The sequence below is a fragment of the Veillonella parvula genome, assembly GCF_024461875.1.
GTDB classification, from domain to species: domain Bacteria; phylum Bacillota; class Negativicutes; order Veillonellales; family Veillonellaceae; genus Veillonella; species Veillonella parvula_I.
In genome coordinates this window covers 1-57,671 of sequence record NZ_JANGAL010000007.1, presented here as the reverse complement: position 1 = coordinate 57,671, position 57,671 = coordinate 1, and the positions used below count along the sequence as shown (strand labels likewise).

At 37.5% G+C, this 57,671-nt stretch carries 57 protein-coding genes and 4 tRNA genes (1 of these 61 running past the window's edge); 41 read left to right on the top strand and 20 right to left on the bottom strand.

What is annotated here, in order from left to right:
* Positions 1-313, top strand: the 3' portion of a protein-coding gene (locus NE668_RS09060; RefSeq protein WP_118090951.1) for a transcriptional regulator. Its footprint begins 95 nt before the window's first position; only the last 313 of its 408 coding nucleotides appear in the window; its start codon lies beyond the left edge, outside the window; it ends in the stop codon at positions 311-313.
* Between the two features lie 275 nt (positions 314-588).
* Here NE668_RS09060 and pyrE read toward each other — a convergent pair whose 3' ends face one another.
* Positions 589-1,176 (bottom strand): orotate phosphoribosyltransferase, encoded by a 588-nt coding sequence (gene pyrE, locus NE668_RS09055; protein ID WP_008602774.1) that lies wholly within the window; start codon positions 1,174-1,176, stop codon positions 589-591.
* Positions 1,173-1,892 (bottom strand): orotidine-5'-phosphate decarboxylase, encoded by a 720-nt coding sequence (gene pyrF / locus NE668_RS09050; protein WP_004698328.1) that lies wholly within the window; start codon positions 1,890-1,892, stop codon positions 1,173-1,175. The genes pyrE and pyrF overlap by 4 nt, the downstream gene beginning before the upstream one ends.
* 188 nt (positions 1,893-2,080) lie before the next feature.
* Here pyrF and NE668_RS09045 point away from each other — a divergent pair, with 188 nt between their 5' ends.
* The 4 genes from NE668_RS09045 to NE668_RS09030 are packed head-to-tail and all read left to right on the top strand — an operon-like array spanning position 2,081 to position 5,148.
* Complete coding sequence (locus NE668_RS09045; protein WP_008602770.1) at positions 2,081-2,710, top strand: 3'-5' exonuclease; 630 nt, start codon at positions 2,081-2,083, stop codon at positions 2,708-2,710.
* Between the two features lie 14 nt (positions 2,711-2,724).
* Entirely contained in the window at positions 2,725-3,387 is a 663-nt protein-coding gene (gene deoC, locus NE668_RS09040) for a deoxyribose-phosphate aldolase (RefSeq protein WP_118090950.1), read from the top strand.
* A 53-nt stretch (positions 3,388-3,440) separates the two neighbouring features.
* Entirely contained in the window at positions 3,441-4,742 is a 1,302-nt protein-coding gene (locus NE668_RS09035; RefSeq protein ID WP_004693643.1) for a pyrimidine-nucleoside phosphorylase, read from the top strand.
* Between the two features lie 10 nt (positions 4,743-4,752).
* Positions 4,753-5,148, top strand: a complete 396-nt coding sequence (locus tag NE668_RS09030) for a cytidine deaminase (protein ID WP_004693640.1) — start codon at positions 4,753-4,755, stop codon at positions 5,146-5,148.
* Between the two features lie 39 nt (positions 5,149-5,187).
* On the opposite strand, the gene NE668_RS09025 is transcribed toward NE668_RS09030, so the two are convergent.
* Both NE668_RS09025 and menA read right to left on the bottom strand, forming a co-directional pair.
* Positions 5,188-6,006, bottom strand: coding sequence for a MetQ/NlpA family ABC transporter substrate-binding protein (locus NE668_RS09025; RefSeq protein ID WP_004693637.1), 819 nt, complete (start codon positions 6,004-6,006; stop codon positions 5,188-5,190).
* A gap of 143 nt (positions 6,007-6,149) precedes the next feature.
* Entirely contained in the window at positions 6,150-7,052 is a 903-nt protein-coding gene (menA, locus tag NE668_RS09020) for a 1,4-dihydroxy-2-naphthoate octaprenyltransferase (RefSeq protein WP_004693636.1), read from the bottom strand.
* 242 nt (positions 7,053-7,294) lie between these two features.
* Between menA and NE668_RS09015 the strand changes: the two genes are divergently transcribed.
* The 5 genes from NE668_RS09015 to NE668_RS08995 all read left to right on the top strand — a co-directional run bounded on the left by NE668_RS09015 (position 7,295) and on the right by NE668_RS08995 (position 11,562).
* Positions 7,295-8,239, top strand: a complete 945-nt coding sequence (locus NE668_RS09015; RefSeq protein WP_227037815.1) for a hypothetical protein — start codon at positions 7,295-7,297, stop codon at positions 8,237-8,239.
* A 1-nt stretch (position 8,240) separates the two neighbouring features.
* Positions 8,241-9,020, top strand: coding sequence for a hypothetical protein (locus tag NE668_RS09010; RefSeq protein WP_227037817.1), 780 nt, complete (start codon positions 8,241-8,243; stop codon positions 9,018-9,020).
* A 132-nt stretch (positions 9,021-9,152) separates the two neighbouring features.
* The gene (locus NE668_RS09005) at positions 9,153-9,524 is read left to right on the top strand and encodes a RidA family protein (RefSeq protein ID WP_004698345.1); all 372 of its coding nucleotides are present in this window, start codon (positions 9,153-9,155) and stop codon (positions 9,522-9,524) included.
* Position 9,525: 1 nt separating this feature from the next.
* On the top strand, positions 9,526-10,773 hold the full coding sequence (locus NE668_RS09000; RefSeq protein WP_004698354.1) for an L-cysteine desulfidase family protein: 1,248 nt from the start codon (positions 9,526-9,528) through the stop codon (positions 10,771-10,773).
* Positions 10,774-10,929: 156 nt separating this feature from the next.
* Entirely contained in the window at positions 10,930-11,562 is a 633-nt protein-coding gene (locus tag NE668_RS08995) for a hypothetical protein (RefSeq protein ID WP_004698339.1), read from the top strand.
* Positions 11,563-11,638: 76 nt separating this feature from the next.
* Here NE668_RS08995 and NE668_RS08990 read toward each other — a convergent pair whose 3' ends face one another.
* From NE668_RS08990 to tadA, 3 genes are all read right to left on the bottom strand, one after another.
* A complete protein-coding gene (locus NE668_RS08990; protein WP_101928969.1) occupies positions 11,639-12,826 on the bottom strand; it encodes an MFS transporter in 1,188 nt (395 codons plus the stop codon).
* Positions 12,827-12,884: 58 nt separating this feature from the next.
* A tRNA-Ser gene (locus NE668_RS08985) sits at positions 12,885-12,975 on the bottom strand.
* Positions 12,929-13,474: a tRNA adenosine(34) deaminase TadA gene (gene tadA / locus NE668_RS08980; RefSeq protein ID WP_227037899.1), complete on the bottom strand. Its 546-nt coding sequence runs from the start codon at positions 13,472-13,474 to the stop codon at positions 12,929-12,931. Before tadA ends, NE668_RS08985 begins: the two co-directional genes overlap by 47 nt.
* An 83-nt stretch (positions 13,475-13,557) precedes the next feature.
* Here tadA and NE668_RS08975 point away from each other — a divergent pair, with 83 nt between their 5' ends.
* The 25 genes from NE668_RS08975 (at position 13,558) to NE668_RS08855 (ending at position 34,421) form a co-directional block, all read left to right on the top strand.
* Positions 13,558-14,184: a trimeric intracellular cation channel family protein gene (locus tag NE668_RS08975; RefSeq protein ID WP_004693621.1), complete on the top strand. Its 627-nt coding sequence runs from the start codon at positions 13,558-13,560 to the stop codon at positions 14,182-14,184.
* Between the two features lie 148 nt (positions 14,185-14,332).
* Positions 14,333-16,147, top strand: a complete 1,815-nt coding sequence (locus tag NE668_RS08970; protein WP_227037819.1) for a DUF4127 family protein — start codon at positions 14,333-14,335, stop codon at positions 16,145-16,147.
* Positions 16,148-16,157: 10 nt separating this feature from the next.
* A complete protein-coding gene (locus NE668_RS08965) occupies positions 16,158-17,279 on the top strand; it encodes an acyltransferase (protein ID WP_227037821.1) in 1,122 nt (373 codons plus the stop codon).
* A 282-nt stretch (positions 17,280-17,561) separates the two neighbouring features.
* Positions 17,562-18,419 carry an aminotransferase class IV gene (locus tag NE668_RS08960; protein ID WP_227037823.1) on the top strand — a complete coding sequence of 286 codons (858 nt, stop codon included), beginning with the start codon at positions 17,562-17,564 and terminating at the stop codon, positions 18,417-18,419.
* A 55-nt stretch (positions 18,420-18,474) separates the two neighbouring features.
* Positions 18,475-19,521 carry a methionine ABC transporter ATP-binding protein gene (locus NE668_RS08955; RefSeq protein WP_155086403.1) on the top strand — a complete coding sequence of 349 codons (1,047 nt, stop codon included), beginning with the start codon at positions 18,475-18,477 and terminating at the stop codon, positions 19,519-19,521.
* On the top strand, positions 19,502-20,155 hold the full coding sequence (locus NE668_RS08950) for a methionine ABC transporter permease (protein WP_004693611.1): 654 nt from the start codon (positions 19,502-19,504) through the stop codon (positions 20,153-20,155). Before NE668_RS08955 ends, NE668_RS08950 begins: the two co-directional genes overlap by 20 nt.
* Before the next feature lie 9 nt (positions 20,156-20,164).
* Positions 20,165-20,461 carry a YerC/YecD family TrpR-related protein gene (locus NE668_RS08945; RefSeq protein WP_004693609.1) on the top strand — a complete coding sequence of 99 codons (297 nt, stop codon included), beginning with the start codon at positions 20,165-20,167 and terminating at the stop codon, positions 20,459-20,461.
* 65 nt (positions 20,462-20,526) lie between these two features.
* Positions 20,527-21,321: a TSUP family transporter gene (locus NE668_RS08940; protein ID WP_004693608.1), complete on the top strand. Its 795-nt coding sequence runs from the start codon at positions 20,527-20,529 to the stop codon at positions 21,319-21,321.
* An 11-nt stretch (positions 21,322-21,332) separates the two neighbouring features.
* Positions 21,333-22,100, top strand: coding sequence for an SDR family NAD(P)-dependent oxidoreductase (locus tag NE668_RS08935; protein WP_004693607.1), 768 nt, complete (start codon positions 21,333-21,335; stop codon positions 22,098-22,100).
* Between the two features lie 126 nt (positions 22,101-22,226).
* Positions 22,227-23,078 (top strand): hypothetical protein, encoded by an 852-nt coding sequence (locus tag NE668_RS08930; RefSeq protein WP_123138466.1) that lies wholly within the window; start codon positions 22,227-22,229, stop codon positions 23,076-23,078.
* Between the two features lie 22 nt (positions 23,079-23,100).
* Entirely contained in the window at positions 23,101-23,445 is a 345-nt protein-coding gene (locus tag NE668_RS08925) for a YkvA family protein (RefSeq protein WP_004693603.1), read from the top strand.
* A gap of 116 nt (positions 23,446-23,561) precedes the next feature.
* Positions 23,562-23,981 carry an acyl-CoA thioesterase gene (locus NE668_RS08920; RefSeq protein ID WP_004693602.1) on the top strand — a complete coding sequence of 140 codons (420 nt, stop codon included), beginning with the start codon at positions 23,562-23,564 and terminating at the stop codon, positions 23,979-23,981.
* Positions 23,974-24,777: a glutamate racemase gene (gene murI, locus NE668_RS08915; protein ID WP_012863984.1), complete on the top strand. Its 804-nt coding sequence runs from the start codon at positions 23,974-23,976 to the stop codon at positions 24,775-24,777. Before NE668_RS08920 ends, murI begins: the two co-directional genes overlap by 8 nt.
* Positions 24,778-24,789: 12 nt before the next feature.
* Complete coding sequence (locus NE668_RS08910; RefSeq protein ID WP_004693598.1) at positions 24,790-25,329, top strand: hypothetical protein; 540 nt, start codon at positions 24,790-24,792, stop codon at positions 25,327-25,329.
* 12 nt (positions 25,330-25,341) lie between these two features.
* Positions 25,342-25,992 (top strand): coenzyme F420-0:L-glutamate ligase, encoded by a 651-nt coding sequence (locus NE668_RS08905; RefSeq protein ID WP_004693597.1) that lies wholly within the window; start codon positions 25,342-25,344, stop codon positions 25,990-25,992.
* Positions 25,993-26,184: 192 nt separating this feature from the next.
* Positions 26,185-27,897: a hydantoinase/oxoprolinase family protein gene (locus NE668_RS08900; protein WP_227037825.1), complete on the top strand. Its 1,713-nt coding sequence runs from the start codon at positions 26,185-26,187 to the stop codon at positions 27,895-27,897.
* Positions 27,887-29,311 (top strand): histone deacetylase family protein, encoded by a 1,425-nt coding sequence (locus NE668_RS08895; RefSeq protein ID WP_004693591.1) that lies wholly within the window; start codon positions 27,887-27,889, stop codon positions 29,309-29,311. The genes NE668_RS08900 and NE668_RS08895 overlap by 11 nt, the downstream gene beginning before the upstream one ends.
* Before the next feature lie 163 nt (positions 29,312-29,474).
* Entirely contained in the window at positions 29,475-30,230 is a 756-nt protein-coding gene (gene rph, locus NE668_RS08890; RefSeq protein WP_004693589.1) for a ribonuclease PH, read from the top strand.
* Between the two features lies 1 nt (position 30,231).
* Positions 30,232-30,807 carry an XTP/dITP diphosphatase gene (locus NE668_RS08885; protein WP_004693587.1) on the top strand — a complete coding sequence of 192 codons (576 nt, stop codon included), beginning with the start codon at positions 30,232-30,234 and terminating at the stop codon, positions 30,805-30,807.
* Positions 30,808-30,873: 66 nt separating this feature from the next.
* Complete coding sequence (locus NE668_RS08880; RefSeq protein WP_004693585.1) at positions 30,874-31,371, top strand: metallophosphoesterase family protein; 498 nt, start codon at positions 30,874-30,876, stop codon at positions 31,369-31,371.
* A 77-nt stretch (positions 31,372-31,448) separates the two neighbouring features.
* Complete coding sequence (speD, locus tag NE668_RS08875; protein ID WP_008715652.1) at positions 31,449-32,231, top strand: adenosylmethionine decarboxylase; 783 nt, start codon at positions 31,449-31,451, stop codon at positions 32,229-32,231.
* A gap of 265 nt (positions 32,232-32,496) precedes the next feature.
* Positions 32,497-33,702: an NAD(P)-dependent malic enzyme gene (locus NE668_RS08870; protein WP_004693580.1), complete on the top strand. Its 1,206-nt coding sequence runs from the start codon at positions 32,497-32,499 to the stop codon at positions 33,700-33,702.
* Positions 33,703-34,082: 380 nt separating this feature from the next.
* Positions 34,083-34,159: transfer RNA gene (locus NE668_RS08865), tRNA-Pro, on the top strand.
* A 10-nt stretch (positions 34,160-34,169) separates the two neighbouring features.
* Positions 34,170-34,243, top strand: a tRNA-Gly gene (locus tag NE668_RS08860).
* A gap of 101 nt (positions 34,244-34,344) precedes the next feature.
* Positions 34,345-34,421: transfer RNA gene (locus tag NE668_RS08855), tRNA-Arg, on the top strand.
* A 114-nt stretch (positions 34,422-34,535) separates the two neighbouring features.
* Here NE668_RS08855 and NE668_RS08850 read toward each other — a convergent pair.
* The 5 genes from NE668_RS08850 to NE668_RS08830 are packed head-to-tail and all read right to left on the bottom strand — an operon-like array spanning position 34,536 to position 38,773.
* Positions 34,536-35,948: a site-specific integrase gene (locus tag NE668_RS08850; protein ID WP_227037901.1), complete on the bottom strand. Its 1,413-nt coding sequence runs from the start codon at positions 35,946-35,948 to the stop codon at positions 34,536-34,538.
* Positions 35,949-35,997: 49 nt separating this feature from the next.
* Positions 35,998-36,288 carry a hypothetical protein gene (locus tag NE668_RS08845; RefSeq protein WP_227037827.1) on the bottom strand — a complete coding sequence of 97 codons (291 nt, stop codon included), beginning with the start codon at positions 36,286-36,288 and terminating at the stop codon, positions 35,998-36,000.
* Complete coding sequence (locus NE668_RS08840) at positions 36,269-37,057, bottom strand: relaxase/mobilization nuclease domain-containing protein (protein ID WP_227037829.1); 789 nt, start codon at positions 37,055-37,057, stop codon at positions 36,269-36,271. The genes NE668_RS08845 and NE668_RS08840 overlap by 20 nt, the downstream gene beginning before the upstream one ends.
* Positions 37,027-37,344, bottom strand: a complete 318-nt coding sequence (locus tag NE668_RS08835; RefSeq protein ID WP_227037831.1) for a hypothetical protein — start codon at positions 37,342-37,344, stop codon at positions 37,027-37,029. The genes NE668_RS08840 and NE668_RS08835 overlap by 31 nt, the downstream gene beginning before the upstream one ends.
* A 1-nt stretch (position 37,345) precedes the next feature.
* Positions 37,346-38,773 (bottom strand): DUF5906 domain-containing protein, encoded by a 1,428-nt coding sequence (locus NE668_RS08830; RefSeq protein WP_227037832.1) that lies wholly within the window; start codon positions 38,771-38,773, stop codon positions 37,346-37,348.
* 227 nt (positions 38,774-39,000) lie between these two features.
* On the opposite strand from NE668_RS08830, the gene NE668_RS08825 reads away from it, so the two are divergent.
* Entirely contained in the window at positions 39,001-41,163 is a 2,163-nt protein-coding gene (locus tag NE668_RS08825) for a hypothetical protein (protein WP_227037834.1), read from the top strand.
* A 173-nt stretch (positions 41,164-41,336) separates the two neighbouring features.
* Here NE668_RS08825 and NE668_RS08820 read toward each other — a convergent pair whose 3' ends face one another.
* From NE668_RS08820 to NE668_RS08785, 8 genes are all read right to left on the bottom strand, one after another.
* A complete protein-coding gene (locus NE668_RS08820; RefSeq protein WP_227037835.1) occupies positions 41,337-41,984 on the bottom strand; it encodes a hypothetical protein in 648 nt (215 codons plus the stop codon).
* 131 nt (positions 41,985-42,115) lie between these two features.
* Positions 42,116-42,379 (bottom strand): helix-turn-helix domain-containing protein, encoded by a 264-nt coding sequence (locus NE668_RS08815; protein WP_227037837.1) that lies wholly within the window; start codon positions 42,377-42,379, stop codon positions 42,116-42,118.
* A gap of 298 nt (positions 42,380-42,677) precedes the next feature.
* Entirely contained in the window at positions 42,678-43,298 is a 621-nt protein-coding gene (locus tag NE668_RS08810; RefSeq protein WP_227037839.1) for an ERF family protein, read from the bottom strand.
* Positions 43,295-44,125: a hypothetical protein gene (locus NE668_RS08805; RefSeq protein WP_227037841.1), complete on the bottom strand. Its 831-nt coding sequence runs from the start codon at positions 44,123-44,125 to the stop codon at positions 43,295-43,297. Before NE668_RS08805 ends, NE668_RS08810 begins: the two co-directional genes overlap by 4 nt.
* 15 nt (positions 44,126-44,140) lie before the next feature.
* Positions 44,141-45,025: a hypothetical protein gene (locus tag NE668_RS08800; RefSeq protein ID WP_227037843.1), complete on the bottom strand. Its 885-nt coding sequence runs from the start codon at positions 45,023-45,025 to the stop codon at positions 44,141-44,143.
* A gap of 13 nt (positions 45,026-45,038) precedes the next feature.
* On the bottom strand, positions 45,039-45,626 hold the full coding sequence (locus tag NE668_RS08795; protein WP_227037845.1) for a JAB domain-containing protein: 588 nt from the start codon (positions 45,624-45,626) through the stop codon (positions 45,039-45,041).
* 27 nt (positions 45,627-45,653) lie between these two features.
* Positions 45,654-46,247 (bottom strand): hypothetical protein, encoded by a 594-nt coding sequence (locus tag NE668_RS08790; protein ID WP_227037846.1) that lies wholly within the window; start codon positions 46,245-46,247, stop codon positions 45,654-45,656.
* A 567-nt stretch (positions 46,248-46,814) separates the two neighbouring features.
* Complete coding sequence (locus NE668_RS08785) at positions 46,815-47,078, bottom strand: hypothetical protein (protein WP_227037848.1); 264 nt, start codon at positions 47,076-47,078, stop codon at positions 46,815-46,817.
* 298 nt (positions 47,079-47,376) lie between these two features.
* Between NE668_RS08785 and NE668_RS08780 the strand changes: the two genes are divergently transcribed.
* The 5 genes from NE668_RS08780 to NE668_RS08760 all read left to right on the top strand — a co-directional run.
* Entirely contained in the window at positions 47,377-47,574 is a 198-nt protein-coding gene (locus NE668_RS08780) for a helix-turn-helix domain-containing protein (RefSeq protein ID WP_227037851.1), read from the top strand.
* A gap of 126 nt (positions 47,575-47,700) precedes the next feature.
* Positions 47,701-47,898, top strand: coding sequence for a helix-turn-helix domain-containing protein (locus NE668_RS08775; RefSeq protein ID WP_227037853.1), 198 nt, complete (start codon positions 47,701-47,703; stop codon positions 47,896-47,898).
* A gap of 95 nt (positions 47,899-47,993) precedes the next feature.
* Positions 47,994-50,303 (top strand): DEAD/DEAH box helicase, encoded by a 2,310-nt coding sequence (locus NE668_RS08770; protein WP_227037854.1) that lies wholly within the window; start codon positions 47,994-47,996, stop codon positions 50,301-50,303.
* 9 nt (positions 50,304-50,312) lie between these two features.
* Entirely contained in the window at positions 50,313-51,965 is a 1,653-nt protein-coding gene (locus NE668_RS08765; RefSeq protein ID WP_227037856.1) for a site-specific DNA-methyltransferase, read from the top strand.
* Between the two features lie 683 nt (positions 51,966-52,648).
* On the top strand, positions 52,649-57,671 hold a 5,023-nt coding region (locus tag NE668_RS08760), incomplete at its 3' end, for an ESPR-type extended signal peptide-containing protein (RefSeq protein WP_256196648.1).

Below are 57,671 nucleotides of genomic sequence, written 5' to 3'. Positions count from 1 at the left end.
ATGGATGAAAACGAATGAACAACAGTTTAGAAAACCACATAGACATGATGGTCCTAATCAGTATATGGATAAACATATGATGCCTCAAGATGGTATGGGGCCAAATAATGGCCAACATATGCACCAAAATGGTCAAAATCAAATGATGCCTCAAGATGGTATGGGACCAAATAATGGCCAGCATATGCACTCAAATGGTCAAATGCCTCCGCAAGGTCAAATGCCTATGCAAGGCCAACCACCTCAACAACCTAATGGCAATGCACCACAACAACAAACTGATCAAGGTGCACCACAAACTACACAAAACTAACGATACTTTATGAGTCCATTTCTCTCATAAGATATAGAGAACGTGGTCATGAAAGTGCATTCATGGCCACCATAGAGTCACACACTCTATGTGATACATTCGTATCAGAATCTCTCTCTTACACACAATAACTACACACAAACAAAAAGAGCTCCTCAGCGAAGGAGCTCTTTTTGTATCTATTTATAAATATAGACAGTAGTTGATGGACTGGGAATATTTTATTAACTTCCTAATGAAAAACGACCTATGCATGTATATAGGTCGTTAAAAAATTATTTGATGTGTTTAGAACCGCGTTCTGTCATAGCTACGCCGTCTTTGCAAAGAGGGCATTCTTCAGGTTTATAAGTTGGAACTTCAAGATTAAGTAATGCTTGTACCTTTTCATGAGGTACACCGAATTCTGCTTTGCCCCCAGAACGGTTAACAAGAAGGCCTACACCTACGATTTCACCACCGGATTGGTTGACAACATTTACTACTTCTTGTACAGAGCCACCAGTAGTTACGATATCTTCAACGATAAGTACTCTTGTGCCTGGCTCGATTTTAAAGCCACGACGTAATGTCATAACGCCTTTTTCGCGTTCTGTGAAGATAGCACGGGTGCCAAGCGCTTTACCTACTTCGTGAGCAAGTAAGATGCCGCCGGTCATAGGTCCAATAACAAGTTCCACATTTTGATCGCGGAAGCGTTCAGCTAATTCTTTACAAAGTTTTTCCGTATATTTTGGATGTTGTAATACATTAAATTTTTCAACGTACATTGGACTGTGGAGACCAGATGTCAAAAGGAAGTGACCTTCTAAAATAGCTTGAGTGTCGATCAGTAATTGTTTTACTTCTTGTTCTGTCATCATTTGGATACTTTCTCCATTTCTTCAATAATTAAACGAACCGCTTCACGAGGGTTTTCGGCTTGTGTAATAGGTCGACCGATAACAAGGCGAGATGCTCCATCTTGTAATGCACTAGCTGGTGTAGCAACCCGTTTTTGGTCGTCTGTTGTTGCAAAGGAAGGGCGAATACCAGGGGTAACGATGAGGAAGTCATCGCCACATGCTTCACGAATCATTTTAGCTTCTAATGCGGAACATACAACACCATCCATACCACAGTCCTTAGCGAGTTTTGCAAGTCGAATGACTTGGTCGGAAATTGGTAGCTGACCACCAATAGCAGTCCAAGATTCATCGTCAAAGCTAGTTAATGCGGTGATGGCTAATAATTTTGGGCGTTCCACGCCTAGTTCTTTGCCACTCTCACGAGCTGCCTCAACAGCAGCTTTCATCATGACAGGACCACCTTGACCATGTAAAGTAATTAAACTAGCGCCGAGACGTGTTAAGGAAGCTACGCCATGGGCTACGGTATTTGGAATGTCGTGTAATTTCAAATCAAGAAATACTTGTTTGTTTTGCTCCTGTAAAAAACGAATTGTTTTTGCTCCTTCGGCGTAGAATAGCTCCATGCCGACCTTGTAAAAGCTAACCGAATCACCGAGGGATAATACGATTTCTTTCACTGCATCCATCGTGGATACGTCAAGGGCAACGATTAATCTGTCATCTGCCATGTTGCAACCTCCATACTACATACATATCTAAATAATTTTCACATACTGAGGGCCTATCTGTCAATTAAAATTGGTGTGAATGAGGTGATTATTGGTCACCTTTGAACAGTAGATTATAGTCTATTTCATGCTATAATAAGTAGAGTAAATGAATATAATTCTTATATATAGATTTTGAAAGGAGTCCTATGTTAGATTTTGTTGCATTAGACTTTGAAACAGCAAATAAATTTAAAAATAGTGCGTGCTCCTTGGCGGTTATTACCGTAAAGGACGGACAAATTACCAAAAAAGCATATAGCCTCATCAAGCCTCCGTTTATGAGTTTTGATGATGAATGTATTGAAATTCATGGTATCCAACCGAAGGATGTTCTTCATGAAAAGACCTTTGATCAGTTGTGGAATGCCATTTATGAAAACCATTTAAAAGGTAATATTATGGTGGCTCACAATGCGAAATTCGATATGAACGTATTGCGTGCTACTTTAGATTATTATAAAATCCCTTGGCCAGAACTAGATTATGCATGTACAGTTAAACTTTCACGTGCGGTATGGCCTGATTTGGTTAATCATAAGTTGAATACAATGGCCGCATATATTGGAGTTGAGTTTAAACATCATTATGCACTGGATGATGCAGAGACTTGTGCAAAGGTTGTATTAGAAGCTGCTAAGTTGAAAGGCGTTAATAGTTTACCAGATTTATTAAAGGCTACAGGTGTACCATTAGAACCATTCATTGATGATAAAAATCGCTCTGCTCAAGATGCATTACATAAAGAGCCAGAACCAGAACAAATGTCGTTCTTTTAGTGAGGAGAGGTACTATGTTGGGGAAAGAATTATTAGCTTATGTAGATCATACATTATTGCGTCCTACAGCTACATGGGATGATATTAAAGAAGTTTGTGATGATGGTATAAGGTATAAAACTGCATCTGTTTGTATTCCTCCAGATTTTGTAGCATCCGCCCATGAAGCATATCCAGAACTTAACATATGTACCGTTATCGGCTTCCCTTTAGGATATGAAACAACAGAGGTAAAGGTGGCAGAAACGAAACAGGCCATTGAAGAGGGCGCTTCTGAAATTGATATGGTTATTAATCTTGGAGATGTAAAGCAAGGTGATTTTGAAGCGGTAACTAGCGAAATTGAGGCGCTTAAGAAGGCTTGTGGTGATAAGATTTTAAAAGTTATCATTGAAACTTGTTATCTTACAGATTCTGAAAAGGTAGCGCTTTGCAAATGTATTACAAATGGTGGCGCAGACTATATTAAAACATCTACTGGATTTGGTAGCGGCGGTGCAAGCCTTGAAGATATTAGACTCTTTAAAAAGCATATTGGTCCTAATGTACAGATTAAGGCCGCAGGTGGTATTCGCTCTATTACGGATATGAAAGCCTATATTGCAGAAGGTTGTAGCCGAATTGGAGCCAGTGCAGCTGTAGAGTTACTAAAGAATCACTTGAACGAAGAAGTATAATAGAAAACCACCTAGGCTATGCTTAGGTGGTTTCTTAGAATGGCGGTGTAACTATGCGTATGTATGATATTATTCTGAAGAAAAGGGCGAACTTGCCGTTAACAGATGAGGAAATCCGCTTTGTCATAGATGGTTATGTAAAGGGGGAAATCCCTGATTACCAAGTGAGTGCGCTCTTGATGACCATAGTTTTTAATGGTATGAATGCTCGCGAATTAGGAACTTTGACCTTGGCTATGGCTCAATCAGGTAATATGGTAGACTTGTCAGATATTGATGGGATTACTGTAGATAAACATAGTACAGGGGGCGTAGGAGATAAGACAACACTTATTATTGCGCCTCTCGTAGCCGCTTGTGGTGGCAAGGTGGCTAAGATGTCTGGCCGTGGACTTGGTCATACAGGTGGCACTATCGACAAGATGGAATCTATTCCAAATTTAAAGGTATCTTTAGAGCAAGATGCTTTTATCAATCAAGTTAATAAAATTGGTCTTGCTGTTATTGGTCAGTCGGAAGGGCTTGCACCTGCTGATAAAAAGCTATATGCTTTGCGCGATGTGACGGGAACTGTGGATAGTATCCCTCTTATTGCATCCTCTGTTATGAGCAAAAAATTGGCTTCTGGTGCTCAAGCAATTTTGTTAGATGTAAAGGTTGGCAGTGGTGCCTTTATGAAAAACATAGAGGATGCTCGTGCATTAGCAAAAGCAATGGTAGATATTGGAAAGGAAAATGGCCGTTCAGTTAAGGCTGTTTTAACCGATATGGATCGACCACTAGGTCATGCTATTGGAAATGCCTTGGAGATTCGCGAGGTTATTGAAACGTTGAAAGGTCATGGTCCAGAGGATTTAACGCATGAATGTATTATCATGGCTGCTCATATGCTCGTATTGAGCCATATTTGTGATTACGAAACTGCTCTTAATCGTGTGCAACAAGCACTAGATTCTGGGGCCGCTCTTGAACGGTTACGTTTAATGATTAAAGCCCAAGGTGGAGATAGCCGAGTTATCGATGATGAAAGTGTATTAACAATAGGTAAGTTTACCTATGATGTAATATCGCCTCAAGACGGTTATATTACCCATATGAATACAGAACAATGCGGCATTGCATCCGTCATACTGGGGGCAGGTCGGATTATTAAAGATGGTCCCATCGATTATAGTGCAGGTATTCTAATGCACAAAAAAACTGGGGACGCCGTTAGCATGGGTGAAAGGATAGCTACACTATATGCTTCTGATGAAAGTTTATTCACTAATGCGGCTCAGACCTATTTAGCAGCGATTACTATTGGTAATACTGTACCTAAAGTAGTGGATACTATACTTGATATTGTAGAGTGAGGAGCGCAAAATGAAAGAAAAGGATATTCAAAAGCTCATCGATCGTGCCATTGTGGCTCGCGACAAAACCTATAGTCCTTATTCACATTTTGGCGTGGGCGCAGCCCTTCTTTGCGAAGATGGAACCATCTATGAAGGGTGTAATATAGAAAACGCTTCTTATGGATTAACTAATTGTGCGGAGCGAACTGCTATATTTAAGGCTGTGTCGGAAGGGCAAACAAAATTTAAAGCCCTTGCCGTAGTTGCTGATACGGAAGGGCCTTGTGCACCATGTGGTGCTTGTCGTCAGGTGATTTCTGAATTTGAAATACCTCGTATTATAATGGCGAATTTAAGAGGGGACTATACAGTTGTTGAATTAGAAGGTTTATTACCTTTTAGATTTGGGGCCGATAACATATAAAAAAGAGACCACGTTGATGTGGTCTCTTTTTGGTATACCTTAGAATGCAGGAACAATAGCACCTTGGTATTTTTCTTGGATGAATTTGATAATTTCAGGACTATGAAGTGCAGCCATCAATTTTTTGATGCGAGGGTCATTTTCATTGCCTTTAAGTACAGTTACGATATTTACATAAGGGGAATCGTTAGTTTCAATTGCCAATGCATCTTTGCCAGGGTTAAGACCTGCGTTTAATGCAAAGTTAGTGTTGATAGCGGCTAAGGCTACATCGTCAAGGGAACGAGGTACTTGTGCTGCTTCTAATTCTACGAATTGATATTCGTTAGGGTTCGCAGTAATATCTTGTACGGTAGATAAGATGTTTGTAGAGTCTTTTAATGTAATTAGACCTTGTTTTTGTAACAACAATAATGCACGACCACCGTTTGTAGGGTCATTAGGAATAGCGATTTTAGCGCCTTTTGGAAGATCTTTCAAATCTTTGATTTTACGGGAGTATAAACCCATTGGCTCAAGATGAACACCACCGGCAGATACTAAGTCAAGTTTGTGAGCTTTTGCGAATTCCTCCATGTAAGGTACGTGTTGGAAGAAGTTGGCATCAATCTCTTTGTCCCCTAAAGCCAAGTTAGGTGTGTTGTAATCAGTAAATTCTGTGATTTTTAATTCGATACCATCTTTTGCTAAGATTGGTTTAACTTGTTCCAAAATTTCTGCGTGAGGTACTGCTGTTGCCCCGATTTTTAATACTTGTTTGCCATCGCTAGCAGCTTGTTTGTTGTCGTTACCACAGCCTGCGATTAATAAAGCGCCGCCAAGGATGACAGTAGCTGCCAATGCTAAAAATTTTCTCATTAGACACACTCCTTATACAATAATTACATATAAAATATTAAATCTATAGTACTAAATAATTTCCTATCTATCAAGACGGAATTATTATAGGTTCTCCATAACTAAAAACTATGGAGAACCTATAATAAAAGTATGTTCATTTTTTAAAATAATTTGCCCATGATAAGTCCAATCGCCCACATTAGTTGATAAATCATAGCGGCCCCAGCGGTAGTACCCATAGCCTTATCTAATTGGAACTCATCTGTATTGGTAGATAATGTATGAATTGTTTTGAAAGCTAGTGGTGCTGCAAGGAACGCTAATAAGGAGAACCATGTCATATGGCCTACTATAATCCAAGCAATGATCCAAATAAAATTGAAAATATATGAGATACTCATTAAGCTAAGTGCTCTTTCACGACCAAGCACGATTGGCAACGTGTGACGTCCATGGTTTTCATCATTACGAATATCTCGGATATTATTCGTCAACATGATGGAACCAACTAGCAATGTAGATGGAATTGCAGGAATTAACAGGGCTAAGGATAATTCTCGTATCCAGGCATAGCCTGTAATGAGTACGATAGCAAAACCCATGGCGATACCAGAGGAAATTTCCCCAAATGGTGTTCGAGAAATTGGTTTTGGACCGCCAGAGTAAAGGAAACTAATTAGAATACATAAGAAGCCTACCGGGATGTAGTACCAAGTTATAGTAGCAGATAAATAAAGACCAATAATAATGGGTACAAACATGAGTGCTTTAATCATCGTTATAATAAGCTCTGGTGTTATAACGCCACGTGTGATAGAACCAGCATTACCTACCTTTTGACCAGCATCGAGTCCAGATTTAAAGTCTTTATATTCATTCCATAAATTAGCTACAATTTGGGCTGTTACAACAGCTAAAAATATGAGCATTGTATGGAAAATGGCAAGACCTGTACCCTGAGCAGCACCAAATGCATAATAACTAAAGGCGGCACCTAAAATGGTAGGCCCCAATGCAGCAGCTAATGTGCGAGGCCTAGTGAGAGGAATTAATTCTTGTATCATGTTAAAAGCACACCGAGTGTGCACTCCTTTCCATTTCTCATACATATATCATCTTTACATGTCTATTTATGTATTGTATAGCAGAAAGGTAAGCTTGTAAATTATACTATACAGTTATATATGTCGATATAGTATAATAATTAATATATGCAGTATAGATTCTCCTTTAAACTCTTAATATATACTGCACAGATTATCTAACAATCTATACATAGTGTATTGTTAAAAAGGTGAGGTGTCTTATGAGAACTCTCAATAAAAAGTTGATGACATTGGCTTGTGCCACCTGTTTAACTGTGGGTATAGGGGCAGTGGCATGTGCTGATACGGTAGATTTAGGTTATGGTATGTACGGCAGTACTTCCCCAACTGTGAAAGCTGTAGAAGTTGTGCATATTTCTACTGATGCAAGATTGCGTAATCAAGAACAAGATAAATTTCTCAAAGTAGCAAATAAATCTGCTGTTGATACTATTAATAATGTTGTGAAAGCACAGACTGGTGTAGCTGTTGAACCAGTGAAGGGGGATTTTCTTGATGGTTACTCCTTCTATCAACTGCAAGGTACTGATAAACAAGGTCATCATATAGGTGGTTTAATTGTTATTAACTATTCTAAAAATGCAATTGATCAAGTTATAGGTATGAATAAGACTATTTTAGAGAAGGGGTCAGATGCGGAAAAAGCCGCATTAAAGCATTCTATCTCTAAATATGTAGAATCTTACTCCAAAGAGACGGCCCAACAACAATTACAAGACCTGAAGAGCAATACTATTGAAGGTGCTAAATTAGCTAAAGATCTAAAAACGATAAATGATAAGTTACCTTCTCAAATTATAGGTGTCTTTGATAAAATGCTTGCCACAGATAAGAAATCATCTCCTAAAAGTATAGAAGAAATCCGTTCTTATGTAGACTTTATGGCAAAACAAGTAAGCCTAGATGCAACGCATGTGGCCTATAAACCTGTTCAAACACGATATGGTACAGCTGTGACAGGCGATTTACGCGGTAGTCTAAAATATGATGGCTTTAGAAATACTTATTCCTTAATTGGTTATGCTGTTCCTACAGATAAAGGTGTATCTTTACAGATTTTAATGTCTGATGACTCTAGCTATGATTATTGGGCTAATGAGTTGAATCATATGTATCAAACACAATCTCTCAAGGGAGGTAAATAATATGAAATCTTTGAAAGTATTGGCTTGTGCAGCTTGCCTAATGGGTACTGTATCTGGCGTAGGTTTTGCTAAGGATGTACAAACAATTGCAGGATCCATGGTAGTGCTTAATAATGTAAATATTGTTTCTGCGTCTAAAACAAATACACGTGATTTTGTAGAGAAACAAATGCAACAGAATCCCTCAAAATCTACGATGGCGAATATGATGGCAAAGGAATTTTTCCAAAACTTTGGTACTAATTTTGATATATACCAATTGCAAGGGGCAGATAAAACTGGTCAAAAAGATGCATTCGTAGTGGCTGTAGATGTTAAACAAATAGCGCAACAAGTGGCTAAAGAAAAGGCTAATGACCCTATGTTTATAGCGGCAATGGCCGCTCTTGATAAAGGTCAAATTGATCCTGTAACAGAGCAACTTCTATTAGGAACAATAAATAAACAGATTCCCACTAGCACAACAGTAGTTCCTTTGAATGGACCTATTAATGTGTCTAGTCGTGATCCCCAAAAAGCAACGATTATGCCTAAAACACTTAAAACTCTAACCGTAGAAAATGCAGAACAAGTACATCCGGTGGGTGGTACAAAATATCAAACATATGCAGCAAGCTCTCGCTTGTTATATGCAGATGGAAATGTACAAACTCCACTCTATGCAAATGCTGCATTTGTGTTGAAGCCAGGAAAACCAGTGTTGTATGTAGGTATAACAACTGATGTACAACGTGATTATTTCAAACCAATATTTGACAATGCATTCAAATCAATTAAATAATTGGTTATATACGTACTTTTATGTAATATGTGATATATTGAGGTAAGTCATATATATCGAGGCATCAACATGAGTTTCGCACCTTAAATATAGTCATATTAATTTATATTTATTTATAAAAGGAGATTTATCATGAAAACAATTTCTACAGACAAAGCACCAGCAGCAGTAGGCCCTTACTCTCAAGCTAAAGTGGTTGGCGGTTTATTATTTGCTTCTGGTCAAATTCCACTCAATCCTGCAACTGGTACAGTTGTTGAAGGGGGCATTGTAGAGCAAACTGAACAAGTATGCAAAAATATTGAAGCCGTATTGACTGAAGCTGGTACAGACTTTTCCAAGGTTGTTAAAACAACTTGCTTCTTAGCTGATATTGGTGATTTCAAAGCATTTAATGAAGTGTATGCTAAATATTTCACTTCTAAACCAGCTCGTTCATGTGTAGCAGTAAAAGACCTTCCATTAGGCGTTATTGTAGAAGTGGAAATTATTGCGGAAGTATAAGATGGATTATATTTCTTTGTTACAGTCAGAGATGCGTCCTGCCTTCGGTTGTACTGAGCCAATTGCATTGGCTTATGCGGCTGCGAAGGCAGTCTCTGTTTTAGATGAGTTTCCTAACCATATTCATGCAAGATGCAGCGCGAATATTATTAAAAATGTAAAATCTGTAGTCATTCCAAATTCTGGGGGGCGAAAAGGACTAACGGCGGCCGCTACACTGGGTGCTATTGTAGGTCATCCAGAGCGTGAACTTGAGGTGTTGGAATCTGCTACAGACGAAGATCGCAAATGGCTTGGTACATTGCTTGATGCTAACTTCTGTACCGTTTCACTTGCTGAAGGCGTAGATAATCTATATATAGAAATCACTGCAGAAACAGATGAACATACAGCGGTTGTTCGCATTGAAAATGACCATACGAATGTAACCTATGTATCAGTAGATGGCGAGATTGTCTCTGAAACAGTCAATGAAATTAAGAAAGCGGCTAAAACAGAATATGCCATGACCTTCGATAGCATTTACGAATTTGCTTTAACAGGTGATATTTCTGGTATCCTACCTCAAATTAAACAGCAAGTTGAGTATAATACTGCAATTTCTAAGGAAGGTCTGTCCAATGATTATGGATCTAATATTGGACAATTGTTATTGTTAGATGAAGAAAATCCATCTCTCGAAACGAAATGTAAGGCTCGTGCCGCAGCTGGCTCTGATGCGCGTATGAGTGGTTGCCCATTGCCTGTCGTTATCTGCTCTGGCTCTGGTAATCAAGGTTTAACCGTGTCTGTACCAATCATTACGACTGCCGATGAACTTGGTAAAAGTGAAGATGAATTGTATCGCGCTCTCGTCTTTGCTAACTTGCTAACGCTTTACGTTAAATCTGGTATTGGTAAATTGTCTGCATACTGTGGCGTTGTATCTGCCGGTGTGGTAAGTGTAGCAGGTATTGCCTTCTTGAAGGGTGATAGTAAAGATATAATCGAGAACACTCTTGTAAATGGTCTTGCAAGTTTATCTGGTATCGTATGTGATGGTGCGAAACCATCCTGTGCAGGTAAAATTGCAATTTCCCTTGATGGCGCCTTTATGGGATATAAACAAGCTCGCCTTAACAAAAACTACCAAAAAGGCGATGGACTTGTAGCATACTCCGTTGATGAAACTATCCGCAGTATTGGTGCTGTGGCACAAGGCATGAAAGAAACGGACGTAGTTATATTGAATGAAATGCTAAAACACTAAGTTTTAAAATAAATTAACCCCCGATGCAGAAAAATTTTTGCAAAGGGGGTCGTTTTCTTAGCCTTACTAAGAATATGATGTATAGTTGGTGATATATAAAGGTATATTAGAATAAGATATTCTAATTATAATCTAGATAGTTTGAGGTGTGTTTATATGAGTGTGTTATTACCTAAAAAAGCTAGCTTTCCCCAAAAGTTTGTTTATTTTTATCATAAAGTATTTCCGAGTGCAGATAAAAGATATTGGCGTACATACAAATTGAAAATTTGCGATGAGATAAAAAATCTTTCAGTGCGTGATTTGAGCTGGGAAATAATTAAAGGACGAGCAGAATTAGACAGTAAGTTTACTTTTATATGGAGTTCCGTTGTATTTGGTGTGATAAGTGCGGGAATTTTCACTTATGGATTAGATTTAGCTACTCAAGTAATTGTATTAGGACCAGCCACTAAAGAGTTTATGATTACTACTGTTTATTTTGATTTTTTATCTATGATTTCTTTATTTACTCTTGTTGTCTCTTTTGCTGGATGGTTAGTAGCTTTATTTATGGAGCTTCCAGGAGGGCGTGCTTGGTGGTTTTACGGAATTTTCTTTGTGATTAGTGTTCTCCTTGTCGTAATAGGATATTTAAAGCATACAATAATTATTGATTTTGTTTTTTTGTTGTTAAATACATTTTGCATAGCTATACTACTGGGAATTGTAGCAGATTTAAAGAAGCAAAGGGCATTGATTAAAATATCTATTATGGAAGATAGACTGAAAGAACTAGATAAGGTATAAATATATAATTTGGCAAAAATTCAAATATTTTGATACTAAAAAACCGTTGTTTCCAATTTAGAAACAACGGCCTTTTTTATTGTAATTTTTTAGGATCTTTAAGTATCAATGAAGCCCCAAGACCCACTACTAGGAATGGTACGAGTGTCATCATAGCGGCAGGTAAAGAATAGGTATCCGCAAGGTTACCTACTACAGGTGCGATGATACCGCCGATAGTTTGGCTCACCCCGAGGGTAATACCGGACGCAAAGCCGATGCTTTTAGCAAGGTAGGTTTGGCCTAGTACAATAACGGGGCTGTAGCTAAGAGCTTTAGCAGCGCCAATCATGAGTAGTAACATATAGGCTACAGGCATCATGATAACAGGGGAGAAGGTTGGCACTTCTGTTAATAGGAACATAGCTGGCAACCAAATCAATAGGGATAGTCTAATGATTTTGATGGGACCATATTTGTCGCCTAATAGACCGCCAATATATGTCATGAAGATACCGATACTAAAGAATATGGTTAATGCAAAGCTCCCTTGCTCTGGGCTAGTGCCGAGTTCACGAGTCCAGAAGATAGGAATAAATGCATTGATAACGCGGAAGTTTACTGATTGGCTTAGGATGATAATAAACAAGATACCAAAGTATTTCCAGTAATTCTTTAGCGGCTTAGCCACTAGTGTAGGGTTTTCCATAGCTACCGCTTGGTCGATAGTGCGTGCTTGAGTTACTATGCGCGGCATGAGGACGAATAAAACTGTTGAGATAATAAGACCCACTATGGTGAAAGCTGCCAGTCCATGAGGTCCTACTGTATAGGCAATAGAGCCCGCAAAGAGTGGACCGATGGCAAAACCAGAGCTACCACCGATGGCGAAGGTACCCATGGCTTTACCTTTTTTACCACCTCCCAGGCGATTCATGATTTTCGCTCCTTCAGGGTGGAAGATAGAGGAGCCTACACCAGCTAAGGTAGCACAAACAAGCAAGCTTTCATAAGAGGTTACAAACCCCATGGCACCTGTGCTACAAGCAGAGAGCAGAACACCTAAGGCGATGAGCCGTGGCTGATTGATCTTGTCAGAGACATAACCTAATAATGGCTGTAACAATGAAGATAATGCTGTATTGGCTAATATGAGAAAGCCTGCTTGCTCTAAACTAAGTCCATAAGTGTAGATAAATAATGGCAAGAGGGCAGGTAATACACTTTGACAGGAGTCGTTAATCATATGACTCACCGTAATGAGATAAGGGTAATATTTTTTCATAGTAGTGGTCCCTTCGCAAAAAAGCGCTAACCATGGTTAGCGCTTTATATATTTTATATGGCAGAGGAGGAGGGATTTGAACCCCCGCGCCGGTTGCCCGACCTACCGCATTTCGAGTGCGGACCCTTCAGCCTCTTGGGTACTCCTCCGTGTTTTACGGCGCTCTTTAAAAAAGTCTTTCATAATTTGGCTACATTCATCACCAAGGACACCAGATGCTAGTTCAGGCTCATGATTTAAACCAGGGTGAGAGAGTACATTGAAAAGAGACTCTACAGCGCCTCCTTTGTAATCACTTGCACCATATACAACACGGTCAATACGACTGTTGATGATGGCTCCAGCGCACATCGGACACGGCTCTATCGTAACATACAGGGTACAACCAGTCAACCGCCAACGCTTGAGTACATCGCATGCTTCGCGGATGACGAGCACCTCTGCATGAGCCGTTGCATCGTGATCTAATTCGCGGCGATTATGGTGGCGTGAAATGATTGTACTGTTTTGAACTAAAATGGCGCCGATAGGAATTTCTCCTAGAGCATAAGCTTTGTGGGCCTCCTTTAGGGCAAAACCCATAAAATATTCATCACGGCTACGCTCATCCATATTTTTAATCTCTATAGGTGTAATGTTCTTTGTCATTCTCATACCTCTTAATGTATAATATCTTACATAAAGTCTATCATAGTGTGCGAAGTTATGCGAATAGATTGTGTGAGGGTATTATGGATATTATTTGGTATATATTTGATATGATTGGCACTATTGCCTTTGCTATCTCCGGAGCACTTGTTGGGGTGGCGCGGAGAATGGATATATTTGGTATGGCTGTATTGGCACTGGCTACGGCAATCGGTGGTGGAATTGTACGTGATGTTCTCTTGGGGTATTTTCCGCCGAATTCGTTACGCAATATTGTATATGTAACTGTGGTTATTTCCGTAACAATTATCGTATTTATTATCTATAACAGCCGTTATCGCAAGCATGCTATGGGCCCTCGTAGCCGAGCAAGCTATTTATTAGCCGATGCAGTCGGGTTGGCATCTTTTACAGTAACCGGAGCATCTGCAGGGTTTAAACTATATCCAGAGTTGCCAATTTTCATTGTTTTATTAGGAACTATTACTGCCGTTGGAGGTGGTATTATCCGAGATATGCTGGCTCAACGGATTCCGTCTGTTTTAAAAGAAGATGTGTATGCTCTGCCTAGTGTTATTGGGGGCATCGTTTATTACTTAATGGTTATTTCTAACTGGGTTGGAGAGGCTGTATATGGTGCTTTTACCGTTGTACTAGTTATCCGTTTACTAGCTATTAAATATAATTGGAGCTTACCCAAAGTGCGCTAAAGCTAAAGGCACTGCATTTGAGAAATAACAGGTAAATGATATAATTATACTATTAAGTATTTCATAAAAGTGTCAGAAAAAAAGAGTATTATATAAGAGTTAATTTTCGAGTCGAGAGCACTCGTGTACACAGAAGGAGATTTGCTTTATGACAAATAAATGGTTGAAAGTAGCATTAATGGTTACAGCCATTGCTACAGGTACATCCATCAAAATTGATGCAGAAACCGTATTATATGTACCTCAAGATGATCGTCCTGTAAGTTTGCAATATACAGTCGATACAGCTCGTGAGGCGGGTATGACTGTGTTGACACCACCTCAACACTTGATTTCTGGTAAGACGTACCAAGGTCAAGCTGATCAAATTATGGCTTGGGTAGAGCAAAATGCAGGTCGTGCTGATGTTATGGTATTAAGTACAGATACTCTTATTTATGGAGGTCTTGTAGATTCTCGTAAACATAATATTCCTCTTAGCACATTGCAAAATCGCTTGAAACGTATTGAAGGTTTAAAAGCGCGTAATAAAAATGTACGCATCTATGGCTTTGGCACCGTAATGCGTTCCCCACGTGCGAGTGGTGGCGGTACTGAACCGGCCTACTATGCGGAATATGGCCCAACTATCTTCCAAATCGCTGCATTACAAGATAAATTAGATTCTGGCTCTTTAACGCAAGAAGAAACTCAAAAATTGATGAGCCTACAAGCCTCTGTTCCTGTGGAATACTTGCAAGACTGGTTTGACCGCCGTCAAAAAAATATGAAAATCAACAAAGAGTTGATTGATGAAACTCGCAGTGGTGTATTCGACTACTTTGCATTAGGTCATGATGATACATCTCAATTATCTCAATCCGCTCTAGAAGGTCGTTACCTCAACAAATATTCCAAGGATATTTCTGTTGAAAAATACGGTAGCTTCCCTGGTGCTGACCAACTTGGTCTCTTATTGATGGCGCGTTCCCGTACCGATGTGAGCACAGAAAAACCTACATTCTCCGTAATTTATCCACTCGGTGGCGGAGGTAAAACATTACCAGGTTACGAAGATCAAACGATTGATAAAACAATTGCTCAACACGTTGAGGCTGTAGGTGGCACAATGGTGACACAAGGTAAACCAACTGTATTATTGGCTGTTAATACACCTCTTACAACGAGCACAGGCGAGTCTGAAAACTTCGAAAACTTCCCGATGATCTCCAATTCTACAAATGCTTTCGTAGATCGCATTCAACAAGCTGTTGACTCTGGTGTGAACGTAAGCGTTGCAGATATTGCTTTCAATAATGGTGCAGATAATACATTGGTATCCGCTATGTACAAACGAGATTTGTTGTACAAAATCGGTGCGTATAATGGTTGGAATACAGCAAGTAACACAGTAGGTTACGCTATTGCTCAAGGATTATTGCTTAAATCTATGAGTCCAGAAGGTCATCGTGATATGTTGACGCAACAATATTTGGATAACTGGGCATATCAAGCAAATATCCGTAAAGATATTTATCGTATGCAAGATTCTATCAGAACAGACAATGTTCGTTACTCTGGTGAATTAAATGAACGTCTTGAAAGTTATTTAGGTGAACGCATTCAAGATTTCGCTGAAAAATACCTTAGAATCAATCCTCGTACAGTAAAAGCTACATTCCCATGGGGACGTCTATTTGAAACGGATATCACTGTTTATGACAAACCAGTGGTACCACTTGAAAAAGAATTACGCTTGAAACGAGAAGCTGAAGCAAAAGCTAAGGCTGAAGCAGAAGCTAAGGCTAAGGCAGAAGCGGCTGCTAAAGCAAATGGTCAGGCTGTACCAGCACAAGCCGCACAACCTGAAAAAGCTGCAACGCCTCAAACACCTACATCTACACCTCCGGTAGTTAAACAACCAGCTACAGAGTCTCAAGGTCCACGTGTGGTACCAACACCTGCCGCTGTACCTGGTCAATAGTGAATAGGGAATGGCTATGAAAAAAGCGTTTTTACCGGAAATTACTTATATGCGAGGCCTCTGTATGCTCGGTGTTATCGGCATTCATGTAGGATCTTACGCATTGCAAAATCCTTTTGTAAATTTAGAACTCATTAGCGTATTAGAAATTCTTTCTCGCTTTGGGGTGCCTGCGTTTTTCTTCCTCTCTGCATTTGGCTTGTTTTATCATACCTCGGTAGAGGGACCATTCTCATATAAGGAATTTATGCACCGCCGCATTCAGGTGGTGCTATTTCCATATATTACGTGGTCCATCTTTTACTTGCTATATACAGGGATGACAGCTCATAACCTTAGCAATTTACATCCGGGGCCGTTGGCGATAAATTTACTCTTTGGTACCTCTATGTATCATCTATATTTTATGGTTATTTTGCTATGGTTCTACGTGATGATGCCATTATGGCGGGCAATGGTGATAGTCATCTTAAAACGGCCTGTATTTTGGCTGGTGTTACTATTTGTCATCCAAGTTGGTATCGATTATGTTTCGTCTTACATGCTTGGCCGTTGGGTAACAGAAAATCTAAGCAATCAGCCAGTTCTTAAATATCTTTTTGATATGCGACTCAACTATTGGGTTATTCATTATGTGTGGATTTTCCTTTTAGGTGCCGTATGTGCTGAACGATATGAAATCGTCTGCGAATATATGTGGCGTTATCGTTACCTTTTAGGCATCAGCGCGGTAAGCTCCATATTATTGATGCTTGGCTCTTATTACTATGTCATGGACGTATGGCATTATACTGTGTTAGAAGCAATTTACACGGTACATCAAATGAGTCCTATGGGCGTTCTTTATACAGGATTGGGAACGATGTTTAGTTTATTCCTATTCCAAAGGCTACCTATGAATGTGACTATGGAGTCCATTTGGTCTGAGATAGGCGATAAATCGTATGGTATTTATTTAGCGCATCCATTTTGGTTGTTAATCATTTCTGGTGCGATGGCTAAATATAATCTCTTGTATACGGTGGCCAACGTGTTAATTATGTATGTTATGGCGTTGGGATTATCCTATTTGTCTACGGTGGCTCTTAATTATGTGCCTAAATCTATCCGTAAATTTATACTGGGGCATTAGTTTAGTATGAGAACTATTTTATAGAGAGCCCTAATTGGTGCTAGTACGTTAATGGTGTACGTAGTTTTAGTTAGTTTTGTAGTGCTGATTTAGTATAAAAATAATATTTGTTATACATCCGCTAGGATATAGTTTTTAACTATGGTATCCTAGCGGATTTTTGTATATCGAATTAATATCTTTCACAAAGTAAAGTGTGAAAATTTAAAAGTAATTGTGTTATAATAAGTCCATGATGATTACCACTTGATAGAGTAACGGAATAGAAAAAGAGGTGCTCCTATGCAAGAATTAACATATTTTAACGGTGAATTCGTCGAACCAGGTGCCAAAGTTATCAGCATTGATGACCGTGGCTATTTGTTTGGTGACTCTGTATATGAAGTTGTTCGTGTCGTAAAAGGCCGTTGCTTCGCCTTGTCTTACCACCAAGATCGATTGTATCGCTCTATGCGTGAAATGGATATCCCTGTAAAAATGACCCCTGATGATTTGACAGAATTGCACGAAATTTTGATCGAGCAAAGTGAAATCAAAGAGGGCTATATTTATTTACAAATCTCTCGTGGTGTAGCACCACGTCATCATGCTTATGATCGCTCCAAATTAGAACCACAAATGCTTATGTCTATCCGTACCTTGGATTTAGATGAAGTCAATAAATTGGGTGAAGGTGTAAAAGCGATAGCTTTGCCTGATGAACGTTGGGAACATGTAGATATTAAGACTACTAACTTGATCCCGAATATTTTGGCGCAAACAAAAGCAGAAAAGAAATTTGCCTATACAGCCATCTTGTTCCGTGATGGCATTTGTACAGAGGGTGCCACATCTAATGTGTTTGCTGTTAAAGATGGTATCTTGTACACGCATCCAGCGGATAATCATATCTTAAAAGGTATTACGCGCCAAATGATCTTAACCCGTGTAGCACCATCTTTAGGTATTACCATTATTGAGAAAGAATTTGACCGCACCTTTGTAGATGAAGCGGACGAACTATTCTTTACCGATACAATTGGTGGTGTCATCCCAATTATTAAGCTAGACAGAAATCCAGTATCTGGTGGTAAACCAGGTGCTATTACACTTCGTCTACGCGAAGCTCTAGAAAAATTGATGGAAGAAGGACTACCTTGATAGATAAGCTGCTTTCATCAAATGTTAAACATTTACCTTAAGAAAGGAAATTATTTTGATACAATTAGAACACATTAGTAAAGTCTATGAAGGCGCTACTCGTGTGGAAGCGTTGAAAGATATTAGCCTAAATGTGAAAGAAGGCGAAATCTTTGGCATTATCGGTCAATCCGGTGCCGGCAAATCCACATTGATTCGTTGCATCAACATGCTCGAAGCACCTACATCTGGCTCTGTTATCGTAAATGGTACAGATTTAACAACACTTAGCAAATCTGATTTGCGTAAAGCGCGCAAAGATATTGGCATGATTTTCCAACATTTTAACCTATTGTCCTCTCGTACCGTATATGACAATGTGGCATTTCCGTTGGAATTACAAGGAATGAGCAAATCTGAAATCAAGGAACGCATTGAGCCAATTCTTGATATTGTAGGCCTTACAGACCGGATGAACAACTATCCATCTCAATTGTCTGGTGGTCAAAAACAACGTGTTGGTATTGCTCGTGCATTGGCCTCTAATCCAAAGGTTCTCCTTTGTGACGAAGCTACATCTGCCCTTGATCCTCAAACAACAGATTCTATTTTGAAATTGTTGAAAAATATTAATGAGAAGATGGGGCTCACTATTGTGCTCATTACACATGAGATGCACGTTATCCGTGAAATCTGTGATCGCGTGGCGGTTATTGAAGGTGGTGTCATCCTCGAAGAAGGTAGTACTATTGAAGTATTCACACATCCTCGCGAAAATACGACAAAAGAGTTTATTAGCTCTGTAGTGAGTGATAACTTACCTCCAGAAGCATTGGAACATCTAGAGTTGCATGATCAATGGATTGCAGGGACAGCACCTTTAGTGCGTCTCAAATTTACAGGACAAGCAACAGATGAGCCTGTAGTAGCAGGCCTTGTAAGACGCTTTAATTTAGATGTAAGCATCCTTTTTGGCGGCATTGATTACATCCAAAATACGAGCGTTGGTCGTCTCATCGTTATCTTGAATGGTGACCCAGAAAATGCGCAAGAAGGTTTGGACTACATCAAAACGTTACCAATTGAAAGCGAGGTGATCGGTTATGTCAGAGCAAATCATTAATCTACTCATAACTGGTACCCTTGATACATTGCAAATGACGATAATTTCTACCGTAATGGCAATGTTATTAGGTATTCCTCTTGGTGTTGTTTTGGTTGTTACTTCTAAAGGTCATATCTTAGAAAATGTAGCACTCAATAAAGTATTGGGTGCCATTGTCAATGCTACACGTTCTGTACCTTTCATCATCTTGATGGTTGCTATCATTCCGTTTACTCGTATGGTGGTAGGTACATCCATCGGTACAACTGCAGCATGTGTGCCGTTGACCATTGCGGCAATTCCGTTTTTGGCACGCCTTGTAGAAACGTCTATTAAGGACATCAATTTTGGCGTTATCGAGGCGGCTCAATCTATGGGGGCAAGCCCATTACAAATCATTTGGAAAGTATTATTACCAGAAGCATTGCCAACAATTATTGACAATGTAACGGTGCTTATCGTTAACCTCATCGGTTACTCTGCGATGGCTGGTGCTATTGGTGGTGGTGGTCTTGGGGATATTGCTATCCGATATGGTTACCAACGTTTCCAAGCCGATATTATGATCGCTACAATCATCATCTTGATTGTATTGGTACAAGTTGTACAAATGATTGGTGATGCTTGGTCTAAAGCGATGAATAAGAAGTAGGAGGATCCTATGAGTATCAATGAAAAATTGAGAAGTCAACAAAATGACGAATTGTTCACCGCCATTTTAACGCTTGAAAATACAGAGGAATGCTATGCATTTTTTGAAGATATCTGTACGATTAACGAATTAAAAGCATTATCTCAACGCTTACAAGTAGCAAAAATGCTTCGCGCAGGGGATAGCTATGAGAAAATCGTAGAAGAAACGGGTGCGAGTACCGCTACGATTAGTCGTGTAAAGCGCTGTTTAGTATATGGTGCGGATGGTTATACATTGGCCCTCGATCGTCTAGGTGCAAAATAAAATAAATTAGCATGACAACGGTGGCCTTTGGCGACCGTTGATGTGCTATCTGTAGGAGGTTTATTATGGAGTGGCTCATTGCGGTAACAGGTTTACCATTTGATATCCTTATACTCGTTTTACTTGCCGTAGCTGGTGCGTTTGCTGGCTTTGTAGACTCCATTGTAGGCGGGGGAGGCCTCATTTCTGTACCTGCCATGTTATTAACAAATCTTCCACCTAGTGTGGCTCTAGGCAGTAATAAATTATCCAGTATCTTTGGTGCTGGTAGTGCATCGATTACATTTTTGAGAAATCACATGGTTGATTTTTCCCTAGTTCGCAAATTACTGCCTTTTACCTTTGTGGGTTCTATGCTTGGTACCTTGGCGGTTGTTTCTTTACCACCGCTATATGTAAAGCCTATTATTATCATATTACTTGTTTGTGTAACACTCTTTGTGGTGTTCAAAAAAGACTGGGGTGAAATCAATCGTACATCTCAGGTAACAGGAAAAGCGCTATATATTTGTATGGCTTTTGCTCTTGGCATTGGTATATATGACGGCTTTATTGGTCCTGGTACAGGTACATTTCTGATTATGGGCTTTATCTTTACAGGCTTTGATTTTTTACATGCATCTGCTAATGCAAAAATATTGAATTTTACTAGTAATTTGGCGTCTTTATTGGTATTTTTATATTTAGGACACGTCAATATTACGTATGGTCTTGCCACCGGGGCAGGTCAAATTATAGGTGCTTATTTAGGCTCGCATTTGGCAATTGCGAAGGGCTCATCTTTGGTGCGAGTTGTATTCTTGTCGGTAACGACAGTTATGTTGTTGAAATTAGTCTATGACTATATTTCAACATTATAGGAGGGCAAGGTATGCCTCATAAAAGTGATGTTCAAGTGGCCTTGATTAGTGGTGGTACATCGGGTATTGGATTTGCTACGGCAAAGCTTTTACTTAAAGAAGGTTGGTGTGTAGTCATCAATGGTCGAAATGAAAAAGTTGGTCAAAAGGCTAAAACTAAGCTGCGTCGTTATTCCTCTAAGGTACAATATATTCAAGGTGATGTATCTAAAATTGAGGACTGTCAGCGAATTGTAAAAGAAACAGTAGATTTATTTGGTGGGGTGTCTGCTCTTGTAACAGCTGCAGGCTATTATGAAGAAGAGTTACTAGCTGATGTTACAGAAGCAGCTTTTGATGAAATGTTTGGGACCAATGTAAAAGGTACTGTATTCTTATGTCAAGCGGCGCTTCCCTATTTACGAGCCTCAAAGGGCAGTATTGTAACAATCGCTAGTGATGCAGGTTTACAAGGTAATGTAGCGTGTTCTGTATATGGTGCGTCAAAGGGAGCTGTAGTGAGCTTTACAAAATCTCTATCCCTTGAAATGGCACCTCACAGTGTTCGTGTAAACTGTGTGTGTCCTGGTGATGTAGATACATCATTAGTAGATAAACAGATTGCTAATGCCCACCAAGATGCGGCGGCTGCTAAGGCTGAAATGGGCCAACATTACCCATTAGGTCGTATTGCTAAGCCTCATGAAATTGGCGAAGTAATTGTATTTTTGTTGAGTAATAAGGCGTCTTTTGTGACAGGTGCAGCCTGGACAATCGATGGAGGACTCACAAGTTGGTAATATAGAAAATATTAGAAGCTATTATATATGGATAATTAGAAAAATTCATTTCACTTCTATCAATAGAATGGTATAATAATACTAATAATAAGACCTATAGTTGGTTCACAACAAAGGAGAATACTTATGGCAGAATATAATGGCGTAACACTTGAGCCCCTTACGGATGGATCTCAAGATCGTGACTATCAAGTTGAACAATTTATCTTCTGGGGGGCAGGTCGTGCGGCAGCATTGGCATTATCCTCTAAATTCAGCAGTGTCGCTTTGTGCGCCAATGCTACGTACATGGTAACTCGCATTGCTCATCTTTATGATGTAGAATTGCAAGCAGGTGCTGTAGTTGGTTTAGTAGGTGGTCTTAGCACAGCTGTAGGTACAGCTGCAGTATCCCTTCTAATTCCAATTAAAGCTGTTCGCGTTCCTGTAGCTATCGGTTTAACTTATGCTATTGGTAAAATTGCACATATTTGGATTCAAGATGGCATGCCTTCTGATATCGAACGTTACAAACCGATGGTTGCTGAATTCTTTGAAAATGGCAAAGCTATTGCTTCTGAAATCGTTCGTGATGCAAGTGCTAGCATTCCTTTCACTCAAGGTCAACGTGACGTATGGGCTGGGATTGCTAACGAAACAGGTCTTGCTAAAGAATCTTTAAAGCAAGTTTACGATGAAAAAGTAACACCTGCCATCAATAAATGGAATAATGAAACAAAATACCAAATCCATGATAACGCAGCAGAGGTTGTAGCAAAGGTTTCTGATGCAGCGAAAGAAAAAATTGATTCTGCTAAAGAAGGTATTGAAGTAGCCAAAGAATTCGCAAAAGGTGGTGTAGAAGTGGCAAAAGCTTCTGCACAAGTAGCAGTAGAAACTGCAAAAACTAAAGCTTCTGATGCCGTAGAGACAGCAAAAGATGTTGCTACAAACACTGTTAATACAGCGAAAGAAAAAATTGGCGGTTTGCGTAAATAAACGCTGAAGGATTATTATTACTATGAATCCATTTAATATTATTAAATATGGTAAGTATTTTAGCGAATCAAGATTTTTAGGGTTTCTTGGTCGATATGGTAAGAAACTTGCCTTTGTACAACAAGCAGTAACCTTGTTCCTTTGTTTTCGTGACAAGGATACTCCCAAATATGTAAAAGCGGTCATTGCAGGTGCCTTAGGGTATTTGGTATTACCTATTGATATTGTGCCGGATGCGATTGCTGTATTAGGTTGGGTAGATGATGTGGCAGTACTCGGATTAGCCTTTAAGATTGCGAATCGTTATATCAAAACGAGTCATCAAGAAGAGGCAAAAAAATTCTTTCCATTTGGTAGCAGTCGCTAACTTTTACCATTTTAGGCAGTTTGATCCACAGTGATTGAACTGCCTTTATTTATTTGACACACTAAAGTAATAGATATAGAATAAAAATTGTATACTATTTAAAAAGGACAGAATTTATGCATATTGCTTCAGTAAATGTACGATTTTATGAAACTGATATGATGGGGATTGCTCACCATAGTAACCATTTTAGATGGTTCGAAATGGCGCGCATTGAATTCCTTCGTAAGATCGGTGTCACTTTGTGGGATATGATGAATGAGGATATTGTATTTCCTATCATGAATGTATCTTGCAATTATAAAGAACCTGCGAATTTCGATGATGAACTTCACATCGAAACGTATTTGGTTAAGATGACAAGGGCTCAAATGGTGTTTCGCTATCGCATGCGCCGTGCTAGTGATGGAGCGTTACTTGCTACGGGGGAAACTAAGAACGCCTTTATGTCAAAATTAACAGGAAAAATTGTGCGATTAGACGATACTTTTTATCTGCCTATGTTAGCAGCTGTTGAGGAGATGCCGCATGAGTAATGTACAACAATTGCCTATCGGTGTATTTGACTCTGGTGTAGGCGGATTATCTGTATTGAAGGTATTACAAGAACAATTTCCTAACGAAGATTTTATCTATATCGGTGATAATGCGAATAATCCTGTAGGTAATCGCAGTGATGATGAAATCACTTATTTAGCGTGCCGTATTGCGGAGACGCTAGAAAAGCAGCCTGTTAAGTTGATGGTGATTGCTTGTAACACCTTCACCGTTGTGGCTCTTGATGCGGTACGTGAACTTGTATCTGTGCCAGTTATTGGTGTATCACAAGGTGTAAAAACAGCTATTAATAAAAGTAAAAGCAAGACTATCGGTATTATGGCGACCGTGGCCACTGTAAATAGTCATATTCATAAGCATGTGGCTTTAGAAGTTGATCATGAGGTTTTTGTTTGGGAACAACCTTGTCCAGAGTTGGCGGGGCTTATTGAACAAGGTCATTTAGATGATTACTTTGTTCGTGAAGTATGCAAGGATTATTTAGAACCTTTATTATCTCGAGAAATTGAGGTTGTTGTTTTGGGGTGTACTCATTTTCCATTTGTACAACCTTTACTAGAGGAACTAACATCGTGTCGCATTCAGTTCATTGATCCTGCTTTTGAAACAAGTGAATTGGTTCGTCACAGACTAGAGAGTAAAAATCTTTTCAATCATCAAGATACTGTAGGCACCGTGACATTGTATTTTACAAAGGATGTCGAACTTGGTGATACGTTGAGTGCATCCTTCCTTGATACAAGCCGTCGTACCATTGAACATATTACATTATAAAGGAGATACCCTATGTGGTTTTATAACATCCTCAGTGCAGTAATAGCTATTATTGTGGCTGTTGCAGCTCTGTACTTATTATTCCGTTTGTTTGTGTTGAAACAAGGTAATGAAAATATTGTCTTATTAGCGAAACGGGCAACGAACTTCCAAGTGTCTGATCGTAGTTTTGAATCCATTACGTTGTTCTGTGATATACCATTTGTAAATAAAGGGCGCCAATTGGGCACAATAATGGACTTATTTCCACGTCCATTATTACCGGAAGAACATTTTGATGCCGTTAAAGTAAATGCTTGGGCTATGGATATTAATCGTCCGCGTCAAGATGGATATTTTGAAGCTATAATTATCAAACCACGCAAAGGTGGCACAATTCGTGTATATGTTACATTAACAGGTAAAACTGGCAATATTCGAGAAGATATTAAGGGATTCCCTTATATGGACATTGATATTTACTACCAAATCGTAGGCCGGACAGACTATCATATTGATAAACAGCGTATTCGTTTGACTGCTGAAGAAGTTCAAGCAGCAATGGTTCAATAAGGAGGCATAACAATGGCAGAATTAGAGTTAGTATGTGTGCCAACACGTATCCTTACAGATAATGATGACATCGTTGATGCTATCGTTGAATTTGGCGGACATAATATTGGACCTGAAGATATCGTATGCGTTGCTGAATCTGTAGTAGCTATTACGCAAGGTCGTTTTACACGTCCTGAAGAGCTAAATGTGTGCTGGCAAGCTCGTTTAATTAATCGTTTTATCCATCCAGATGGATCCATGGCATCTATTTATGGTATGCAATCGGCTATGAATTTGGATGGTAAATGGAAGGTATTAGGTGCTTTTATTTTAGGCGCTATTGCTAAAATTTTCCGTAAACCAGGGGTATTCTATGCAATTGCTCGGGCTGCATCCTTAACAGATGATGTAACGGGGACTATGCCTCCATTTGATAAGCACATTGTATTTGGTCCAAAGGATCCGGATAAAGTGGCTGAGAAAATTGTATCTCGCACTGGTTGTTACGGTGCCGTTGTAGCTGATGTTAATGATTTGAAACGGTCCGCTATTTTAGGTACAAGTCGTGGAATTGACGCTAAAAAAATTGCACAATTGTTGATTGATAATCCATTTGGTAACGATAGTCAAATGACTCCGATTGTTATCATCAAAAATTACGCATCTGTATCTGGTAAATAACAGAAGGCTGTACTCATCACATAGAGATGGGTACAGCTTTTTTATATAATGAGCCTGAATATGGACTATACGCAGATTTGAATAGGGATTGCATATTAGATCAAATAGAGAGTATATGGTAGCTTAAATGGAGTTTTCTTTACTACGTTTTGAGTTTGTATGGATTCTTTATTAATACTAAAAGGAGGTTATATGTTACTAGGGTTAGACGTAGGTGGAACTTTTACCGATGCGGTTATCATTGATGCCCATCGTGTAGTGGCAACTGCGAAGAGGCGGACTACAAAGGATAATCTAATGAATGGTATAGGTGAGGCCTTAGATGCGGTTTTGGAGGGCTATGATACATCAAATATTGAACAAGTAACCTTATCTACTACCGTGGTGACAAATACCATCGTAGAAGCGAAGGAGCAAGTAGTAGATCTCTATGTGATTACAGGTCCAGGCCGTAATGTAGATGATATATTCCCCGTGGAACCTATATATCTTCAAGGTTATACAGATCATAGAGGTATCGTTGTAGAGCGTACCCCTGCTGATGCTGTACGTGGTATAGCCAACATGGTTCAAGCACGTAGTGGTACCGATTTGGCTGCTGTGTCCGCTAAATTTGGGGTGCGGAATCCTCAAGAAGAACTATCTATTACAGAGGAATTGAAAAATACGTATCATACAATTTCTAATGGCAGTTTATTAAGTGGTTCTTTAAATTTCCCTCGTCGTACTATTAGTGCTTATTTTAATAGCGCTGTGACACCCGTATTTACGGTGTTTAAGAAAAATGTTGAAGATGCTCTCAGTGCACGGAATATATTGGCTCCACTTCACATTTTAAAGGCCGATGGTGGTTCTCTACCTATGGAGCATATGGTGAGTCGTCCAGTAGAGACTGCCTTTACAGGCCCTGCTGCAACAGTTCTTGGACTATCGGCTCTCGGCGTTATAGGTAATAAGCATACAGTGGCTCTAGATATTGGGGGTACTACAACGGATATATCCCTTTGGAAGCATGGTAAACCATTGATGACAAAAAATGGTGTATCTATTCGTGAGTATCCAAGTGCAGTACGATCCTTTGCCGTTACCTCTGTCGGCATTGGTGGGGAATCTGTAGTTCGCTTTAAAAATGGTAATCTTACCGTAGGTCCTGAACGAGTGGGACCATCGGTAGCTCTAGGGGGTATAGAACCTACCTTGGGGGATGCACTTATCGTGCTCGGTCACGCGAACTATGGAGACTTTAATCTAGCAACACGAGCTTTACAAGATTTAGCAGATGCTATCCAGGCTACGTTTCAATCTAATAATGTAAATATCTCAAATAATCAACTAACTCTTATTAAGACCGCCTCTGATGTAGCAAGACTAATCCTACAAAATGCGTTGGAAACGATTCAACGTGGCGTAGATGAGGTCATAACAGTTGAGAACAAACGCCCTATTTATGTGGTGGCAGATATTGTAAATCCTGATATATTTGTGCCTGAACATATTGTTGTAGTAGGAGGCACGGCGCCAAGTCTCGGAGCGAGCATTGGAGAATATATGGATTTACCTATTACGATTCCAGAAAATGCAGCCGTAGCGAATGCTATTGGTGCTGCGCTAGCCCTATCTACCATCGAACTCACTGTCCATGTAGATACAAAACGTCGTTTACTTGTCATTCCGGAATTAGGTATTAAACAGCAAAATTGTACTTTAAAACGAGCGGAACAAGTTGTAGAACGAGCCAAAGAGGCTCTTAGTGAAGAGGCTTTACGTTTAGGTTTAGATACGGCGCAAGAAATCGAGGTCATTAGCATTGAAGATTTCCCTGTGGTAGAGGGCTGGCAATCTATGGAGCGTTTAATTACGGTGAAAGTACAACTAGCGGCGGGGGTGAAACACTATGTGGAATAAAGGTTTATCCTATCGTGAGCGTCATGGTCTTATAGAAAAGGATATAAACACGAAACTGAATGACGACGTGAATTCTACTATTGGTAAGGCTAAATATCATCACAGTTTAGGTCTTGTCTTTTTCCCTGCGTTTGACTGGAAAATTTCTGAAACACATCCTGAACGACAAGAGCGTTTACTCTATACGCGTGATCAAATTGTAGAAGAAGGTTTGTTAGATATACCGAATATTAGAGAATATAATCCAATAGTAGCTGATTGGGATACAATAGATCGGGTTCATGTTGGTGCTCCAGATTTAGAGTCTTGGGTGACTGAAGCTCATCGAGTATCTGCTGGAGGTGCTATTGCGGCAGCTGATGCGGTCATGCGCGGTGAAGTAGATCGCGCCTTTGCATTGGTAAGACCACCAGGTCACCATGCGATGGCTATGGTTCATGGTATTCGTGGCTTCTGTACGATTAATATTGAAGCCGTTATGATTCAACACATACGTCAAACTTATGGAATTAAACGCGTTGCCGTAGTAGATACTGATGTACATCACGGTGATGGTTCTCAAGATGTGTTTTACCATGATCCTGATACGTTGTATATTAGCTTCCATCAAGATGGACGTACTTTATATCCTGGCACAGGCTTTATGGATGAATTTGGTGGACCTCAGGCCATCGGTGGTAACATCGATATTCCACTACCGCCTGGTACGGGTGACGAAGGCTTGATGAAGGTCATGCGTGAGCTTGTATTGCCTATCCTTGAAGAGTTTAATCCAGATATCGTCATTAACTCGGCTGGGCAAGATAATCACTTTAGCGATCCATTAGCCAATATGCAGGTAACTGCAAAAGGCTATGCAGAGTTAGTCGATTTATTACAAGCAGATATAGCAGTCTTAGAAGGGGGATATTCCGTACAGGAAGCATTGCCATATGTGAATACAGGTATCATTTTATCCATGGCAGGCCTTGATTACAGCAAGGTCGTAGAACCTGCCTTTGACCCTGTTAAATATAAACAAAGTCAAAGTGTAACAAATTATATAGATGAGCTTATCGCTAAGTGGAAGGTACAATGGGCTAATCGATATCGTATAGCAGAAGAAGAACGTGCTGGTGTAGGTGATATTTGGTCAAATCGTTACAATGTGTATTACGATGAAACGGGCGTACAAGAGGAGCGCCTTGAAAGGGTGCGCATGTACGAAGACAAGGTAGGCTGGCATAGCGTGCTTTCACGAGGACAATACGGCCCGTATGGGCCGCAAAGTGTATATGCGATGTTCATCCCTTGGCAAGCAGATAAAGGGACGCGTCAAGATGCTATCGCAGAAGCAAAACGAGCTAAAGCAGAAGGGGGAGCTAGCCGTTACGTTGTGGTAGATCCACTTGGTGACGGACAATATGAACTATAATGTTAATCTTTGTAAATGATAAGGTGAGTTATCATGTTAGAATCGTAAATTATAATATGATTCGTAATGCTGAAAAATAGAAAAATTATGATATAATATAAGAAATAACGCCCCTTTGTGTAAGGGGCGTTCTAATATTTAGTTTTAGAATGGTGAGGTTCCTATGCGCAGTGATAATAGAACAGCGGGTCAATTGCGACCTATTAAAATAACACGGAATTTTACAGAGTATGCAGAAGGTTCTGTACTTATTGAGTGTGGTAAGACCAAGGTTATCTGTACAGCTACTGTTGAAGATTCTGTGCCACGCTGGCTAAAAGGTTCTGGGCAAGGATGGGTAACTGCGGAATACTCATTATTGCCACGTTCTACGCAAACTCGCGTGAGCCGTGAGGCTGCAAAGGGAAAACAAACAGGACGGACTGTAGAAATTCAACGCCTTATCGGTCGTGCATTGCGTGCTGTTGTGGACCTTGAAGCATTAGGAGAGCGTTCTATCACTATCGACTGCGATGTGATTCAAGCGGATGGCGGTACACGAACAGCCTCGATTACAGGTGCCTTTGTAGCTCTCGTTGATGCGGTGGACTTCACTTTTGGCGGAGCTGGAAAATTTCCAATTACTAACTTCTGTGCAGCCATCTCCGTAGGTATTGGTCCAGATGGTCCTATTACGGACCTTTGTTACGAAGAGGATAGTGCCGCCATTGTAGATATGAATGTAGTCCGTACCGGTTCTGGTAATATGGTTGAAGTACAAGGTACAGGTGAACACGGTACATTTAATCGTGATGAGCTCAACGCTTTACTTGATTTAGCAGAGGCTGCTACAGATGAGCTCATGGCTAAACAACGTGAAGTACTTGGTGCGACAGCAGATAAAGTAGGTAAAGAGTATCCTACAGCTCCGGAGGTATAAAATGGAACAAATTGTGCTTGCTACAGGCAATAAAGGAAAAATTCGTGAGTTCTCTGAGGCTTTTTCCCATTTATCTATCGATTGTGTACCTGTAAAAGCTGTGATTTCCATTGAGGAGCCTGAGGAAACTGGTACAACCTTTATGGAAAATGCTCTGTTGAAGGCTCGTTACTATGCGAAGGCTACGAATCGCCCATGCCTTGCTGATGATTCTGGCATTACTGTCGATGTCCTCAATGGTGCACCAGGTGTATATTCTGCGCGTTATGCAGGTCGTCATGGTGATGACAATGCAAACAACGAGAAGTTAATTCGTGAACTACAAGGGAAAAGTAACCGTACAGGTCATTATGTATGCGCTTTAGCACTTGTTTATCCTGATGGCCGAGAAGTTACTGCGGAAGGCTATTGTGATGGACTCGTTCAAGATGAGCCAAAAGGGGAGAATGGCTTTGGCTATGATCCGTACTTCTATGTGCCTGAGTTTAAAAAGACGATGGCAGAGCTAAGTATAGAAGAGAAGGAAACGATTAGTCATCGTGGCCGTGCACTACGTGAATTAATTAACAAGCTTTGATATTTTCGAACTATATGGTATAGTTCATATAAATATATAATATAGTGGCATTAGAGATTAAATACAATGAAACGAATTGGCATTTTAAGTGACACTCATGGGTATCTAGAGGATATCGATCTCGTCTTGGCTGCTACCGCTGATCAAGACATCGATATGTGGCTTCACGCTGGTGATTTTGGAGATGACGCACGCTATATGCAGGAACATACGGATATTCCTGTATATGCTGTGCGTGGGAATAACGACCGTGTGCAACCGCTTGAACCACGAGAGCAATTAATTCCTCTTGAAGATACCTATATTTACATGACACATGGACATGAGGTATCATATTATAATCGAATACAAAAACTGATTGAGTTAGGAACTGACATGGGTGCACGACTCATCGTGTCCGGTCATAGCCATCATCATGGGGAGGTTCGTGCCCGTGATGCGGTATTTGTAAATCCTGGTAGTATTTCTTTGGCTCGTGATCGCTCCGGTGGTACCTTTGCCATCGTTACCTACGATAATGGACAGTTTGATGTAGAGTTTGTGTATAAACAAGATATTGTTTAGTTATATGGTGAAAGCTTCGGTTTTGAAACTTTCAAAAGGAATAGTAAGTCTATGCATGGAAAGGGTTATGACATATCATGGATACACCAGTTAAAGCAAAGCCTAAAATGAAGTTATATGGTTTTAACAATCTCACGAAAACATTGAGTTTTAATATTTATGATATTTGTTATACTCGTACAGAAGAAGAGAAAAAACAATACATTCAGTACATTGATGAAGTATACAATGCGGATCGTTTAACGGCTATTTTGACGGAAGTTAGCCATATCATCGGTGCTAATATCCTTAATGTAGCGAAACAAGATTATGATCCACAAGGTGCGTCTGTTACGATTTTAATTTCTGAAGAGGAAATTGAAAAAGAAGATGTAGTTATGCATTTAGATAAATCGCATCTTACTGTACATACGTATCCTGAAAGCCATCCGCATAAAGGGATTAGTACATTCCGTGCCGACATTGAAGTGTCTACATGTGGACAAATCTCTCCGTTAAATGCACTTAATTACTTAATTCAAAGTTTTGACTCTGATATTCTTACCTTGGATTATCATGTACGTGGCTTTACTCGGGACGTGTCTGGTAAGAAAATTTATATTGATCATCGCATCAATTCTATTCAAAATTACATCAGTGCAAAAACTCGCAACATGTACAACATGATTGATGTAAATGTATATCAAGAAAATATTTTCCATACTAAGATGATGTTAAAAGAATTTGATTTAGATAATTATCTTTTTGGCATTACTGAGTCAGAGTTGAGCGATCGCGAAATCAAGCAAATTAAACATCAATTAAAACAAGAAATGATGGAAATCTTCTATGGACGCAATTTGCCATCTGTAAAAGCTTAAAGACAGTTTTTATAACATTGTTGTGACAGCTTTTATCGTATAATACGAAGATAGACTTGAAGTAGATAATCCTTATATGGCTTATCTACTTTTTTATAATTTACTTTATTACTACGGGAGCTTAATGATAGTTGTTTTTAAAAAAATCGAAAAACTATATCGAAAAAACTTGAATTATGATTTAGCATTTTGTATAATACAATTAGTTAAAGGTATAAATTACCGACTCTAAAGAGTCCGAGTGTATCCACAAAGGAGAATTGTTATGGACGTACGTGAATTAGCTGTACAAAAAAAACGTGAATTAAAAGGTTTCCTTACTGTAGGGACTAAATATGAATTAAAAGACGCTCATGATTTATCTGTAGCTTACACACCAGGTGTAGCAGAACCATGTTTGCGTATTAAAGATAATGAAGCAGAATCCTTCGAATTAACTTGCCGTTCCAACATGGTTGCCGTTGTATCTGACGGCACTCGTGTACTTGGTCTTGGTGATATTGGCGCTGCAGCAGCATTGCCAGTAATGGAAGGTAAATCCTTATTGTTCAAAAAATTCGGTGATGTAGACTGCATTCCATTGGTTGTAGATACAAAAGATGCTGATACATTGATTAATACAGTAAAATTGTTGCAAAAAAACTTTGCTGGTATAAATTTGGAAGATATTTCCTCTCCTAAATGCTATGAAGTTGAAAATCGTTTGAAAGCAGAGTTAGAAATCCCTGTATTCCACGATGACCAACACGGTACTGCTATCGCATGCTTAGCAGGTGTAAAAGGAGCTCTTCGTTTGGTTAAAAAGGATTTAGCTACTGCTAAAATCGTTGTAAACGGTGCTGGTGCGGCAGGTGCTAATATTGCTCGCTTATTATACCTTGCAGGTGCTCGTGATATTACATTGTTGGTATCCTCTGGCGTATTGCATAAAGACTACAAACGTCTTGACTCTTTACAAGCTGAATTAATCGATTTACTTAAACTTGAAGAAAAACATGGCGATTTGGCTGAAAATGCTAAAGGTGCTGATATTCTTCTTGGTGTATCTGCAGCGGGTGCTTTCACAAAAGAAATTTTGGAAAGCTTAGCTGACGATGCAATTGTATTTGCAATGGCTAACCCTAATCCAGAAGCAACATATGCTGATATGAAAGCTGCTGGTATCCGTGTTGCTGGTACAGGTCGTTCCGATGCTCCTAACCAAATCAACAACGTAGCAGTATTCCCAGGTGTATTCCGCGGTGCTATCGACGTTCGTGCGTCTCAAATCACTGACGAAATGAAATTAGCTGCTGCTGACGCTTTGGCTCACTTGATTCCTGATAGTGAATTGAACGAAGAAAACGTAATGCCATCCGTATTCGATCCTCGCGTAGCTCCAGCTGTTGCTAAAGCAGTTGCTGAAGTTGCTGTAAAACAAGGTATTGCTAAAAATCCTCAAGCAATAGAAGATGGTAGCTACGAAGGTTAATTTATTTGCTTTACTAGCATTTTATAATCTTATATAACCATAGAACAATACAACATGCACCTCGAAAGGGGTGCATGTTTTTATATGATCGATTAAGTATATGATTGGCTTTATACTATTAGGGCGAATAATCTATAGATTAAAATGATATAGAGGCGTAGGCGTATAGGATAATAGAAGTAAGGATAGATATATATTAAAGAATGTATTAATGTATCAGTAAAAAAATTAATGAAGTTGTAAAAAAGTACTTGTCACTAGTTTCTATCAATGATATAATAATTTTCGTTGCAGAGCGATACTCAAGAGAGTAAGGACTCAGCAAGAGTAGTGGTTGACATCAACTACCGGGTTTGCTATAATAGCAAAGTAATTAATGACGGGGCATAGCGCAGTTTGGTAGCGCACCTGGCTTGGGACCAGGGGGTCGCAGGTTCGAATCCTGCTGCTCCGACCATTTTTTATTTGCGGGTGTAGCTCAATGGTAGAGCCCCAGCCTTCCAAGCTGGTCGCGAGGGTTCGATTCCCTTCACCCGCTCCATTTTTTTTTGCCTTTTTTAGGGTATACTAAGATAGGGTGTAGTTGACGATACATAGTACATAATTTATACTATAATAGATAATTATATAGGGAATCCACATGGTTCAGTAGCTCAGTTGGATAGAGCAACGGCCTTCTAAGCCGTGGGTCGGGGGTTCGAATCCCTCCTGGATCACCAAAGAAACGTAATAGCCGTAAGGGTTTTAGCCCTTACGGTTATTTTTTTATTACCCTAAAAGAAATGCAAGGATATGGTGCAAGTATAGTTTTTTATACTTGCATTATCCTTGCATCAGGTATATAGGTTTGATACATAATTGAAGGTTTGCTCTTCATTTTGTATCGCATGAGCATATACTTTAATTATCATTGCTGTGCTATCATGACCAGCTAACTTAGCAATTTCAGTATAAGGTACGTTATGCTGTACTAGGTTTGAAATAAACGTATGTCGTGCCACATGGCTGGATAGATGCTTTTCAATACCTAATTCTTTACCAACCTTAGTAAAATATCTCTTACTAAAATTATGTTTATCAAGAGGTCGTAAACCCGTCTCGTTTTCCGCTACCCATAGCTTGCCTTTAGACATTGCCAGTGCACGTTTTAGCACAGAGATAGTATAAGAATTACTAATCGGGATTATACGCTTACTCGAGCGTGTTTTAGGATCTTTACGATTCATTCCGCATTGGGTATCACCCCATGAAGCATTAACATGAATCTTTGCTTTAGTATCATCAATGAAGTCAATTTCATTCCATTGTAGAGCTTGTAGCTCGCCAATACGTAGACCACATTGGAATAGTAGGAGCATACAATGTTCTAAATGGTGGCCTTTGTAATAGTTCAGGAAACATTGTGTTTCATTGACTGTAAGGGCCTCTTTTGGATGCCTAGGAGCTGTTGAGACTGGTTTAACCAACGAATCATAAAAATTTGTCGGAATCAAATCCAGGCTATACAGTTTCTTTAAGGTTAGACTCAGTACAATGAATGTTTTGCGTATATTGGTAGTATACTGGTCAACAAACTGTTGTAGTGAGGCTTTTGAAAGGTCGGAGATAGACATTGTGCCAAAGAATGGTTTGATTCTATTTTCCGTTATATCAAGATAGAGTTTACGAGTGGCTTCGGCATATGTTGCTTTTGTGAAGAAATTGATGCAGAAGTCGTAGTAACTTTGATTGGCACCAGCAGATGCTTTTTTCTTCGATGATTGCTGTTCGTATTTGGACTCAATGAAGCGATACTTATATAACCCATTGTCACGATCTACAATCATTCGTTTTCGCTCAGCGTCGGCCTCTTCTTTCGCGGTGAAACCTTTGGAGCGGAATTTTATTATGCTACCCTGGTCATCACAATACAGTGGGAGATTACGTATGTAATAATACGTTTTGCCACTTCGTTGCGTTTCCTTCGAGATGATACCTTTACCTGATGGAATTTGGTACATTATGGACTCATTTCTCTTGCCATTGGAGTACCTGTTCACAAAATCATTATAAAAGATACCATAGTTATTGGCAATGAAGGACTCACAATCATTTAGTGTAAAGTAATAGCAATTGCCAACCTTATTTTTAGATAGTAAATACCCTTGATCACGTAAACGCTTTCGAAGTGTTTGCACTGATACATTTAAGAATTCACTCAACTTTTGAATAGAGAGGGCTGCGATGGTCTTATTTGAAGTTTTCATGGCCGGCACAGCCCTCCTTTCGTAGTTAAGGTTAAATCTTTATCGGTACTTATACATCACTTGTACTGCAATCTTCTTCAATGGCTTCAACTCCATCTTTGGAAGCATATTCTATAATGACAGATGGTATGGAAACTAATATTGGCATAATTTTTTTAGCTTGTCCTGTAGTGTCCACAGCATATTGCTGACCATCTATTGTGTGGTAACAGCCAATAACATCATTTATGGTTGTTTCACCATTTTTACAAGTTACTCTAAGTAGTCCAGCGTAGAGATACTGACCATCGGGTAGACGTGTTACTTTTTTTGATGCATTTTTATCTGATTTTTTTAACATAATTGAAATCCTCCACAATCTTCATATCTGCGAATTCGACACCATTTTCAATTAAGTCGTATATGACTTGATTTGTTGGGGTAGAGATTATCCCCATAAGTGCAGCAATTGGCTTTTCCTGACTTATTGGGGTAGATACTTTCGGAACATGTTTTACGTTTAACGAGAGGTTCTCATTACTCCAATCGCCCTCATCGTTACTATAGTCATCAAAAAAATTATCAGTCTCCAATAAGTCGAAACTTATGTCGTCTCTTGGGTTTGTTTCACCTTGATTTGAGGCACATTGGTTTTGTGGCAATGTACCGTACAGACCTAAGTTTGTGAGTATGCTACTAATTGCCTTTTTTTGATGTCTTAAATCACTAGGGCTTTGCTGCCATACTTTATCAGTAAAGATATTTCTTGGATGAATAAGGATGTGTATGTGAGGAGAAGAGGGGTGGTCAGTATGTATTGCTGAAAACATTGGATACCCATCAAAAACCTCCATTAAACCTTTCACTATCTCTTTTAGTTCATTTGTTGAAGGAATGCGATCTCCATATGGACATAACATTGCATGTAGAAATAGACGTTCCTTTTCTGTTTTATGCATAGGATGTACAGACCAAGCCTCCAATGGGGTATCAAGGTCTAAATATTGTTCGCTACATAAATCAGATGATGTCTTCTTTTTATTGAAGATGTAGTCAATAGCTTCGTTTGGAGTTTTTAAACGGGCTGACTGTGCACCAATCATTTTGAAGATAGACGTAAGCTTTGCCATAGTTCATGTGCCTCCTTTTTAAAGCTTGTATTTGCAAATTTCGTTTTTGCAATTAGTAGAAATCTAAGCAACCTCGCTTGAAAGAGCGAATCGTTTAATAGTTTATTAGGCTCTTTATTATGGTAAGAAGAATCTGATGCTGGGGATATGTTATCCTCAGGCAAATTTGCTATTAATGACCTAACAACCGTAGAGCGGTTTCTATTCACTAACTTACAATAGCTATCGAGCTGATTAGATAAAGTTTCATCTAACTCAACATTTAATTTCGGTTTTTTACTACCCATTTTAGTCACTCTCCTTTTCTATATAATGGATTTGGATTTGATGAGCTTTAGTGTGTATCTGGACAGATAAATCTTTTAAATCATCTATTTTCCACTTTAAGCCAGACAGACAATATACGTTACCCAGACCATTTTTGGACATATTTTTTCTGACTTTAGTTACTCGATCAAAAGAATCAAAAATACAACGACGCAAATCTGCCATTGTATTTTCATGCAGTCCATTTTCTTTACAATAAATGGAGTATACTTCTTTCAAGTCCGCCATTGGAATGAATGAACCCTCTGTATCAGCTTCTATCAAATCCTCAATAAAATTTTTCTCACTTTGAGACTCGCCAAGTTGATTTTGAAACCATTGTTCACTTTGCGTAGACGTTGTGAAGCCATTAATTAATGCGTTACTATATGCATATATACATGCTGTAGCAATGAGATCAATTTCATCTTTAAGCTCATTAATCAAATTTGGATTCGGATTAGTCGGGACTTTATGAAATCGAAGAAATAGCATACGCTCGGCAAAAGGTGCAATTTCTGTGGCCCTTATTCTAGGTAAAGCATTACCGACTAAGACCAGCTTTGTTCGAATTGCAATAGATATAGATGGCTGATACTTTTGTGAAAGTGTGACCACTTCATTGCCAATTATCAATTTCAAGGTATTCATATCAACAGATACGTTAGAGTCATAGTCTTCAGTAATGTTTATATGAGCACCTAAAAGAGACGCGTTTTCGTTATGTCGGCCGATAAGGGATAGATCCAGATGAGAAACTACGGATGCAGGTAGTAATAGAGATAATATTTTTAGTATTAAACTTTTACCAGTATTGGGTTTGCCTATGAAAAGTACAGCTTTTTTATGACCGACAGTTGGACTTAATAGATAACCCATAAGTTCCAATAGTCTAAGTTGACTATCGGAATCATTGGGAAACATATCATTTAGAAGCTTATAAAAATTGGTGTTATCTAATTTTGAGAGTATATCGTCATCATTTTGTAGAATGAGATCCAGTCTATACTCAGCTTCTATACGATATGTATGAAAGTCCTGAGGTGTTTGAACATGAAAGTCGTTAAGCTTTGTTAAATTTAGAACCCCATTTTTAAAGAGAATATTATTTTCAGAATGTTCACTAGATACTTCAAAGTCTGGATCGACAATAATATCTTCTAATATACTTTTAAGTGTTTCTGCTCTTAAATGGCGATTAACGTCGCTTTGAAAAATATGCTTGCGTAAGTATCGTTGAATATCCTTATCATTGGCATATGTTTCCCAATAATCATCTTTGTTCTTAATTGCTAATGCCCCATTGATGACTTTTAGATTGTCATTTTTAAGTAGGGCATCCTTAACTAATACCGGGTTGATAGTTCCTTTATTGTTTATAATTTTTGGTAGTTCAATACGAGCATCCATTGTTATACCTACTTTCTTGTAAAATATCTTATAATTAAGTACTTGGCGGTGCGCACGTCTTTGTACATGCTTATGATAAAATATTAGTAATAGGGGTGCTTATAAATCGCTAAAGTAATAGAAATTTACTATGATAAGATTTTTATAAGGGTAATCTTGATTAAATCTGTATTTTAATAAAAATCCCCATAAAGGTTAGTTATAACCTTTATGGGGAGGAGGGAGTTATGTTGTTTAGAAACGATTTGCGATTGTTATATTACTATTTGGAAGATACTTATGGGGGTAATTTAGAGCATATAGATGATATAAATGTACTTGATTCGCTAGGTGGTCATTTAAATTCAATCCTGGATAGTGTTGAAGAATTTAAAAAAATAAAAAAAGAAGCGGATCTAAACTCATCTAGTGAGTGGAGAGTGATTCGTGATGAGATATTGGACAAAATTGATAAATCTAACTTCCTAAATTTAATTCCTATAGACCCTTCTTTTAAACAACGAATTTTGCCTATTATTTGGGAGTTATTTCCTCCAAGAGATAGCACAATGTTCAAATTGCTTGGACATAAGTTAATAGTAGATGAAATAACAGATGAAGGTTTGGTTGTACCTTTAAAATCTTATAACAAATATGATCCTAATACTGCGTATCGTGTGAGTGATGAGTTTACTAAAATTATAGAATCTATGCTTACATGTCTTATTATTAGTCGATGCTTTTCTAAGATATATCCCTCAAGTTTTAAATTAGAAAAAAAGAATGGTGATAATATTTCAAAGGGAAAAGCTAATAAACGATTATTGTTTCCAGAAAGTTTTTACGATAATGAACAATATGGTTTCTTTGAAAGGGCGTTGGCTTATAGTGTTTTTAGACGAAAGGATTCAATCCTTAGTTTATTTTCTACAGGTGCTGATTTATCCGGTATCAATGAGTATAAATCGATTGTTGAGAACACTCTTAATATATATAAAGATTACTGTAGACAAATAGATGATGATAATAGAGTTCCAAAAGATTTAAAAATGAACCTTCAGAATATTAGGTACCAAGATATTATCTTTGAAGATTATTGTCGACTGAATTATATTATTAGTTTTGATGATATTTTAACAACAGAGTTCATAACCAATTATTGTTCGATAATAAATTTAGATTGGAAACGTCATGTGATGTTTCACCGTGCAATCTTACTGTTAATCTCGCTATGTCCATTGGGACTAAATTGTTTTATGTTAAAATCAATCATTGGTAATAGTCAATTTTGGAATACTATATTTAGAGGGGCTAAATTAGAAAATCAAGAAAAGTGTTTGCTAGATATAATTTATTATTTGCATAAGATTATTTTTCGTATTTTACCTGCTCTTGAAACTGTAATTGATGAATGTATTGGATCATTAGAAAATAATCAAATAGAGTTAATACTTGAATATAGTTCAAAGATGATCAGCCTATCTGATGCTTTTATAAATATAGATACAATGAAAAATGTAGAGTTTAATGGCTTGAAGCAACTAGATAGATTTTTATATCCTAATAATAAGAAACATAGTTTGCTCCAAGATTTGGTTCAATTGAAATCATTATCCTGGTTGATTTATAAAAACTCTACATTGGATTATTACTGTAATACGCCAGGGAGTCTGATGCCTAGTGAAGTTCTTTGTGGTGATATTAAGTATATAAAAGATCTATCTGTACAGAGCAATGTGATATTACAAGAAATTGTTTTTTCGATTATTAAAGCGATTGCGATAGCAGATTATAGAAAGCATAAATTAAAAGATACGTTCTCTATGTATTCGGAGCAGCAGAAAAAAGAGGAGTGGAGCCGTGTAGAAGCGTTGTTAGACCAAGAAATTTTGAGCACTTTGGATAAAAATTGTATTTATAATTACTATAAAGAACGGTTTTATATTCGAGACTATGATAGTGCCAGAATATCGATTGATAGCACAAACAACTTTATTTATATATGGAGCAATCTAATTAATTCTGAAATAACGAGATACCGTGATAGAAAGAATCAGAGTTGTAAACTTCATGAACTAAACTGTGATAAGCTTAAGTGGGATGAGCTGATAAATTTTAATGCAAATGATTTTAAACAGAGATATAAAAAGTTACTGCAAAATCTTTTGAAAGATATTAGCAACTCACATGATCGATTAAAATATGAACATGCTCTTACTTGCAATAACGATGGTAAATGGATTTTATCAAATTGGAAAAATCGGGATGTTTTGAATTCGTATACTAATGAACTATATTTGGTGGTAGAGCAAATGTTAGATTATCTTTGGCTTTCAAATTATGAAGATGATAAACATAAATTAATTGCATGGGAGCGATATTGGTCATACCATAATAATTTTACTATTTAGTTAAGTGAATACTGTAGGTTAGTTAGAATATAAAAGAGTACCTACTGCTACGTTATCGCTTGTGGCTTCACGTAGCAGTAGGTACTCTTTATTATGAATAATATTATTGCACCAAGATACCTATTTATATTATTAGGAAAATATATTACGAATTTAGCTTTTTAGATAAGCTTTTATAAGTCTTTATACTCTTTAACTTTTTCAATAAATTTATCAAAATTAAATTCGTCTATTTTTTCAACTTCAAACTGGGGTTGTACTGTATCAAGCGGAGCACCTTTTGTATTGAAAAGGCCTTCTAGTTTTACTGAGTTTTGTGCTGGTATAAATCCGTATATGTTAGTCTTAACATCGTGTCCGGCACTTGTACTTTGTACTTTAATTTTTACTAGTACATATTTTTTTGATGTATTATTAGCTGTTACCCAAAATGATCCATCAGAATTAACAGAATACTTAAGGAATTTTATATCATCTTTTGATGGGCCAAAAAACCATGAGGATTTAGTTAAATCATTATAAGCTTCGTCATCTTTTAAATTCCCATTAATTACAAATTTTGCTAATGGAGTATATTTTTGATATCTTGCACTCTCTGTAGATGAGTTACCAAATAAACCAAGCCAATTTAAAACTCCGTAAAGTATTGCAGCTGTAATTATGAACGTTATGATTTTTAAAACCTTATCAGCTTTTTTGCCCTCTGGCGATGCGTTTTTTTGAAATTCCTCCTCAGAAATATCATTATCCCAAGATTGAATTAGTTCTTTGCTACCGCTTTTTAAGTCTGTTAATTGTTTTTGTAATTCTTCTTTTAACATTAAAGGTACTCCTTATTTGTTGTTATTAAAAAAATTTTGATTATAAAATTATAGTTCTAATTATTGTTCCAATACTTCTCTTTTTTTCAAATTTTTTGCCTAAAACGTCTTTTTGTTTTCTTTAAGAAGAATTATTTTGAGGTAGGCCACATTTCTCGATCTTGCTCGGTAAATGTAACTAATGTTGCAAGTTCAATATTTAATCCTATGGCAATATCTAATAACATTGAAAGTGAAATGTTGTTATTATATTTTCCTCGCTCTACTCGTCCTAGTGTATCAGGACTAACATTGATTTTTTCAGCTAACTGAGCTTGTGTTAGACCTCGTAACGTTCTGTAATATGCGATTTTAGCACCAACCTGCTTGAATATAATAAGTTTTGCATTTTTCATGTTATGAGTCCCTCATTAAAAATTGCTTCATTTTATTTTCACATATATAACCTAAAAATGGAACAGCCTGATAAATCGTAAAACTGTATATATTAGTCTGATTTTTTGATATATATTATGAAAAATTATATTATATCTAGTTTTTTTTTTAAAGAAGAAATGAATCATATCGCATTAAAGATATGGCTCATTTTTTATTCATCTGAAATTAAATATAAAAAGATTGTAGTAGCTGCATCTACAATGATTTGTGTAATTACTGGATTCATAGTCTCACCTCCTCTCACAATACAGTGGATTATGCTACAGATTGATGATTCTTCTGACAATTCATACACAAAGGCATATGATACCGTTGTGTAGAGAAGCTAGATACTTTACTCGAAATGGTACAGCCACAGTCTGCACAATGTAAAGCCTCACTTACCATACGTTGATTACTCCTAGCTTTTTGTCTTGTCGTAGATGCTTTAGGTGGTATGACTTGTGTATTAAGGTCTGTAGTATTATCCGCTTCAGGGTCATCGCCAGTAGCAATACAGAAGCTAAGCATATAAGCATATTTTATAGCTGCTGTTTCAGCTTTCATAATAGCTTTATCACCACTGTCTTGTCCTGATCCAATGCCACTGATTTGTACTGATTCACCTGTTTCTACATCAATAATAGAAATTATAACGCTAATGGTAGCATGCTTATCTATGTTCCCTTTTGCAGTTTGCACCTCACGTAAATCAAGAAGAGTAGGAGTAACAGCCGTAATTAACCCCACGCTTGTTAGTGCGTCATTGACTCGTTCTAACACATCGCTGCTAGTAACGTAAGAATACCCATGAAAGGTATTTTCACCTGTTTTTTCAATGTAGCTACAGCTTTTCATAGCGAGTGATAGCTTTTCATATAAGCCTGTATTCGTCATTTTTGTTCCTCCACTTGCACCCCAGATCGTGCCAAATAATAACTTAGACCTGCAGATGCATCCATATGTACATCACCATCCCAACGATGTGTAAAATGATTTAAGACATCAGTAATTGTTGACGTGTTGACCGCTCCATATTGAGAAAGCAAGTCTTTCCATAAAGGATATGTTTTTTCGGTCAAATACGCTTGAATTTCAAGTCTGTCATTTAATCGAACAGGAGATTTCTTTAGCAATCGTTGAATCATATCTTTTGGTGTTTCTGTATCTTGGTTCCAATCAATTGTAGTTACAATTACAGTTCCACTGCATAGATACCCCGTAACAGTATTGTTTTCCTCAATTAGTAGAAGAATAGGTTTACTATGACTTTTATGTAAATCAAGTAATGATATAGGCCAATAAGAAATAACTTCAGTTTCCATATGGTTTGCTGCTTTGGCGCGCTGTAATTCGGATATCTTAGATTCAGAAACACCCACCATATACATCCATTCCTGGTTATCTATAGTGGGTAAAATAAATTGGTAAGTATATTGATTATCTTGTCCAGACATTAGCGCATCTCTTTCTTTCCAGGCATCTTGCAAAGGTGTATTAGAGTAAGTTTTCTTAAATATGAGCTGTGGAATCTCGGTATAGGCTAACGAGTAGAGTGTAGGGTTATTTTTGTTTTTACGATGAACGTCTGCTAAATCTGAAATGAGCGATTGACTCCGTTTACATACATATCGATCTAACACTTTAATTTTATTTTGAATTCGTTTTACTAGAGACACATATAGGCTTGTGTCTGTAATAATAATGCCACAGTATTGTGTCATAATGCCTCCTTTCAATTATGCTGACTTTACTTGTTGTGCTGCTTCAATCTCTTTACATTGAGCGGATACAGTACAATAACCTTCACATTTTCTACCATGCCAAGTTTCGCGTTGGCTACATTTCTTTGGTACAACACCGGTTTCTATCGCTTGTTGTAACCGTTTTGCTTTAGCATCCATGTATCGTTTCAACCAATGGTTACTAATGGGGTTAATGGGGATGAGATATAACGGCTGTGTAATGCCTCGTTCGGAAGCAATGCGTAATCCTGTATCGCGACAAAGGGCCTGAATCACCATAGATGATACCGTATAGTTTTCTTCCTCTAACAGTAGTCGATAATAGTTCAACTGTAACGCCCAGTCTAATACATAACGTACGCCATCGGTGAATAATTCTTTTCGTGTTTTAGGTTGTCCTTTCTTCAAACCTGTTTTATATACTTCACCAGTTTCTACATCCTTTTTGTAGTAACCTAATGCTCTCATCAACTTATAGGAACTGGTAATTTTCAAATCACCCAGTGTGGTATCCGTATTGGATAACACTTGCCCATATAAATCAAGCTGTCCTGTTGTGGTGGTATTCTTCAAACGCTCTTCTGAAAGCATATTGCCACTGGTATGACGCTCTGTAATGGTATGCACAGCGGAACCATGTAAAGCATATAGTTGTTTTTGCGGATTTACGGCGTATTCAGTAATCTTTTTTAGATATAACTCACGAGTTCCACTTAGTAGTTCAGTAACTGAAGGCTTAGTTAAATTGCGTTCTAATGATGAAGCTACAGCACGTAATGTAGGTAGAAACATACATCTCGTACCTTGTGGGCATCGTAGTAGACATTCATACATATTAATTTCATCCCCATTGGGACAAATAAATCGTTTAGCTGGCATAGTATTTTCCTCCTTATAATTGACCACACTCATTCATACTATGAAATTCACCATGTCCGATGATGATATGATCTAAGACAGGAATATCAAAGAGCCTACCAGCTTCTACAATTCGTTTGGTACCACGAATGTCTAATTCACTAGGATGCGAGTCTCCAGATGGGTGGTTATGAACAATGACAATTCCACATGCCTTCAAGCGAACTGCCGAAGAGAAGATGCATTTAATATCAAGTGAAGCACTTGTCACATCACCGATAGAAATATCTTCAAATTTAATAAGGTGATTGCGAGCATTAAGATATAACACTCGCACGTGTTCTGTTTCAAAATATTGCATATCTGACATCGCTTTGTAGATATCAATAGGTCTACCTACATTAATAGGGGCCTTACGAGTGCGATTCTGTACATTCTTAATAATAGACTTAATAGCTCGTAGTTTAGCAATGCCACGGTTACCCATACCAGGTGCGTCGTACCATTCAGCTTCTTCTGCATGAAATAACGCATCATATGGATCGCCATAGCGTTCAACTAATTCTTGTACGGATGCCTTTGGTAATAGTTCTGTTAACATAGTTTCAACTGTTGTATTCATAATAGATTCTCCTTATATTGAAATAACTTATTTAGATTCGTAGCTGGCGATATGACACCAGTTATTTGCATTAGATGATTTAATATATCGATTGATTTTAGAGTGAATGGCTTTAAAGCCATCAAATATATCAATGTGTAACGTTGGATACGTTTTAGCTAAGAAGCATTTGAATGCGATTAAACTAATAAAATAGTTGACGTCATACGTTTCATCAATATACCGTTCAAATTTAATTCGTATAGGTAAATATATCTGTGATGTATCCGTATTGATATAGATTAGTTCTGAATGCTCCTCTGATAGATAATGTAGTTTCACAGTGGGCGATAAGTACACACGACAATATTCCAGATCAATAGGATGAGTTCCGTCTTGGCTCTCTGTGTGAACACGAAGGATATACTCCTTAGTTTGTGTATGTTGATAGATATCATAATCAATGATGATATGTTTTCGACTGTCTGTCAGTAGATTGGCAAACATGCCCATACGAACAAGGGGGATATCTAAACGTTCGACTTGCTCTGTAAAAGCCCATTGTAAAGCTTTTAGTAATGGCTGAAGGCTTAATTGTTTCTTGCTAATAAATAGAAATGTATTTTGGTAATATTTGCTCATACCAATCCTCCAAATAAAAATACCCCTAGGTGTCAGTGCACCTAGGGGAGAACCTTAAGGAATAGCTATATATGCTATCAATCTTATAATATACAATTGAAAAGATAGACTTTTTCAATTCAATAGTTATAGAGCATATAATTTGTACGCATTCTAATATATTAACTCTGCAATTTATAGAATATAAAATTAATACTATAGCAAATATAATTAAGTTTTATAAGAAATTATATATTTTTTTTATTATCCTATTTTTTAATCTAACATAACAATCTGTTCCTAGCTCCATCTTCTGAAGTTCTAGGATTGTCTTTAAAGTTATGAGCTCATCTAAAGAGCCTGATTGTTCTATTATTCTATTAAACGCTTCATATAGATCAATTGGGAGTTCCTTTAAACTTCCTTTTTTGCTTGAGTCTGACTTCATTGATATATCCTCACAAGTAATAACAGTAGTACTTTATACCTTCTTTAGGCGTAGATTGTTTCTTTGATTGATGGTTATAAATTTTAACTTTGGTTGTACGAAATTATAGAGTAGCGATAAAGAGTATAAATAATTAGGATTTATAGTTTTTTATAAACCATTTTGCCTATACCCATTTTTAATTGCGTGTATTCAGTTGAAGTAAAACTCTCTTTATATTGTTCTATTAGTGTCTTTAGTAGTTGAAACTCTTCTAAAGAACTTGCTTTTGATATTAAGGTAACAAAGGCCTTATATAGAGGATAAGGCTGTGGAATAAGATCATCTTTTTTATAGAAGGCCAACTCGTTTAAGATATCTTGCTCAGTATTAACTTTATCATTTTTTACCTTTTCTTTTGACATGTAGTTCCTCCTTAATTACAAATTTTATTGCCACAACACAATTCTTTGGTTTTATTATATCATTAATCATTATTTGTATATATTAATATGCAAATAATACTTTTTTAGAATAATGTATTAGCTGATATAAGGACAGACGATAGCGGTATTAACTAGCTAATATTAATTCATGTTATTGTTTGTATTTTAGCTTCATATTAATACAGAATAATTAAAATATTTTTTTATTAATTTAAAAAGGCGTTTAAAGTTGTTTGGTAATTAACATATAAATAATATTAAAGAAAGGAGGATAATTATGCTAATAGAGAAAAAAGTACTCTATGTTGCAGAGGCAGCGTCACTTCTTGGATGCTGTGCACAAGTAGTATATCAATTAATAGAAGCCGGTAAACTTCAAGCCTATAAAGAGGAAGGTAGAAAATGTTGGAGAATACCAGCTGAAGCTTTAGATCTTTATATAATGAACTGCCAGGATAGGTTTTTGGCAAAATAAATAATAGGATTCAATACCTTATTTTGTATTACGTTATGGTTCTGTGATATGAATTTTGTATAGTTTTGTTTGATTTCTAGAGAACTTCTAACATAGAAGTAATATATAATGAAGGAGGTATTGAATATGCTATTAAATCAAGAAAATGATATTTTAACGGTAGATGATCTATGTGATGTGTTACGAATCGGTAAAAATGCTGCATACAAGTTAATCAATTCAGGTAAATTAAAATGCTATCGTATTAATCGAACATGGAAGATTCCAAGACAAAGTGTAGAGGAATATATAGATGAGGCTAGAAATAGCTATTTTATTGCATAATCCATCCCCTAGGGCCAATGGCTCTAGGGGATATTTTTTGGATAAAGTTGATATGATATACTGAGTATATATTTCGTAGTCTTTGGGGGAGCCATATGATACAGATACAATTAAAACAGTTTCAACAAAATACTATTGATAAGATTTTGGAACAATTTGAAGACCCTGATGGAACACAGAAAATGTTGGTAAAAGCACCAACAGGTAGTGGTAAAACGATCACATTAATTGGCTTAATTGAACGGATGGAAGCTGATTATCCTGGGCGATATGTGTATTGTTGGCTAACACCAGGTAAAGGTGAGTTGGAAGAACAGTCTGAAGAAAAAATGAAAAGATTTTCACCTTCATTACATACAGGAAATCTTAATGATGTATTAACTTCTGGATTTAATTCTGATGTAACGTATTTTATTAACTGGGAGACAATCACCAAAAAAGGTAACCGTGCTCTAAAGGATAGTGAACGGAAAAATTTATATGAGCAAATTGCTATAGCACATAAAAATAAAATAGAGTTTGTTGTATTGATTGATGAAGAGCATCAGAATAATACTAAAAAGACTCGTGATATTATAAGTGCTATGAATCCAGTACGTGAAATTCGTGTGTCAGCTACGCCTGATTTGCGTCGTGGTATAGACTCGTATGTAATTTCTGAAGAGACTGTTATTTCTGAACAACTTATCACAAAAGCGTTGTATATTAATAAGGATTTAAATGTTAGTTTTTTACAAGACGAAAATGACGAGCTTAAAATACTTCTTGATAAAGCTGACGAAACACGCAAAGAAATTTATCATGCATACCAAAATAAAGGAGAAGATGTAAATCCTTTAGTTTTGATACAATTTCCTAGTCTGAGTGACTCTATGATCAGTCGTGTAGAAAAGATTCTAGAAGAAAAGGGATATAATTATGATAATCTGATGGTTGCAAGTTGGTTTAGTGAGGAAACTAAAGCTGATAAAGAAATGCACTCCAAAAAGTTAGAGAAAATTAATATTGGTGATGTAAATGAGGCTAATAGTATAACTCATAATAATGCAAAACCATGTTTCCTATTGTTTAAACAGGCCTTATCAACAGGATGGGATTGTCCGAGAGCAAAAATACTAGTGAAGTTACGTGAAAATATGAATGAAAATTTTGAGATTCAAACATTGGGTCGATTGAGACGAATGCCAAAGGCAGTGCATTATGGTGAGGATATTCTCGATTGTGCATATCTCTACACACTAGATGAAAAATACAAAGAGGCAGTTATTCATGATGGTACAGGGTATGAGGTAAAGCGTGTCTTTTTAAAATCAGCAGCAAAACCAATAAAAATTTATAAAGAGTATATTGATAATAATTATAATTATATTGATATGAAACAAGCTCGTACGCTGTTATATGCGTACTTTATAGATAAATTTAATTTAGTTTCATTAGTTAAAAACTCAAATGGTTTAAATTATAATATACATACTTTAGAATCGAATGGATTTATATTTGGAACTAAGTTAATTCGAAAATTTTTAAATGGGCGATTTAGAACTCTTGCTGATGTTATAAATGCAACTAGTGAAAATGATATAAAGTTTGAGGTGAATACACATGTCCATGGTTTGTTATTACGTCATGAGATAGGTCGTTTTTCAAAGGTTCTAGGGTTAGACTATGATAATACACAACGACTCTTCAGAACTTTATTTATGTCTGGACGGGTATCTGGTACTTCTTTAGCTTACAAGATTCTTCCGCTTGAATTGCGGGAATACTATGCTTTTATTATTAATAATAAAGATTTAATCTATGATGCTTTAGTTGATTTTGAGAAAAAAAGCAAATCACTATCTCAAAGACCTCAACAAAATCAGATTTTTGTAGATATTAAAGAAGAGACCTCCTCTATTTTGTCTGAAGAGGTTTATCCTATAATACCTGAAACCCATCCGATTAACTTTCTGAAAAATGTATATAATGACTATGATTCTTCTATGTTAGACTTTAGGTCTACACCAGAGAAGTTATTTGAAAAATATTGTGAAACATTGAAATCGATTAAGTTTGTTTATAAAAATGGTGATAAAGGAATAAATTATATTTCGATGGTTTATCACATGGCATTAGGGCGGGCTCGTAGCTTCTACCCTGATTATTTAGTTCAGATGGATGATGGGACAATATGGATTGTAGAAACTAAAGGTGGAGAAACTAAGGCTGGTCAGGATAAAAATATTGATATTGAGGCTAAACACAAGTTTGAAGCGTTAGTAGCATACGCTAAAAAATATAATTTAAAATATGGTTTTGTACGAGATAAGAATAGTGATTTATACATTAATACAACGGATAGGTGGGTAGATGATCTATCTGATATATCTGTATGGAAGCGTATTGAAACAGTTTTAAAATAGAGGTATAGTATGGCAAATTTATCAGAAGAAAAACGAATACGTATGCTTTCTTTTTTAGAATCATTACGTGAAGTAAATAAAGATGATGCTTCGAGCCTTCGTGCTATTAATGAAATTGAACAAGTATTGAATGAAAAGAAGTATGGATTAGTATGGGAAGAGCATACGGAGCAAGTTGATGAATTAGCAGAGAGCAATATTCTGGTTTTTAAAGAAAGTAGATCAAAGAAAATTAGAAAAGAAAACGATAAGTTTTATAATTTTCTTTTAGAAGGGGATAATTTGCATTCTTTAAAATTACTAGAAAAGACACATAAGGGGAAAATTAAAGTAATATATATAGATCCACCATATAATACAGGCAATAAAGATTTTAAGTATAATGATCAATTTGTTGATTCTAATGATTCCTATGCACATAGTAAATGGTTGAGTTTTATGTCTGTCCGATTAAAAATAGCTAAAAACTTATTATCTGATGATGGAATTATATTCATTAGTATTGATGATAATGAGCAAGCACCTTTAAAGTTACTCTGTGATGAGATTTTTGGTGATACTAATTTTATTGGACAGCTACATTGGAAACGAAAGAAACAACCATCTTATTTACATGGAAATATAGCTAGTGTAATGGAATATATTACTGTATTTGCAAAGCATAGAGCAAAGGCTCCTAAATTAGCTATTGACACAACCACTGATTCTACTACGCGCGTAGATAATGCATCTAATCAAGCTTCTGTGCGAGAAATAAAGGCTGGAATAAGAGTGAAACTCGCTTCCGATATTGTATGTATTCCTAAAGGTGTATATAAAAATAAAACTATGTCCACAGAATTTCTTGATGATGTGTATATAGAAAATGGGCGAACAAAAAACTCTTTCAGAGCAGTCGCAAAATATAGAGATAGTCAAGAGCGAATTAATCAATTTTGTGACGAGGATGTATTTTTTATTACGAAAAATTATAGTTTTAGAAGAGATAAGCTCCAATCAGATTTAAATAATAGAAAGGCGATAACAGATTTATTATTAGACTGGGGCGACAATCAAGATGCTGATAAAGAATTTAAGGCTATAGTGAAAAGTGACAACTTTTCTTATCCTAAACCATCTAGTTTAATTTATAATCTTATAAAGTCATATGGTGAGAATGATATTACTATATTAGATTTTTTTGCTGGATCTGGAACTACAGGTCATGCTGTTGCAAGATTAAATAGTGATGACGGTGGTCAGCGTAAATATATTCTTTGTACAAATAATGAGAATAATATTTGTGAGGAAGTTACTTATCAAAGATTAGTTAATATACAAAATGAGTTACCTCATAATCTTAAGTATTTTAAGACTGGATTAATAAGTAAAGATGTAAATGTTTCTTTAATTGATGATCTATTAGACTATATTAGGCCGTTGGTTGAGTTGGAGAATACATGTGATATTGATAATTCATTAATGAAGATTTTTTTGAGTGAAGATGAATTTGATTTGTTTATGGCGGATGATAAAGATATTGTTTTAACAAGAGTATTTTTAGCTTCAGATATTTTACTGTCGTCGAAACAGGAACAAAAGCTGGTTAAAGCTAAATGTGAGATAATTCGTATTCCCGAATATTATTATCGAGATGAATTGATTGAATCTGGTGATATATAATAATTTATTGCCTACTTAATATATATAAAAAGGAAGGGGCTTCGCCCTTCCTTTTTATATATATGTTGTAGGATTAAAAATGATTTATATACGTTATCTTAGTTTATATACTAGTGGAATTTTGGAACATTGGAATCTTTTTTATAGAATAAAGTAGTGAACAGATTCTCCTTGCAAGTATAAAAAATAACGTAATTATGCTTGCATATATGCTTGCAAACATATGTAAATGCTGGTGAAGCTTGATAAATGCTGATTTTGTCTACACACTTCTAAGCCGTGGGTCGGGGGTTCGAATCCCTCCTGGATCACCAAAGAAATAAACGGATAGCTCGTAATGAGCTATCCGTTTTTGTTTGCGTTTTTAGCATAGTTACATATAAAAAAAATGTAAAAAGATAAATCTGCATTAAAAATGAATAAAATTTCATAAACTAATATATGAATGAGTAAAATAATGTACTTATAAGATGGCAAAAGTCTAAAATAGAATTAAAATAATACTGTAAATACTGGATTCTTATATGATGATAAAGCATGAATAGAAAATGAAATCATCTTGATTGTTATATTGAAAATTTTATATAATTATAAATATTATAGTTAATTATAAGCTTTCATATGTAAGTATGAGGTTTTATAAATGGATATTTAGGTTATAGTTCTTGTAATAGGAGTGTTTCATGAATAAGATTTTCAAGGTGATTTGGAGTAAAAGCAAAGAGTGTTATGTAGTTGTGTCTGAGATAGCAAATAACTATAGTGCTAAAAAGGCTGTATTGACTAGTGTTTTTGCTGTGTTGGCGGTAACTGGTGGTGCAGCTCATGTTATGGGGGCGACTTTACCGTCGGAGCTAACAGACAAAGGCTCTATTAAAATCGGTCAGTATGCAACTACAAGTAATATGTCTAGTATAGTTATAGGGACAAGCAGTCAATTTAGAACTTCTTCAGTTGATGGGTATAGGGCAATTGGTATTGGCTCTGGGATTATTGCTAGTGGTAATAATAGTGTTTCTATCGGTGGACATTCTCGAGCAACAGAAGATCAGGCAATTGCTATCGGTGGAGCTTCTGATGATAGTGGTGCTAAAGCGACGGGTTCTCAATCTATTGCTATCGGTGGTAATACTGTAGCTAGTGGGGATTCTTCTATTGTAGTCGGAGGTGATGACGTAGAGGTCGCATTCGCTAGAACTGTAACTTATACAGATATTAACACTGGACAAGCAAAAACGGGTACATTGAGACAGGCATCTATAGATTTGGCGAATATCCAACTACCTCAATACATAACTGCTACAGCTAGTCATGCAGGGACTGCCATTGGTATGAAAACTAAAGCCGGTGACTTGGGTCTTTCTCTCGGCATGGGGGCGGATTCTGCTACTCGCCTAGATGGTAAGGCTGGTAATGTAGTTAATGCTATCGCTATCGGTGCCGGTGCCAAAGCTAATCGGGATAACTCCATTGCAATCGGTGGTGGTGCTAATACTGATGCAGCGGGTGTGGCACAAACAAGCTATACTATGAGTAATGGAGATACGGTTAACTGGGCCGGTGGTGAAAATGTGTTGCCTGGTGACGTTGTATCCTTCGGTGCTCCTGGTTATGAACGTCAGCTCAAAAATGTAGCACCTGGTATTGTTAGTGCAACTTCTACCGATGCGGTGAATGGCTCTCAATTATATGCAATAGCTGAGAAGACTTTATCTAAATATATTTCTATTAATTCTGATTTGGCTGGGAATAAATCTAATAAAGGTGCAGCGGCAACTGATTCTATGGCTATAGGTCCTGATGCTTCTACAACAACTGCTGCTATTAAAGGGACTGCTTTAGGTAGTGGTGCAACTGTTACTGTAGCGAATGGTGTAGCTATAGGTTCACAGTCTAAAGCAAGCACAGCTAGCGGTGTAGCAGGCTATGATGTAAATGACTCTAGAACCGATAAATATGGATCTTTATCCGGTAAAGCATTGACATCTACTTTAGGTGCCTTTGCTGTAGGTAATGAGACTAATACACGTCAAATCACAGGTGTGGCTGCTGGTACAGCTGATACAGATGCTGTAAATGTGGCACAGTTAAAGAGTGTGAATTTGAAAGTAGCTGGAGATACTGGTACAGGTGATGTTAATCTTGCTAATAGTACTTTAAATATTAAAGGTGCTGGTCTTGCTAAAACGACTGCATCTGGTAAAGATGTAACAGTAACTGTGACAGAAAAAGCAGTTAAACAAGAAGCTGTTAAAGCGGTTACAATGGCAGCAGCGGATCCTAATGGTCCAATTACAGTGACACCTGAGCTTACTGCGGACAAAGATACAGCAACTTACAAAGTTGGTATCGATCCAACTAAAGTAGCTGAGTCTACTAAGTTGACCTATAAGGATAATGATGGTGCAGATAAGACCGTTACATTAAAAAAAGGTTTGAACTTTAAGAACGGTACTATGACGACTGCTACTACTGCTGTAGATGGGGTAGTAACTGTTGATATCAATGATGATACAAAGGCTAAAATCAATAATGCGGCAACAAATAAGCTAGATAATCTTACATCAGATGGTGAACAAAAGGTTAAGAGCTTATCTGCATGGAAGGTAAAGGCTAATAATAGTAATGCTGAAACAGTAACAGGTGGAGATACAGTTGCATTTAATGATGGCTCCAATATCGCTATTACTCAAAATGGTAAGACATTTACTGTGGCGACTAAAAATGATGTGAACTTTAATACTGTAACGGCTACGACGAAAGTAACAACACCTGCGGTAGAAGGGCTTACTAATACGTCCTGGACACCTGGTATTACAACTCCTGTTAGTGGTCGTGCGGCAACAGAAGATCAATTGAAAGCCGTTGATACACAAGTAGCAACAAATAAAGATGCTATTGCTAAGAATAAGGATAATATCGATAAGAACAAGGATAATATTGCAAAGAATGCGGATAATATCACGAAGAATGCTACAGAAATTGCCACAAATAAAGGTAATGTTGCAACTAATACGGCAGCCTTGGCTCGTAAAATCTCTTTAGGTGGTAATACTGGTAGCACAACAGAAAAATCCTTAAGTACAGGTGATGTGAAGTTTAATGTAAAAGGTGCAGGCCTTGTAACGACTTCTGCAGCTGGCGATGATGTAACAGTAACCGTGACAGAAAAAGCAGTTAAACAAGAAGCTGTTAAAGCGGTTACAATGGCAGCAGCGGATCCTAATGGTCCAATTACAGTGACACCTGAGCTTAGCGCGGACAAAGATACAGCGACTTACAAAGTTGGTATCAATCCAACTAAAGTAGCTGAGACTACTAACTTGACCTATAAGGATAATGATGGTGCAGATAAGACCGTTACATTAAAAAAAGGTTTGAACTTTAAGAACGGTACTATGACGACTGCTACTACTGCTGCAGATGGGGTAGTAACTGTTGATATCAATGATGATACAAAGGCTAAAATCAATAATGCCGCAACAAATAAGTTAGATAACCTTACACCAGATGGTGAACAAAAAGTTAAGAGCTTGTCCGCATGGAAGGTAAAGGCTAATAACAGTAATGCTGAAACAGTAACAGGTGGAGATACCGTTACATTTAATGATGGATCCAATATTGCTATAACTCAAAATGGCAAGACATTTACTGTAGCGACTAAAAATGATGTAAACTTTAATACGGTAACAGCTACGACAAAGGTGACCGCACCTGCAGTTGAAGGGCTTACAAATACGTCCTGGACACCTGGTACTACAACTCCTGTTAGTGGTCGTGCGGCAACAGAAGATCAATTGAAAGCCGTTGATACACAAGTAGCAACAAATAAAGATAATATTGCTAAGAATAAAGATAATATTGATAAGAATAAGGACAATATTGCAAAGAATGCGGACAATATCACGAAAAATGCTACAGAAATTGCCGCAAATAAAGGTAATATTGCAACCAATACGCAGAACATTGCAACTAATACGGCAGCCTTGGCTCGTAAGATTTCCTTAGGTGGCGATACAGGTAATACAACAGAGAAATCCTTAAGTACAGGTGATGTGAAGTTTAATGTAAAAGGTGCAGGCCTTGTAACGACTTCTGCAGCTGGTGATGATGTAACAGTAACTGTGACAGAAAAAGCAGTTAAACAAGAGGCTGTTAAAGCGGTTACAATGGCAGCAGCGGATCCTAATGGTCCAATTACAGTGACACCTGAGCTTAGCGCGGACAAAGATACAGCAACTTATAAAATTGGAATCGATCCAACTAAGGTAGCAGAATCTACTATCCTGACTTATAAGGATAATGATGGGGCAGATAAGACCGTTACATTAAAGAAAGGTTTGAACTTTAAAAACGGTACTATGACGACTGCTACTACTGCTGCAGATGGGGTAGTAACTGTTGATATCAATGATGATACAAAGGCTAAAATCAATAACGCTGCAACGAATAAGCTAGATAACCTTACACCGGAAGGCGAACAAAAGGTTAAGACCTTAGCAACATGGAATGTCGCTACTGCTGCTGATGGTGGAACTCATTCCGGTGACTCCACAAGTACTGTAACTGGTTCTGATACAGTGACTTTTAAAGCAGGTAATAACCTAAATGTAAATCAAACTAGTAGAGATATTACATTCTCCTTAAATAAAGAGATTTCTGATATGACTAGTTTAGGTCTTATAAATCCGGATGGTGCAAAGGCAACTATTAAGACTGGAAAAGGTGATGCTCATGTAGGTGAAACAGACCAAGCGGATCGCATTGTTTATACTAATGCAACTGGTACTGAAGAACAGATAGCAACATTAAAAGACGGTTTGCAATTCGGTGGCGATAATAATCCTGAAGTTATTAATAAGACATTGAATCAGAAGCTAGAAGTTGTTGGCGGTGCTGACGCAGCGAAATTGTCCGATAACAATATCGGTGTTAATGCGAAAGACGGTAAGTTGCACGTGCAATTGTCTAAAGAATTGAATGACTTGACTAGCGCTCAATTCAAAAACGGCAATGCAGTATCTACAATCAGTGGTGCAGGCACGACTGTGACAGACGGTACGAATACAACTCAATACGGTCCTAAAGGCATGACCATTAATCCTGGTGCGAATGAAATATCTCTTACCGATAAAGGCTTAAACAATGGTGGTAAAGTCATCTCCAATGTAGCGAGCGGCGGTGATGTTGATACGAATGCGGCGAACATCGGCGATGTGAAGAAAGCGGCTGCAGCATCCAAAACGACAGTATCTGTTAATAAGAAAGATACAGAAACTCCGAATTTGGTACTAGAAAAAACTGTAGATCCTGCTGATGGTCATACAAATTATGATATCAAGTTGGCAAGTAAAGTTAACTTAGGAAATGATAATGTTGTGCTTGATGGTGCAGATGGTACTGTTAAGACTAAAGGCAATATTACATCCGAAGGTACTGTAGAAGGTAAAGACCTCAAAGCGGGAGATGTAACTGTTAACAAGGACAACAAAGGTACTGTGAATGGTTTATCCAATAAGACATGGACTCGTGGGCAGGCTCCTGTGAGCGGTCAAGCAGCGACAGAAGACCAAATCCAAGAGGTAGATACTCGTGTTATCGCTGTAGAAGATAAGGTAGCGGACTTCGGTTGGTTGGCGAAGAGCAGTGCCGTAGGTACAGGTCAAGCAACAGGTAATAACACAGCCACTAAAGTGGGGGACAAAA

Excerpts from the sequence above, each read along its gene's own strand:
- pyrE (WP_008602774.1), bottom strand. The coding sequence starts at position 1,176 with ATGATGACAGAACAAGAAGTAAAACAATTACTGATCGACACTCAAGCT.
- pyrF (WP_004698328.1), bottom strand. The coding sequence starts at position 1,892 with ATGGCAGATGACAGATTAATCGTTGCCCTTGACGTATCCACGATGGAT.
- NE668_RS09045 (WP_008602770.1), top strand. The coding sequence starts at position 2,081 with ATGTTAGATTTTGTTGCATTAGACTTTGAAACAGCAAATAAATTTAAA.
- deoC (WP_118090950.1), top strand. The coding sequence starts at position 2,725 with ATGTTGGGGAAAGAATTATTAGCTTATGTAGATCATACATTATTGCGT.
- NE668_RS09035 (WP_004693643.1), top strand. The coding sequence starts at position 3,441 with ATGCGTATGTATGATATTATTCTGAAGAAAAGGGCGAACTTGCCGTTA.
- NE668_RS09030 (WP_004693640.1), top strand. The coding sequence starts at position 4,753 with ATGAAAGAAAAGGATATTCAAAAGCTCATCGATCGTGCCATTGTGGCT.
- NE668_RS09025 (WP_004693637.1), bottom strand. The coding sequence starts at position 6,006 with ATGAGAAAATTTTTAGCATTGGCAGCTACTGTCATCCTTGGCGGCGCT.
- menA (WP_004693636.1), bottom strand. The coding sequence starts at position 7,052 with ATGATACAAGAATTAATTCCTCTCACTAGGCCTCGCACATTAGCTGCT.
- NE668_RS09015 (WP_227037815.1), top strand. The coding sequence starts at position 7,295 with ATGAGAACTCTCAATAAAAAGTTGATGACATTGGCTTGTGCCACCTGT.
- NE668_RS09010 (WP_227037817.1), top strand. The coding sequence starts at position 8,241 with ATGAAATCTTTGAAAGTATTGGCTTGTGCAGCTTGCCTAATGGGTACT.
- NE668_RS09005 (WP_004698345.1), top strand. The coding sequence starts at position 9,153 with ATGAAAACAATTTCTACAGACAAAGCACCAGCAGCAGTAGGCCCTTAC.
- NE668_RS09000 (WP_004698354.1), top strand. The coding sequence starts at position 9,526 with ATGGATTATATTTCTTTGTTACAGTCAGAGATGCGTCCTGCCTTCGGT.
- NE668_RS08995 (WP_004698339.1), top strand. The coding sequence starts at position 10,930 with ATGAGTGTGTTATTACCTAAAAAAGCTAGCTTTCCCCAAAAGTTTGTT.
- NE668_RS08990 (WP_101928969.1), bottom strand. The coding sequence starts at position 12,826 with ATGAAAAAATATTACCCTTATCTCATTACGGTGAGTCATATGATTAAC.
- tadA (WP_227037899.1), bottom strand. The coding sequence starts at position 13,474 with ATGACAAAGAACATTACACCTATAGAGATTAAAAATATGGATGAGCGT.
- NE668_RS08975 (WP_004693621.1), top strand. The coding sequence starts at position 13,558 with ATGGATATTATTTGGTATATATTTGATATGATTGGCACTATTGCCTTT.
- NE668_RS08970 (WP_227037819.1), top strand. The coding sequence starts at position 14,333 with ATGACAAATAAATGGTTGAAAGTAGCATTAATGGTTACAGCCATTGCT.
- NE668_RS08965 (WP_227037821.1), top strand. The coding sequence starts at position 16,158 with ATGGCTATGAAAAAAGCGTTTTTACCGGAAATTACTTATATGCGAGGC.
- NE668_RS08960 (WP_227037823.1), top strand. The coding sequence starts at position 17,562 with ATGCAAGAATTAACATATTTTAACGGTGAATTCGTCGAACCAGGTGCC.
- NE668_RS08950 (WP_004693611.1), top strand. The coding sequence starts at position 19,502 with ATGTCAGAGCAAATCATTAATCTACTCATAACTGGTACCCTTGATACA.
- NE668_RS08945 (WP_004693609.1), top strand. The coding sequence starts at position 20,165 with ATGAGTATCAATGAAAAATTGAGAAGTCAACAAAATGACGAATTGTTC.
- NE668_RS08940 (WP_004693608.1), top strand. The coding sequence starts at position 20,527 with ATGGAGTGGCTCATTGCGGTAACAGGTTTACCATTTGATATCCTTATA.
- NE668_RS08935 (WP_004693607.1), top strand. The coding sequence starts at position 21,333 with ATGCCTCATAAAAGTGATGTTCAAGTGGCCTTGATTAGTGGTGGTACA.
- NE668_RS08930 (WP_123138466.1), top strand. The coding sequence starts at position 22,227 with ATGGCAGAATATAATGGCGTAACACTTGAGCCCCTTACGGATGGATCT.
- NE668_RS08925 (WP_004693603.1), top strand. The coding sequence starts at position 23,101 with ATGAATCCATTTAATATTATTAAATATGGTAAGTATTTTAGCGAATCA.
- NE668_RS08920 (WP_004693602.1), top strand. The coding sequence starts at position 23,562 with ATGCATATTGCTTCAGTAAATGTACGATTTTATGAAACTGATATGATG.
- murI (WP_012863984.1), top strand. The coding sequence starts at position 23,974 with ATGAGTAATGTACAACAATTGCCTATCGGTGTATTTGACTCTGGTGTA.
- NE668_RS08910 (WP_004693598.1), top strand. The coding sequence starts at position 24,790 with ATGTGGTTTTATAACATCCTCAGTGCAGTAATAGCTATTATTGTGGCT.
- NE668_RS08905 (WP_004693597.1), top strand. The coding sequence starts at position 25,342 with ATGGCAGAATTAGAGTTAGTATGTGTGCCAACACGTATCCTTACAGAT.
- NE668_RS08900 (WP_227037825.1), top strand. The coding sequence starts at position 26,185 with ATGTTACTAGGGTTAGACGTAGGTGGAACTTTTACCGATGCGGTTATC.
- NE668_RS08895 (WP_004693591.1), top strand. The coding sequence starts at position 27,887 with ATGTGGAATAAAGGTTTATCCTATCGTGAGCGTCATGGTCTTATAGAA.
- rph (WP_004693589.1), top strand. The coding sequence starts at position 29,475 with ATGCGCAGTGATAATAGAACAGCGGGTCAATTGCGACCTATTAAAATA.
- NE668_RS08885 (WP_004693587.1), top strand. The coding sequence starts at position 30,232 with ATGGAACAAATTGTGCTTGCTACAGGCAATAAAGGAAAAATTCGTGAG.
- NE668_RS08880 (WP_004693585.1), top strand. The coding sequence starts at position 30,874 with ATGAAACGAATTGGCATTTTAAGTGACACTCATGGGTATCTAGAGGAT.
- speD (WP_008715652.1), top strand. The coding sequence starts at position 31,449 with ATGGATACACCAGTTAAAGCAAAGCCTAAAATGAAGTTATATGGTTTT.
- NE668_RS08870 (WP_004693580.1), top strand. The coding sequence starts at position 32,497 with ATGGACGTACGTGAATTAGCTGTACAAAAAAAACGTGAATTAAAAGGT.
- NE668_RS08850 (WP_227037901.1), bottom strand. The coding sequence starts at position 35,948 with ATGAAAACTTCAAATAAGACCATCGCAGCCCTCTCTATTCAAAAGTTG.
- NE668_RS08845 (WP_227037827.1), bottom strand. The coding sequence starts at position 36,288 with ATGTTAAAAAAATCAGATAAAAATGCATCAAAAAAAGTAACACGTCTA.
- NE668_RS08840 (WP_227037829.1), bottom strand. The coding sequence starts at position 37,057 with ATGGCAAAGCTTACGTCTATCTTCAAAATGATTGGTGCACAGTCAGCC.
- NE668_RS08835 (WP_227037831.1), bottom strand. The coding sequence starts at position 37,344 with ATGGGTAGTAAAAAACCGAAATTAAATGTTGAGTTAGATGAAACTTTA.
- NE668_RS08830 (WP_227037832.1), bottom strand. The coding sequence starts at position 38,773 with ATGGATGCTCGTATTGAACTACCAAAAATTATAAACAATAAAGGAACT.
- NE668_RS08825 (WP_227037834.1), top strand. The coding sequence starts at position 39,001 with ATGTTGTTTAGAAACGATTTGCGATTGTTATATTACTATTTGGAAGAT.
- NE668_RS08820 (WP_227037835.1), bottom strand. The coding sequence starts at position 41,984 with ATGTTAAAAGAAGAATTACAAAAACAATTAACAGACTTAAAAAGCGGT.
- NE668_RS08815 (WP_227037837.1), bottom strand. The coding sequence starts at position 42,379 with ATGAAAAATGCAAAACTTATTATATTCAAGCAGGTTGGTGCTAAAATC.
- NE668_RS08810 (WP_227037839.1), bottom strand. The coding sequence starts at position 43,298 with ATGACGAATACAGGCTTATATGAAAAGCTATCACTCGCTATGAAAAGC.
- NE668_RS08805 (WP_227037841.1), bottom strand. The coding sequence starts at position 44,125 with ATGACACAATACTGTGGCATTATTATTACAGACACAAGCCTATATGTG.
- NE668_RS08800 (WP_227037843.1), bottom strand. The coding sequence starts at position 45,025 with ATGCCAGCTAAACGATTTATTTGTCCCAATGGGGATGAAATTAATATG.
- NE668_RS08795 (WP_227037845.1), bottom strand. The coding sequence starts at position 45,626 with ATGAATACAACAGTTGAAACTATGTTAACAGAACTATTACCAAAGGCA.
- NE668_RS08790 (WP_227037846.1), bottom strand. The coding sequence starts at position 46,247 with ATGAGCAAATATTACCAAAATACATTTCTATTTATTAGCAAGAAACAA.
- NE668_RS08785 (WP_227037848.1), bottom strand. The coding sequence starts at position 47,078 with ATGTCAAAAGAAAAGGTAAAAAATGATAAAGTTAATACTGAGCAAGAT.
- NE668_RS08780 (WP_227037851.1), top strand. The coding sequence starts at position 47,377 with ATGCTAATAGAGAAAAAAGTACTCTATGTTGCAGAGGCAGCGTCACTT.
- NE668_RS08775 (WP_227037853.1), top strand. The coding sequence starts at position 47,701 with ATGCTATTAAATCAAGAAAATGATATTTTAACGGTAGATGATCTATGT.
- NE668_RS08770 (WP_227037854.1), top strand. The coding sequence starts at position 47,994 with ATGATACAGATACAATTAAAACAGTTTCAACAAAATACTATTGATAAG.
- NE668_RS08765 (WP_227037856.1), top strand. The coding sequence starts at position 50,313 with ATGGCAAATTTATCAGAAGAAAAACGAATACGTATGCTTTCTTTTTTA.